This is a genomic window from Streptomyces sp. NPDC014006, assembly GCF_043088925.1.
Classification (GTDB): domain Bacteria; phylum Actinomycetota; class Actinomycetes; order Streptomycetales; family Streptomycetaceae; genus Streptomyces.
The window spans coordinates 500147-557817 of sequence record NZ_JBICAJ010000004.1; the positions used below are offsets into that span (position 1 = coordinate 500147).

At 71.6% G+C, this 57671-nt stretch carries 44 protein-coding genes and 4 pseudogenes (2 of these 48 running past the window's edge); 30 read left to right on the forward strand and 18 right to left on the reverse strand.

Annotation, left to right across the window (positions count from 1 at the left end):
• Window positions 1-412, forward strand: the 3' portion of a protein-coding gene (locus tag ACF1GV_RS17655) for a hypothetical protein (RefSeq protein ID WP_391681361.1). It extends 188 nt beyond the left edge of the window; the window shows 412 of its 600 coding nt (coding positions 189-600); its start codon lies beyond the left edge, outside the window; its stop codon occupies window positions 410-412.
• A 9-nt stretch (window positions 413-421) separates the two neighbouring features.
• On the opposite strand, the gene ACF1GV_RS17660 is transcribed toward ACF1GV_RS17655, so the two are convergent.
• A complete protein-coding gene (locus tag ACF1GV_RS17660) occupies window positions 422-988 on the reverse strand; it encodes a hypothetical protein (RefSeq protein WP_391681363.1) in 567 nt (188 codons plus the stop codon).
• Between ACF1GV_RS17660 and ACF1GV_RS17665 the strand changes: the two are divergent.
• Window positions 955-1332 (forward strand): annotated as a pseudogene (locus ACF1GV_RS17665) (ABC transporter ATP-binding protein); the annotation flags it as partial. The gene ACF1GV_RS17660 and the pseudogene ACF1GV_RS17665 sit on opposite strands and share 34 nt — an antisense overlap.
• Before the next feature lie 30 nt (window positions 1333-1362).
• Here the strand turns inward: ACF1GV_RS17665 and ACF1GV_RS17670 are convergent.
• Window positions 1363-1797 carry an ATP-binding protein gene (locus ACF1GV_RS17670; RefSeq protein ID WP_391681366.1) on the reverse strand — a complete coding sequence of 145 codons (435 nt, stop codon included), beginning with the start codon at window positions 1795-1797 and terminating at the stop codon, window positions 1363-1365.
• 144 nt (window positions 1798-1941) lie between these two features.
• Here ACF1GV_RS17670 and ACF1GV_RS17675 point away from each other — a divergent pair, with 144 nt between their 5' ends.
• The 8 genes from ACF1GV_RS17675 to ACF1GV_RS17710 all read left to right on the forward strand — a co-directional run bounded on the left by ACF1GV_RS17675 (window position 1942) and on the right by ACF1GV_RS17710 (window position 12119).
• Window positions 1942-2709 carry an IclR family transcriptional regulator gene (locus tag ACF1GV_RS17675; RefSeq protein WP_391681369.1) on the forward strand — a complete coding sequence of 256 codons (768 nt, stop codon included), beginning with the start codon at window positions 1942-1944 and terminating at the stop codon, window positions 2707-2709.
• A gap of 43 nt (window positions 2710-2752) precedes the next feature.
• Window positions 2753-4267 (forward strand): glycerol kinase GlpK, encoded by a 1515-nt coding sequence (gene glpK / locus ACF1GV_RS17680; protein WP_391681371.1) that lies wholly within the window; start codon window positions 2753-2755, stop codon window positions 4265-4267.
• Between the two features lie 81 nt (window positions 4268-4348).
• Window positions 4349-4963: a hypothetical protein gene (locus ACF1GV_RS17685; protein WP_391681374.1), complete on the forward strand. Its 615-nt coding sequence runs from the start codon at window positions 4349-4351 to the stop codon at window positions 4961-4963.
• Window positions 4960-6210: an MFS transporter gene (locus tag ACF1GV_RS17690; protein ID WP_391681376.1), complete on the forward strand. Its 1251-nt coding sequence runs from the start codon at window positions 4960-4962 to the stop codon at window positions 6208-6210. The genes ACF1GV_RS17685 and ACF1GV_RS17690 overlap by 4 nt, the downstream gene beginning before the upstream one ends.
• 996 nt (window positions 6211-7206) lie before the next feature.
• On the forward strand, window positions 7207-7635 hold the full coding sequence (locus ACF1GV_RS17695) for a hypothetical protein (RefSeq protein ID WP_391681379.1): 429 nt from the start codon (window positions 7207-7209) through the stop codon (window positions 7633-7635).
• 9 nt (window positions 7636-7644) lie between these two features.
• Complete coding sequence (locus tag ACF1GV_RS17700) at window positions 7645-8520, forward strand: sensor histidine kinase (RefSeq protein WP_391681381.1); 876 nt, start codon at window positions 7645-7647, stop codon at window positions 8518-8520.
• Window positions 8517-9173: a response regulator gene (locus ACF1GV_RS17705; protein WP_391681384.1), complete on the forward strand. Its 657-nt coding sequence runs from the start codon at window positions 8517-8519 to the stop codon at window positions 9171-9173. The genes ACF1GV_RS17700 and ACF1GV_RS17705 overlap by 4 nt, the downstream gene beginning before the upstream one ends.
• A 474-nt stretch (window positions 9174-9647) precedes the next feature.
• Complete coding sequence (locus tag ACF1GV_RS17710; RefSeq protein WP_391681387.1) at window positions 9648-12119, forward strand: SpoIIE family protein phosphatase; 2472 nt, start codon at window positions 9648-9650, stop codon at window positions 12117-12119.
• A gap of 298 nt (window positions 12120-12417) precedes the next feature.
• Here ACF1GV_RS17710 and ACF1GV_RS17715 read toward each other — a convergent pair whose 3' ends face one another.
• Window positions 12418-14574 carry a M4 family metallopeptidase gene (locus tag ACF1GV_RS17715; RefSeq protein WP_391681390.1) on the reverse strand — a complete coding sequence of 719 codons (2157 nt, stop codon included), beginning with the start codon at window positions 14572-14574 and terminating at the stop codon, window positions 12418-12420.
• 739 nt (window positions 14575-15313) lie between these two features.
• Here ACF1GV_RS17715 and ACF1GV_RS17720 point away from each other — a divergent pair.
• The 3 genes from ACF1GV_RS17720 to ACF1GV_RS17730 all read left to right on the forward strand — a co-directional run bounded on the left by ACF1GV_RS17720 (window position 15314) and on the right by ACF1GV_RS17730 (window position 20042).
• Window positions 15314-16219: a hypothetical protein gene (locus tag ACF1GV_RS17720; RefSeq protein ID WP_391681393.1), complete on the forward strand. Its 906-nt coding sequence runs from the start codon at window positions 15314-15316 to the stop codon at window positions 16217-16219.
• A gap of 202 nt (window positions 16220-16421) precedes the next feature.
• The gene (locus ACF1GV_RS17725) at window positions 16422-19274 is read left to right on the forward strand and encodes a hypothetical protein (RefSeq protein WP_391681396.1); all 2853 of its coding nucleotides are present in this window, start codon (window positions 16422-16424) and stop codon (window positions 19272-19274) included.
• A 198-nt stretch (window positions 19275-19472) separates the two neighbouring features.
• On the forward strand, window positions 19473-20042 hold the full coding sequence (locus tag ACF1GV_RS17730; RefSeq protein WP_391681399.1) for a GNAT family N-acetyltransferase: 570 nt from the start codon (window positions 19473-19475) through the stop codon (window positions 20040-20042).
• 396 nt (window positions 20043-20438) lie between these two features.
• Here the strand turns inward: ACF1GV_RS17730 and ACF1GV_RS17735 are convergent.
• From ACF1GV_RS17735 to ACF1GV_RS17750, 4 genes and pseudogenes are all read right to left on the reverse strand, one after another.
• Window positions 20439-20594: pseudogene (locus ACF1GV_RS17735) on the reverse strand (aldo/keto reductase); the annotation flags it as partial.
• A gap of 78 nt (window positions 20595-20672) precedes the next feature.
• Window positions 20673-21881: an alpha/beta fold hydrolase gene (locus tag ACF1GV_RS17740; protein ID WP_391681402.1), complete on the reverse strand. Its 1209-nt coding sequence runs from the start codon at window positions 21879-21881 to the stop codon at window positions 20673-20675.
• A 181-nt stretch (window positions 21882-22062) separates the two neighbouring features.
• Window positions 22063-22464 carry a hypothetical protein gene (locus ACF1GV_RS17745; RefSeq protein ID WP_391681405.1) on the reverse strand — a complete coding sequence of 134 codons (402 nt, stop codon included), beginning with the start codon at window positions 22462-22464 and terminating at the stop codon, window positions 22063-22065.
• A gap of 181 nt (window positions 22465-22645) precedes the next feature.
• Window positions 22646-23638, reverse strand: coding sequence for an aldehyde dehydrogenase family protein (locus ACF1GV_RS17750; RefSeq protein ID WP_391681408.1), 993 nt, complete (start codon window positions 23636-23638; stop codon window positions 22646-22648).
• Window positions 23639-26139: 2501 nt separating this feature from the next.
• Between ACF1GV_RS17750 and ACF1GV_RS17755 the strand changes: the two genes are divergently transcribed.
• On the forward strand, window positions 26140-26379 hold the full coding sequence (locus ACF1GV_RS17755) for a hypothetical protein (protein WP_391681666.1): 240 nt from the start codon (window positions 26140-26142) through the stop codon (window positions 26377-26379).
• A 22-nt stretch (window positions 26380-26401) separates the two neighbouring features.
• Here the strand turns inward: ACF1GV_RS17755 and ACF1GV_RS17760 are convergent, their stop codons facing one another.
• Window positions 26402-29218 carry a SpoIIE family protein phosphatase gene (locus tag ACF1GV_RS17760; protein WP_391681411.1) on the reverse strand — a complete coding sequence of 939 codons (2817 nt, stop codon included), beginning with the start codon at window positions 29216-29218 and terminating at the stop codon, window positions 26402-26404.
• Between the two features lie 292 nt (window positions 29219-29510).
• Between ACF1GV_RS17760 and ACF1GV_RS17765 the strand changes: the two genes are divergently transcribed.
• Both ACF1GV_RS17765 and ACF1GV_RS17770 read left to right on the forward strand, forming a co-directional pair.
• On the forward strand, window positions 29511-30629 hold the full coding sequence (locus ACF1GV_RS17765; RefSeq protein ID WP_391681414.1) for a PP2C family protein-serine/threonine phosphatase: 1119 nt from the start codon (window positions 29511-29513) through the stop codon (window positions 30627-30629).
• A 145-nt stretch (window positions 30630-30774) separates the two neighbouring features.
• Window positions 30775-31098 (forward strand): annotated as a pseudogene (locus ACF1GV_RS17770) (transposase); the annotation flags it as partial.
• Between the two features lie 85 nt (window positions 31099-31183).
• On the opposite strand, the gene ACF1GV_RS17775 reads toward ACF1GV_RS17770, so the two are convergent.
• Window positions 31184-31855 (reverse strand): MBL fold metallo-hydrolase, encoded by a 672-nt coding sequence (locus tag ACF1GV_RS17775; RefSeq protein ID WP_391681418.1) that lies wholly within the window; start codon window positions 31853-31855, stop codon window positions 31184-31186.
• A 76-nt stretch (window positions 31856-31931) separates the two neighbouring features.
• Here ACF1GV_RS17775 and ACF1GV_RS17780 point away from each other — a divergent pair, with 76 nt between their 5' ends.
• A complete protein-coding gene (locus ACF1GV_RS17780) occupies window positions 31932-32357 on the forward strand; it encodes a MarR family winged helix-turn-helix transcriptional regulator (protein WP_391681421.1) in 426 nt (141 codons plus the stop codon).
• 414 nt (window positions 32358-32771) lie between these two features.
• On the opposite strand, the gene ACF1GV_RS17785 is transcribed toward ACF1GV_RS17780, so the two are convergent.
• Complete coding sequence (locus ACF1GV_RS17785) at window positions 32772-33716, reverse strand: alpha/beta fold hydrolase (protein WP_391681424.1); 945 nt, start codon at window positions 33714-33716, stop codon at window positions 32772-32774.
• Window positions 33717-34176: 460 nt separating this feature from the next.
• On the opposite strand from ACF1GV_RS17785, the gene ACF1GV_RS17790 reads away from it, so the two are divergent.
• On the forward strand, window positions 34177-34701 hold the full coding sequence (locus ACF1GV_RS17790) for a hypothetical protein (protein ID WP_391681427.1): 525 nt from the start codon (window positions 34177-34179) through the stop codon (window positions 34699-34701).
• 321 nt (window positions 34702-35022) lie between these two features.
• Here the strand turns inward: ACF1GV_RS17790 and ACF1GV_RS17795 are convergent, their stop codons facing one another.
• The 7 genes and pseudogenes from ACF1GV_RS17795 to ACF1GV_RS17825 form a co-directional block, all read right to left on the reverse strand.
• Window positions 35023-35838, reverse strand: coding sequence for an SAM-dependent methyltransferase (locus tag ACF1GV_RS17795; protein ID WP_391681430.1), 816 nt, complete (start codon window positions 35836-35838; stop codon window positions 35023-35025).
• Window positions 35771-36382: a hypothetical protein gene (locus tag ACF1GV_RS17800; RefSeq protein ID WP_391681655.1), complete on the reverse strand. Its 612-nt coding sequence runs from the start codon at window positions 36380-36382 to the stop codon at window positions 35771-35773. Before ACF1GV_RS17800 ends, ACF1GV_RS17795 begins: the two co-directional genes overlap by 68 nt.
• A complete protein-coding gene (locus ACF1GV_RS17805; RefSeq protein WP_391681433.1) occupies window positions 36289-36540 on the reverse strand; it encodes an RHS repeat domain-containing protein in 252 nt (83 codons plus the stop codon). Before ACF1GV_RS17805 ends, ACF1GV_RS17800 begins: the two co-directional genes overlap by 94 nt.
• A gap of 48 nt (window positions 36541-36588) precedes the next feature.
• Window positions 36589-36900 (reverse strand): annotated as a pseudogene (locus ACF1GV_RS17810) (hypothetical protein); the annotation flags it as partial.
• 167 nt (window positions 36901-37067) lie between these two features.
• The gene (locus tag ACF1GV_RS17815; protein ID WP_391681657.1) at window positions 37068-37544 is read right to left on the reverse strand and encodes an HAD hydrolase-like protein; all 477 of its coding nucleotides are present in this window, start codon (window positions 37542-37544) and stop codon (window positions 37068-37070) included.
• 29 nt (window positions 37545-37573) lie between these two features.
• Window positions 37574-37792, reverse strand: a complete 219-nt coding sequence (locus ACF1GV_RS17820) for a hypothetical protein (RefSeq protein WP_391681436.1) — start codon at window positions 37790-37792, stop codon at window positions 37574-37576.
• A 754-nt stretch (window positions 37793-38546) separates the two neighbouring features.
• The gene (locus tag ACF1GV_RS17825) at window positions 38547-39890 is read right to left on the reverse strand and encodes a hydrolytic protein (RefSeq protein ID WP_391681439.1); all 1344 of its coding nucleotides are present in this window, start codon (window positions 39888-39890) and stop codon (window positions 38547-38549) included.
• A gap of 258 nt (window positions 39891-40148) precedes the next feature.
• Here ACF1GV_RS17825 and ACF1GV_RS17830 point away from each other — a divergent pair, with 258 nt between their 5' ends.
• From ACF1GV_RS17830 to ACF1GV_RS17845, 4 genes are all read left to right on the forward strand, one after another.
• Complete coding sequence (locus ACF1GV_RS17830) at window positions 40149-40838, forward strand: response regulator transcription factor (RefSeq protein WP_391681442.1); 690 nt, start codon at window positions 40149-40151, stop codon at window positions 40836-40838.
• A gap of 147 nt (window positions 40839-40985) precedes the next feature.
• On the forward strand, window positions 40986-44168 hold the full coding sequence (locus ACF1GV_RS17835; RefSeq protein WP_391681445.1) for a hypothetical protein: 3183 nt from the start codon (window positions 40986-40988) through the stop codon (window positions 44166-44168).
• Window positions 44165-44869 carry a DUF4255 domain-containing protein gene (locus ACF1GV_RS17840; protein ID WP_391681447.1) on the forward strand — a complete coding sequence of 235 codons (705 nt, stop codon included), beginning with the start codon at window positions 44165-44167 and terminating at the stop codon, window positions 44867-44869. The genes ACF1GV_RS17835 and ACF1GV_RS17840 overlap by 4 nt, the downstream gene beginning before the upstream one ends.
• On the forward strand, window positions 44866-47280 hold the full coding sequence (locus ACF1GV_RS17845) for an ATP-binding protein (protein ID WP_391681450.1): 2415 nt from the start codon (window positions 44866-44868) through the stop codon (window positions 47278-47280). The genes ACF1GV_RS17840 and ACF1GV_RS17845 overlap by 4 nt, the downstream gene beginning before the upstream one ends.
• Window positions 47281-47305: 25 nt before the next feature.
• Here the strand turns inward: ACF1GV_RS17845 and ACF1GV_RS17850 are convergent, their stop codons facing one another.
• Window positions 47306-49009: a DUF4157 domain-containing protein gene (locus tag ACF1GV_RS17850; protein ID WP_391681453.1), complete on the reverse strand. Its 1704-nt coding sequence runs from the start codon at window positions 49007-49009 to the stop codon at window positions 47306-47308.
• A gap of 257 nt (window positions 49010-49266) precedes the next feature.
• On the opposite strand from ACF1GV_RS17850, the gene ACF1GV_RS17855 reads away from it, so the two are divergent.
• From ACF1GV_RS17855 to ACF1GV_RS17890, 8 genes are all read left to right on the forward strand, one after another.
• A complete protein-coding gene (locus ACF1GV_RS17855) occupies window positions 49267-50823 on the forward strand; it encodes a phage tail sheath family protein (RefSeq protein WP_391681456.1) in 1557 nt (518 codons plus the stop codon).
• 34 nt (window positions 50824-50857) lie between these two features.
• Window positions 50858-51298, forward strand: a complete 441-nt coding sequence (locus ACF1GV_RS17860; RefSeq protein WP_361621916.1) for a phage tail protein — start codon at window positions 50858-50860, stop codon at window positions 51296-51298.
• Window positions 51295-51789: a hypothetical protein gene (locus ACF1GV_RS17865; protein WP_391681459.1), complete on the forward strand. Its 495-nt coding sequence runs from the start codon at window positions 51295-51297 to the stop codon at window positions 51787-51789. The genes ACF1GV_RS17860 and ACF1GV_RS17865 overlap by 4 nt, the downstream gene beginning before the upstream one ends.
• Complete coding sequence (locus ACF1GV_RS17870) at window positions 51786-51944, forward strand: DUF6760 family protein (RefSeq protein ID WP_361621922.1); 159 nt, start codon at window positions 51786-51788, stop codon at window positions 51942-51944. Before ACF1GV_RS17865 ends, ACF1GV_RS17870 begins: the two co-directional genes overlap by 4 nt.
• Before the next feature lie 225 nt (window positions 51945-52169).
• Window positions 52170-55451: a hypothetical protein gene (locus ACF1GV_RS17875; protein ID WP_391681462.1), complete on the forward strand. Its 3282-nt coding sequence runs from the start codon at window positions 52170-52172 to the stop codon at window positions 55449-55451.
• Window positions 55452-55578: 127 nt separating this feature from the next.
• Window positions 55579-56004 carry a phage tail protein gene (locus ACF1GV_RS17880; RefSeq protein WP_363267806.1) on the forward strand — a complete coding sequence of 142 codons (426 nt, stop codon included), beginning with the start codon at window positions 55579-55581 and terminating at the stop codon, window positions 56002-56004.
• Between the two features lie 72 nt (window positions 56005-56076).
• Complete coding sequence (locus ACF1GV_RS17885) at window positions 56077-56799, forward strand: LysM peptidoglycan-binding domain-containing protein (protein ID WP_391681465.1); 723 nt, start codon at window positions 56077-56079, stop codon at window positions 56797-56799.
• Window positions 56796-57671: the start of a VgrG-related protein gene (locus tag ACF1GV_RS17890; RefSeq protein ID WP_391681468.1), read on the forward strand. Its footprint extends 951 nt past the window's final position; the window shows 876 of its 1827 coding nt (coding positions 1-876); it begins with the start codon at window positions 56796-56798; the stop codon falls past the right edge of the window. Before ACF1GV_RS17885 ends, ACF1GV_RS17890 begins: the two co-directional genes overlap by 4 nt.

A 57671-nucleotide genomic window follows, 5' to 3' on the forward strand; every position in this document is an offset into this window, starting at 1 on the left:
CATCGGCTTCGTCACCTTCGACCGGGTACTCCAGTCCGGGATCGAAGACCTCCGATGCGCCCAGCGGATCGAACGCCTGCGTTCCTACTACTTCGACGTCGCGCCCGAGCTGACCGACTACATGGCCAGTGTCCCGCCCTCGCAGCGGCTCGCCCTGCAAGGCCTGCATGGCGGGCGCCGGCAGGTCTTCCGGACTGTCGCGGGAATGATCGGCGTGGTGACCTCGGTCGTGACCGGCTCGACCGTGGGCCTGCTCGCCTTGCTGGTCTCCAGCCGCTCGGCCGTCGTCGGATTCGCTGCGGGCGGGGCGGTGGGCGTGACCGTACTGGCGACGCTGATGCGGTATCAATACCGCGCGTGGGGGTCGGCCGGCCAGGAGCCGCCCCTGGGCCGGGAAGAGACGGACAGCTGATGAGGTTGATCAGTCAAGCGGTGCTGGGAAATGTTCTGCTCGTGCAGGGGATGCGCTGGGTGAGGGAGTGATGCAGGCACCCCGCACCGCGGCAACGAGTCCGATGATGGCCACTCCCTGGCTGCCCCGGCGCATGCACTTGGCACCATCCCAGTCCCACTTCCGCGCCGTGCGCTCGAGCTCGGTGAGGTGCTCGATCAGCGAGGGCCGCGGCCGATGATCCATGCCGACCGGCTTGCCGTGGAACAGGACGTCCTCTCTCAGGTCGGCTTCGGTGTGCTTGAACGGTTCTGCCTCCACGGACGCCAGGGCCCGCAGTGCCGGCTTCGAGGTGGCGGTGAGGGGCTGGTCGGTGATCGACACGATGTTGTCGAACAGGATGCAGTAGTTGTAGAGCCCGTACTCGCCGGTCGTGCACAGCAGACGGCCGGCGGGAATCGTGCTGATCCAGCTGGCGAACGGGTCGCGCGGACCCTCGTCGTGTTGGCCGTGCGGCATGCCGTAATGCGCGGTCACCGCGGTGGGGTCAGCGGTGATCAGGTGGGTGCGGTCTTTCGGGCCGGTCGCGGCGAGCATCCCTTCGGGTCGCCCTGGCGCGGGCGATCCTGCGCGACGCGCCGATCCTGCTGCTCGACGAGGCGACCAGCGCCTTGGACTCTGCGAGAGAGATCCTCGTCCAGGAGGCGCTCTGGCAGTTCATGGAGGGACGGACGGCGCTCGTGGTGGCGCACCGGCTGAGCACGGTCGCCGGCATGGACCGGCTCATCGTCCTCGACCGGGGACGGATCGTCGAGCAGGGCACGCACCAGGAGCTGCTCGCGTCTGACGATGCCTACGCGAAGCTGTGGCAGCACCAGACGGGCGGCTTCCTCGACGACGGCCCCGTCGGTGACACGGCCACGCGGGCCGAACTGCACTGAGCGGCCGCGGGTGGGGTGCCGGCATCCGCCTCAGACCACGCCGAACGGGACCTCCGCCCACCGAGTCGTCCCGTCCAAGTGCACGTGTACCCCGAACCGGGACGACAGCGCGGTGACGATGCCCAGCCCCCGGCCGTGCTCGTCAGGATCGACGGCGGAAGCCGACAGCCCGGTCGGGGCCACGGGACCCCGGTCGGTGACCTCGATGTGGACGGCTCTGCTCCGGCCCACCTGGCAGGGGGAGAGCCTCAACGTCGCCGGGGGCAGGGCATGGACGAGCGCATTGGTGAGCAGCTCGGAGACGACCAGCAGCACATCCGCGACCACCTCGGGGGCCAGGTTCCACTCGGCGAGGACCACGCGTGCGCGCCGGCGCACGGTCGCCACGGCCCCCGGGGCGTGCAGCAGCGGAAAGACATGCTCGGACTCCTCGCGAGGCGCCGCGGTGAACTGCGCTGTAGTCATGGAACCCTCCGTCCGGGAAGCGCTGCCAGCCGGCAGTCGGGCGCGATGGAACGCTAAAGACCGAAATGCCGCCAGTCAACGAACCGGGGTCGGCATTACCGAACGGCAGTCCCAAATGGTGAAAATCTGGACTAATATCGCCTCATGACCGGCCCAGTCCAGTCGATCGAGCGGGCGGCGGCGATCCTGCGTCTGCTGGCCGGTGGACCCCGTCGGCTGGGGCTGGGGGAGGTGGCGTCGGCGCTCGGGCTGGCCAAAGGGACCGCCCACGGCATCCTGCGCACCCTCCAGCACGTGGACTTCGTGGAACAGGACGCGGCGACCGGAAAGTACCAGCTCGGAGCGGCTCTGCTGCACCTCGGCACCAGCTACCTCGACGTCAACGAACTGCGCTCGCGCTCCATCAACTGGGCCGACGCCCTGGCCGCCCGCAGCGGCGAGGCCGTGCGCCTGGGCACGCCCCTGGAGGGCAAGGTGCTCGTCATCCACCACGTCTTCCGCCCGGACGACACTCTCCAGACACTGGACGTGGGCGCGCTGCTTCCCCTGCACGCCTCCTCACTCGGCAAGGTCCTGATGGCCTTCGGGGCCACACCCGCCGATCCCGTGCTGGAGGCCGCACCGGAGCCGTACACCCGGCACACGCTGGTCCACCCCGACGACATCACCCGGGCGCTCGGTGAGATTCGGGAGCACGGATGGGGTGCGGAGGTGCAGGAGATGAGCATGGGCGAAGCGGGAATCGCCGCACCGATCCGGGCGCACGGCGGTCTCGCGGTCGGCGCGATCGGGGTGTCCGGCCCCGTCGAGCGGATCTGCGACGCCAAAGGCCGCCCTCAGCCGGCCCTGGTCACCGTCCTGCGGGAGGCGGCACGCGCGATCTCCAGAGACCTGGGCGCGGCCCGCTGGTAGGCCACCGGCATTCCCCCCGACGCACCGGAAGGCAGGGCCGATCATGGTGGATCGGTATGTGATGTCCATCGACCAGGGGACCACCTCCACGCGCTGCATCCTGTTCGACCACGGCGGACGGCTGGTGTCGGTCGCACAGCGTGAGCACCAGCAGTACTTCCCGCGCCCCGGCTGGGTCGAGCACGACGCCGTCGAGATCTGGCGCAATCTCCAGCGCGTCGTACCCGAGGCGCTGTCGAACGCCCAAGTGGAGGCGGGGCAGATCTCCGCCGTCGGGATCGCCAACCAGCGCGAGACGACGGTGCTCTGGGACCGGCGCACGGGGGTCCCCCTGGGCAAGGCGATCGTCTGGCAGGACACCCGTACCGCCCCGCTCGTCGAGGAACTGGGGAAGGACCCCGGGGACGAGTACTTCCTCGAACGCTGCTGCCTCCCCCCCTCGACCTACTTCTCCGCACCCCGGATCCGCTGGCTGTTCGACCATGTCGACGGGCTGGAGCGGCGTGCCCGGGACGGGGAGGTGCTGTTCGGCACCATCGAGAGCTGGCTGATCTGGAACCTCACCGGTGGCGCGGACGGCGGCCTGCACATCACCGACGCCACCAACGCAAGCCGCACCATGCTCATGGACGTACGGACGCTCACCTGGAACGAGGAGCTGATGGACTTCTTCGGCGTGCCCCCCGCGATGCTGCCGGAGATCAGATCCTCGGCCGAGGAGTACGGAGAGGCCCGCACGGTGCTCCCCGGTGTTCGCCTCACTGCCGCTCTCGGCGACCAGCAGGCGGCTCTGTTCGGACAGACCTGCTTCTCGCCCGGCGAGACGAAGTGCACCTACGGAACCGGCAGCTTCCTGATGATGAACACCGGCACCGACCTCGTACGGTCCCGGCACGGGCTTCTCACCACCGTCGCCTACAAGATCGCGAACCAGCCCACGGTCTACGCCTTGGAAGGCCCGATCGCCGTCACCGGCTCGCTGGTCCAGTGGTTCCGCGACCGGCTGGGCCTGATCACCAGCGCACCCGAGATCGAGACCCTGGCGCGGACCGTTGAGGACAACGGCGGCTGCTACATCGTCCCCGCGTTCTCTGGTCTGTTCGCACCTCACTGGCGCAGCGACGCCCGGGGCGTCATCGTCGGCCTCACCTCGTACATCACCAGGGGGCACCTGGCCCGGGCTGTCCTGGAGGCCACCGGCTGGCAGACGCGAGAGGTCGTCGACGCGATGAACGCCGATTCCGCGCTGACCCTGGAGCGCCTCAAGGTGGACGGAGGAATGACATCCGACCATCTGCTCATGCAGATCCTGGCCGATGTGCTCGACGTACCCGTCGTCCGGCCCCTGGTCCACGAGACGGTGTCGCTGGGCGCGGCCTACGCGGCCGGGCTCGCGGCCGGCTACTGGCCGGACCTGCAGATCCTGCGCCGCAACTGGCACATGGCCGGCCAGTGGCTGCCGGACATGGACCCCGCTCGACGGGACTGGGAGTACGCGTGCTGGCAGCGAGCCGTCGAGCGGTCCCTGGGATGGATCCGGCCTCCGGAGCGGCCATGACCGCGCGGGCTCACCATCCTGTCCCAGCCGGAAGACCTTCACGCTGAGCGACAGGGGCATTCGGCCCATATCGGGGGCATCATGCGCCGTCCATGGATACCCCTTCCGGCGCTCGCTCTGGCACAGGTCGTGCTGTTCGCATCCCGCGCCTGGGCACAGGACGAGGTGGTCCCGCACGGCCGTGGATTCGGTGCGCGGTTTCTGCAGGCGCTCATCGACAGGATCCAGTTCGGTGTGGTCATCGCCATCACCGCGGTCGGACTCTCACTGATCTTCGGCACCAACCACCTGATCAACTTCGCCCACGGCGAGTTCGTCACCAACGGCGGCACCTTCGCCTTCTTCCTCAAAGTCTCCCCGACAGGCCCGGGGTGGCACATGGTGCCGGCCGCGCTCGTGGCCGTCCTCCTCGGAGCGCTGTTCGGCGGGGCGGGGGACCGCGTCATCTGGCGACCGTTGCGGGCGCGGGGCACCGGGCTGATCAACATGTTCATCGTCACGATCGGGCTGCCCCTGCTGCTGCGGCACATCGTGCTCATCCTCTTCGGGACGCGTCCCGCCACCTACGCCCAGTACGATCGACCTGGGCCCGGTCGGCATCGCCCCGCGGGACCTCACGGTCACCCTGCTCTCCGTCCTGGTGCTGTTCGGCGTCGCCGCGCCGCTGCGGAGGCGCTGTTAGCCTGCGGTCCATGATCAAGGGGGGTTTGGCAGGTCGAATAGGCCGGATGGCGGGGGACAGTGGGCCGGAGCGCGTGCTGGTCGCCGCCAGTTTCGTCAACCGGGTCGGCAAGGGTCTGTTCAACGCGGCGTCGGCGCTCTATTTCACCTTGGTCGTGGGCCTGCCTGCGGGGCAGGTCGGCGCCGCGCTCACCATCGCCGGAGTGATCGGCTTGTGCGCGGGGATACCTGGGGGTCACCTCGCTGACCGGCGCGGCGCACGCGTGATCATGATGCTGGCCCTCGCGGTCCAGGCGGTGTCGATGGCGGCCCTCGTCCTCGTCGAGAGCTGGGCCGCACTCACGCTCATCGCGACGGTCGACCAGATCGCCGCGGCGGTCGGAGGGGCGGCGTGGGGGGCTCTGGTGGCCCGGGCCGGGGGTCAGCGACCGGCCATGTTCCGGGCGAAGCTGCGCACCTTCGTCAACCTGGGCGTCGTCCTGGGAACGGTGGGCGCCGGGCTGGCGCTGGCCGCGGACACCCGCGGCGCCTATGTCACGCTGATTCTCGGCAACGCGGCGAGCTTCGCCCTGTGCGCGGTGCTTCTGCTTTTGCTGCCCGGCTGTCCGGTGCTGGCAGCGCCGCCGCGGCAGCGGCGCTGGCTCGTCTTCGCGGACCGTCCGTTCCTGACGTTCACCGCCCTCTACGGGGCCATGGGACTGCAGTACCCGGTCGTCTCCCTGCTCCTGCCGATCTGGATCTCCGAGCACACCGAAGCGCCGCGTTGGACGGTGGCCGCGCTGTTCGCCGTCAATTCTCTCTTCTGTGTGCTGACGCAGACCAGGATCGGCTCGCGTATCGAGACCCCGTACGACGGCGGCCGGGCGTTTCGCACTGCGGGGCTGCTCTTCCTCGTCAGCTGTCCGATGATGGCGCTGGCGGCGTACGCCCCTGTCTGGGCCGCGGCAGGACTGGTCCTGGCGGCGATCTTCGTCCATAGCCTGGGAGAGGTCTGGGAGTCCTCGGCGTGCTTCGCCCTGGGTTTCGGTCTTGCCCCCGACCATGCCCAGGGCCAGTACCAAGGTGTCCTCGGCCTCGGCTTCAACGCGGGCCAGGCTCTTGCCCCTGCGATCCTCACCACGGTGGTGCTGGGCCTCGGCACGGCGGGCTGGCTGCTGCTGGCGTTGTTCTTCGCAATGCTGGGTGCTGCTGGCCCATCTATTGCCCGCTGCGGTATGCGGACCCGGCCGCAGCCGGGCGTTGCTGCTGAAGCGACTCCGTGATCTCCGCGAGCAAGGTGATCTGCCCGGGAGTGACGTGAGCGGGTAGTTCTCTATGCGGGAGCTTTGTCAGGCTTGGCCGCCGGTCGGGGAGCGTTCGGCCAGGACAGTGCGCTTCATGCGGTTGGGGCTGATACGGGCTCTGCGGAAGATCTGCCAGGACTTCAGCCGTGCCATGACGTCTGAGCCCCGTCCCAGAAGTTCTTTGGGAAGACCGTCGAGCTCCTTGGGCTCGTATGGGAGCCAGCGGCGCGAGCCGTGGTCACTGCCGCCGAGGCTCCCCACGGAGGGATCACCACCGTTGGCGGCCAGATGGTGGGGCCGCCGCTCGTGGCCGCGGCCCGTGCCCTGACCGCCCGAGCAGGTCAGACGCCTGCTCCTTCCACCGCACCGAGAATTGATCATGAGTGACGCACGCCCGCACGGATTCCGCAGCGTCGCACAGAACCGGGTCCGTGAAGTCGTCGATCTCGACCTCGACGAGCTCCCCAGCGGCATGACCAGCGGCAACATCGCCCTTGACGAGGTGCGCTTCGAGCACCCGGTCCACGTCGGCGACACCCTGCGGGCCCAGAGCACAGTCCTTGCCGCGCGCCGCTCCAACAGCCGCCCAGCTTGCCACGACAGCTTCCGGGAGCGTCGTACCGTCCGATCCATGCCGTTATCCATCACCTCGGGTTCGGTATCGAACGAAGTGTTCAGCATCGCACTGCCCCCGGGGACGTGCCGAGACCGATTCGCACGGTGGCACACGCGGCCCGCCGCACTCGGATCCGACTACGGGGAATCCGGGGGTCTCCACCCTGGGGTGGAGACCCCCGGCGTATCTCCGCCCAGGCGCTCATGCGTGAAACCCCTGCGGCCAGCAGGCTGGTCGCTGTCTGATCGTCTCGACGAAGGGAATTCCATGATCTACGCATGTCTCGCGGCGGCTCTCGGACTGGCGGGGCTGGTGACCTACGTCGTCCGGTCGCGGCGGCGCTCCGGCGGGGGGAGCCGATGAGCGCGCCGGCCGCCGAGCGTCCGCCTGTCTTTGTGGACCGGGCGACGATGCCGGGTGAGACACCGCCCGCGCCCCTGCCGGTGGCCCGCGGCGGTACCGGCCCGGGCGTCGCCGAGGTGACAGCGGTACGGCGTCGCGAGCGACGGGGACTGGCCACGGTCATCGGTGCTTTCGCCATCTGCCCGTGCCACCTTCCGCTGATGCTGGCGCTGCTGGGCGCAGCGCTGGGCGGTACCGCCGCCGGTGTGTTCCTGCGTGAGCACATCTGGCTCGCCGGTTCGGTCATTACCCTGGTCTGGGTGGCGCTGACGTGGCGCGGGCTCTGGCTGGTACGCAAGGGGCGAAGTTGCCCGGTCCCGGGGGCGAGTGGGTCTGGTGTGCGGGCCTGGTCGCGGTGGCGGCCCGGCGCGCGACGGGAAGGGTAACTGGACTCGATGAGCGAGGTGGGCATGGTGGTGGTGCCGCTGGGCTGCCTGGCGGCGGCCGCCGCCGGCCTGCTCTCGCCCCGCTTCGGCGCTCCGCTGGCGGTCGCGGTCGGGTTGGGGCTTGTCGGCGCCGGTTTCTTCCCGGCGGTCGTGCTGTCCCCTTTGTGTGCCTACCTCGTGGTGGCACTGAGCCTGGCGGTCGTGCGTGAGCGGGCGACGCGGCGCCGGCTGGAGGCGTCGTCCGCGGCCGCGCGTGCCGCGCAGACCAGGGAGGCCGTGCTCGGTGAGCGCACGCGGATCGCCGGGGACATCCACGACGTGGTGGCGCACAGCGCCAGCGCGCTGCTGGTCCAGCTGATGGCGGCGCGCTCACTGCTTGAGGACGACCCGGTCGATGTGCCGCGGCTACGCGCGATGCTCGACCGGGGCGTCGAGGTCGCCCGGGCCTCGATGCATGAGACGCAGACGGTGCTCAGCGCACTGCGCGGCGGGGCCCCCGACTGGGCGCAGGTGCGTCAACTGGCGAATGACTTCGCGATGACCTCCGGCCTGTCCTGCGAGATCGTCCTGCCTGATCCGCCGCCCGCGCTGGAGCAGGATGTGGCCCTGGCGCTGTATCGCACGGTGCAGGAGGCGCTGACCAACACCGTGCGCCATAGTGCGGCGGAGCGGGTTCGTCTCGAGGTCACGGTCCAGGACGGACGGGTGCTCGCCACCGTGGAAGACATCGAGGGCAAGCGGCGGCAACCACACCCGAAGCTGCCCAGCGGCGGCCAGGGGCTGACCGGGCTGCGGGAACGGGTCACCGCGGCCGGCGGAACGCTCGTCGCCGGTCCGACCGCGACCGGCTTCCTCGTACGGCTGACCCTTCCGGTGGCGCCATGAGCGTGCGCGTACTGGTCGTCGACGACCAGGAACTGGTGCGCGAGGGATTGGCCATGCTGCTCGAACGGGCAACCGGTGTCGAGATCGTGGGCAGGGCCGCGGACGGGCACGAGGCGCTCGCGCTCGCCCAGAGCCTGCGCCCCGACATCGTCCTGATGGACCTGCGTATGCCCCGCATGGACGGTATCGAAGCCACGCGGCGTATCGTCGGGGCTCACCTGGACGTCGCCGTCCTCGCGCTGACCACCTACCCCGATGACCGGTCGCTGTTCGCAGCTCTGCGCGCCGGCGCGCGCGGCTACCTGACCAAGGACGCGACCGTCGAGGAGATCGTGGCCGCCCTGAACACCGTCGTCGCCGGCGGCACAGCGCTCGCGCCGACGGTCCAGGGCCGGGTCGTCGCCGTCGCCCTCGGCGGCGACGACAGCGGCCAAGGTCACAGACCGCACGACCGGCTCACATCGCGGGAGGTGGAGGTGCTCTCCTCGATGGCCGAGGGGTTGCGCAACGAAGAGATCGCGGTCCACCTGGGCATCAGCGTGGTGACCGTGAAGACCCACATCAACCACATCTTTGCCAAGATCGGAGTGGTCGATCGAGGCCAGGCAGTCGCGTATGCGTACCGCACCGGGCTGGCACCTCGCACAGACTGACCGCACGGCGAAGTACCACAACGAACAACGATATCGGCCACCGACGCCTGGCAGACCGATGGCGCCGTCGCCCCGGGCCGGTGCCTCGGCACGAGGGCGTTCAGGGCTCCCAGCCGACGAGCCGGTCCAGCGCGGCGGCAGTGGATCGGCGGCCGCACCTCCACCACGGCCAGGCCCGGCACTGCCAGGTGCGCCTGTAGAAGGTCTGCCGCTGGGGCTCCTTCACTCCGACCGTGTACCGGCTGCCTGCCGGGGAGCGAGACGCCGACCTGTGGAGGTTCCACAGGACCCAGGTGTCGCCGCTTACAGCTGGCAACGCCGTTCGGGCAGGCCGAGAAGCGCTGCGTGCGGAGAGTGGCTGGCTGACTACGCCGACTGACGGGTAAGCGGTCGAGCCCGGGGTGGGCTCTGTCGCCGCTGCTGGATCATCGCGCTCCGTTGGAGTGCGTCCCCTGACCTGCGCACACTGGATGTATGCACGGGTTGGCCTCCGGCGGGGCGGCGGAGCGTGAGGACGTGCTCGCGGCCGCTGTCATGGAGGCCGTCCAGGGCACGAGCGCGTACGCGGGGAGTGTGTTCCTGCGCTCCCGTGACCGGCGGTCGATCGTGTTGGCCGCGACGTGGGGGGTGCCGCCCTCGCTGCTGGGTGACTGGCGCCTCATTGCGGTCGGCAGTCCCATCCCAGTCGCCGTGGCGTACACCGCGGGGCGCACGGTTCACCTGGCGAACGCCGAAGAGACGATGCAGCGCTATCCGCAGCTCGCGGTGGCTCTGCCGTACGCCTTCGGTTCCTGTTCCGTGCCGGTGCGCGCGAGTGGTGGGGAGCGTTTCGGATCACTGGCTATCGTGTGGCCAGCTTCACCGGGCAGCGAGGGACTCTCCAAGACCCAGCGTCGCCGCCTGCGGAACATCGCCTGTCGGCTCGGTGACTGCCTGGCCGAGCTCAGCGCCCGTACCGGTGATCCCATTGAGTGTGAACCGGGGACGGCCCCGGTCGAAACCCCTGCTCACGGAGCGGCGGCCATGCGGGTGGGCTTGTTCGACTGGAACCTCCGTTCCGGGGTCCTCAGCGTGGACGACACGTTCTGTGCGATCTTCGGTCTCGACGCAGAGGCCTTCGACGGACGTCCCGACACACTCGTCGCCTGTCTCCACTCCGGTGATCGTGCCGCCTTCCGGGCCTGCGCACGCGAGGCGGGCGAAGGACAGATCACCGCGCGGCGTCTCCGCGTGCGGGACGGCAGCGATGGTGGCGAAAGATACCGCACGGTGGAGCTGTGGGGCCGTGCACCGGAAGCCGACGGCACACCCGTGGTGACGCATCTGGTCGGCGCGGTCGTGGACGCCCAAGCGGGCGCCGCGACCGTCGCAGCGGTCGAGCGGCTCCCGGACGGACTGTTCTCCCTCACCCCCGACGGGCGCGTCACCTACGCCAACCGCCGAGCGCTGCACCTACTGGACATCTCCGCCGACGACGTCCTCGGCCAGTGTCTGTGGGACGTGCTGCCGTGGCTGTCCGACCCCAGCATCGAGTACTGGCACCGCTCCGCGATGATCTCCCAGGCGCTGTCCTCCTTCCTGGTGAGCCGGCCCCGCGACCAGTGGCTCGCCTTCTCCCTCCACCCTCAGCCCGACGGGGTGACCGTCCGGGTCGCCCCCGCCACCCGGCCGTCCTCGTCCGGGTCGCTCCCCACGCCTGCACCGGCGCCCGCACCCACCACCGCACCGGCGCGCCTGGGTGCGATGTACCACGTCCTGCAGCTGAGCAGCGCCCTGACCGAGGCGGTCACCACACGTCAAGTCTGTGAAGTCGTCTCCGACCAGCTCCTGCCGGCCTTCGGGGGACAGCAGATGGCGATCTACCTGGTCCGCGACAAGGCGATGCACCTGCTGCACCACGCCGGCCACCACGAGACGTTCCTCGACTGGCTCCAGGGGTTTCCCCTCCACGCCCGCCTGCCCGGAACGGAAACCCTCACCTCCGGTGCCCCCTTCTTCATCGAATCTCAGAAGGATCTCTTCAGGGGCTACCCGGGCATAGCCACGGGACCGGTGAGCTCCTGGGCATATCTGCCCCTGATCGCCTCCGGCCGTCCCGTCGGCACCTGCATTCTCGGCTTCGACGACCCCCATCACTTCACCGAAAAGGACCGCGGCCTGTTGACCGCCCTCGCGGGACTGATCGCCCAGGCTCTGGAACGAGCCCGGCTGTACGACTCCGAGTTCGCCGTCGCGCACGGCCTGCAGCAGACGCTGCTGCCGCACCGCTTGCCGAAGGTCCCGGGCATCCGCACCGTGGCCCGGTACCTGCCCGCCACCAGTGGGATGGACATCGGCGGTGACTGGTACGACGTCATCCCCACCGGTAACGGGGTGTGCCTCGTCATCGGTGACGTGGAGGGGCACAGCATCGCCGCCGCAGCCACCATGGCGCAGCTGCGCAGTGCCGTCCGCGCGTTCGTGGCCGCCGGCCACGCACCCGCTGACGTGATGTCGGGCGTCAACCGCACCCTCATCGACCTGGGCAGCGACCTGCTGGCCAGCTGCTGCTACATCCACCTCGAACCCCGCCGCGATCACGCCTACGTCGTCACCGCCGGCCACCCCGCCCCCCTGCTCCGCCTCCCCGACGGCACGACAACCGCCCTCCACCTCGACATTGGGCCGGTTCTAGGCGTGGACCATGGAAGCACCTATCTCCCGACCTCTGTCGCTCTCCCGCCGGGATCCGTCCTCGTCCTGTACACCGACGGCCTGGTGGAGACGCCCGGAACCGACATCGACCTGGGGATCGATCGCCTGCGAGTATCCCTGGCCCACGCCCGCGCGGACTCACTCGACGAACTTGCCGACCGGCTGCTGTATCACGCTCGCAGCTCCTCGCACCGGGCCGACGACATCGCCCTGCTGATCACCGAACACGGCTCCAGCACCGCGGTCAGGTAAGACGTGGCCACCAGTCTCACGGCGGGTATGGTGCTTGGCCAAGGCAGAGGTCGGACACCGAGCGGAGGGAGCATCGGTGCGGCGTAACCCTTCCGGCGGCAAAGACTGCCTGATGCCGCACTGGGCAGCCACGCCGGCCCACTGTGCCGCCAGGTGGTACACAGCCCAACGGTCGGGCTGACTCACCGGCAGCCCTTCGTGCCTCACCGCACTTGGCGCACGTGCGTGACGGTTACGTCCGAACGCAGCCGGGTCCCGCACCCGGCCGGCTGCCGGGTGCGGGACCTGCATGCGTGGATCAGCTGGTCGTCAGCGCGGTGTCGTCGATGACGAAGCTGGTCTGCAGGGAGGAATCCTCGACACCGCTGAACTTCAGCGTGACCGTGGAGCCGGCCAGCGAGGACAAGTCGAAGGACTTCTGAACGTAGCCGGAAGCCGCGTTGACGTTCGAGTACGTCGCCAGGGTCTGCGAGCCCGCTGAAACCGTCAGCTTGTCATACGCGGTACTGCCGGTCTCCGCCGCGTCGACGTGCAGGTAGAAGGTGAATGTGGCCTTGCAGCCGGCCGGGATCGTCACCGACTGGGACACCGTGTCGGTGTGCGAGGAGCCGTAGCCGTCGAGCCAGGCCTTGTACGAGCCACTGCGCGCTGCCTCGCCGGTGTCGGTCGTGATGACGCCGGTGGAGGCCGTCCAGCCGGTGCTGCCCGACTCGAAGCCGGGGTTGGCCAGCAGCTGGCTCGAGGTGCAGGTGCCGCCGCCGCCGGAGGGCGGGGTGATGCGACTGCCCACGTTGATCGCGGCGAAGGCGTTGCCCACCGCGGCGTACTGCGTGGAGTTGGAGCCGTACAGCGCGGCGGCCGCGTTGAGGGCGGCGGTACGGGCGCCGGCGTAGTCAGTGCTGGACGTCATGTACGTCGTCAGCGCCTTGTACCAGATCTTCAGGGCGGCGTCGCGGCCGATGCCGGTGACGGTGAGCCCGTCGGAGGTCGGGCTGTTGTAGGTGACGCCGTTGATGGTCTTGGTGCCGCTGCCCTCGGAGAGCAGGTAGAACATGTGGTTCGCCGGGCCCGAGGAGTTGTGCACGTCGAGGTTGCCGACACCGGAGTACCAGTTGTCGGCCGACGAGCCGTCCTTGCTGGGTTTGTCCATGTAGCGCAGCGGGGTGCCGTTGCCGTTGATGTCGATCTTCTCGCCGATGAGGTAGTCACCGGGGTCGGACGGGTTGTTGGCGTAGAACTCCACGCCCGTCCCGAAGATGTCCGAGGTCGCCTCGTTCAGGCCGCCCGACTCGCCGGAGTAGTTCAGCCCGGCGGTGTTGGACGTGACGCCGTGGCTCATCTCGTGGCCGGCCACGTCGAGCGAGGTCAGCGCGTGGGTGTTGCTCGTACCGTCGCCGTAGGTCATGCAGAAGCAGGTGTCGTCCCAGAACGCGTTCACGTACGCGTTGCCGTAGTGGACGCGGCTGTAGGCGGCGACGCCGTCGTTGCGGATGCCGCTGCGGCCGAAGGTGTTCTTGTAAAAGTCCCAGGTCTCCTGGGCACCGTAGGCCGCGTCGACGCCGGCGGTCTGGGCGTTGGAGCCCGACCCGTTGCCCCAGACGTCGTCGGAGTCGGTCATCAGCGTGCCGGTGCCCGAGGTACCGCCGTTGAGGGTGTATGTCTTGTGACCGCCGCGCGCGGTGTCGTTCAGCTGGTAGGTCGAGCCCGAAAGCGCGGTGCTCAGGCTGACCGTGCCGCTGTACTGGGAGTAGCCCGTGCCGGTCTGAACCGCCTGGTACCGGTACAGCTCCTTGCCCGTGCTCGCGTCCGTGATGACGTGCAGCTTGCTGGGTGTGCCGTCGTCCTGGAAACCGGTGACGACCGTCTCCCAGGCGAGCTTCGGGGTTCCGTTGCCGGCCCAGATCACCTTGCGGCCGCTGTCGGCGGCGGGCTTCTTGGCGTCGAGGGACTCGGCGGTCCTCAGCGCCTTGGTCTCGGCGGCCGCCTTGCTGAAGGCAGCGGTGGTGGACGAGACCTTGATCGTGCGCTTGTTGTTGTACGTGACACTCACGCTTCCCGCGGCGATCGAGGCGGGCGGGGTGTGCAGGACGAGGTCACCGCCGAGCACGGGAAGGCCGTCGTAGGTGCGCTCGTAACGCGTGTGCAGCGTGCCGTCGTTGTCCTTGACGACGTCCCTGACGACCAGCTTCTCCTTCGCGCCGAGCCCGAGAGCGCGGGCGGTCGCGGAGGTGTTCTGCCGGGCGTCCCTGAGCAGCGCGCTGTGCTGTGCCGGGCTGAGCTTCGCCTCGATGCCACCGGTGCGCAGCGGGCTGGGCTTCGGTGCGGCGGGCGCGGCGGGTGCGGCGGTCGCCGGGACCGCTTGGAGGCCGACGGCGAGGATGGCCGCGGTGGAGAGCAGGGCGGCTCCTACCGTGGCGCGCTTGTGGGGAAGGCGGTTGTGGTGAAGGGGTCTCACTCGACATCCTTTTGCTGCGACCGCCGGGGTGCGGTCGTTGACCGACCGGCCAGATGGGTTGTCCGGCCGGACTATGCGAGCTGTGCCGGGCCGTGATCACCAAGTGGGGAGGGATTCGGCCTGTTGGCCGAGAATGACATTATGACGCGGTCATGTCAGTAGGCCGTCGGGTAATCGAGGGTTTCCCCCATGAAGCCCCTGTATGACCGGCCGACGGTGGCGACGGTGGCGGTCCTGCCCGACGCAGCCCGGATCCTCCTCGCACCGACACCCATGGGCCGATCACCGAAGACGGACGGAAATCACCTCGTGCCGGCCCACCGGGCATGCCGTGGCGTACCGCGTGGTCCGCACCGCGACAGGGACGAGTTGTCCTGCAGCACGATCTTGCGGAGCGTTATTGCTCAACGGCCGCGTGGCCCCGGTGCCGACAAGGCGCCTACCTCCCGGTCGATCCGCAGTCACCTGAGGCGGCGCGGCATCCGGGCGGTGAGCCTACAGCCCGCCGACCAGGCCGCGAACCGCAACCGGCTCAAAAGCAGATTGAGTGGCTCGGTGCAGGCCCCGACCGATGGGAGCCGTAACCACAACACCGGCTGACTGACCCCTCACAGCCCCGCAGACCGTCATACGGTCCTGGGGAGGCCGACGCCCCATTGGAGCGACCGCGGTTGGCGGAGGTCGGCGGTATGGGTCATGAGCTTGGGGCGTCTTGTGATGACATGACCGGGCGACGGCCTTGAGGAACCGCGGCATCACCCTGCAGCACCGCTACGGCAACACCAGCAGGCTCGACGACCTGCAGCACGCCATCAGCGCCTTCGACGAGGCCATCGGACTGTCGACGGACGGCCCGACCCGGGCGAAGACCCGTTCGCTGCTGTCGAGCGGGTTACTGCGCCGCTTCGAGCACCTAGGCAACACCGATGACCTGGATCGGGGCATCCTGCAGGGACGCCAGGCACTGGAGGGGCTGGCCGCCGACGACGGCGGGCGGCCCGCCGTGCAGGCAAATCTCGGAGTCCTCCTGCGACCCCGCAACGAACGGGTCGGAGCACCGGACGATCTCCACAAGGCGATACAACTGATCAGCGACGCGGTCGAGTCCATGGACGCCCATCACCCCGATCGCTCCACCACGCTGGCCAATCTGGGCAACGCCCTCCTCGATCGTTCCGTGCTCCTGTCCTCGGCACGGGACCTCGATGACGGCATCGCGCTCCTGCGCCAAGCCGTCGACGTAGCGGCGCCGGCGAGCCGGGACCGGTTCCGCAGCCTCGGTCAGCTGGGCAGCGCGTTGCACCGGCGCTTCCTGCACGTGCGGGAAACCCATGACATCAACGAAGCGGTCGAGATCCTGCAGACGGTTGCCAAGACCTTGCCGGACACGCGCATCGAGCGGCGCTCGACCCTCAACGCACTGGGAGTGGCGCTGCTAGCCCGCTCCAGCGTGACGGACGACCTCGAGGACGTGGAGCGGGCCCACCACCACCTCACCGAGTCTCTTCGCCTCAGCCCCCTCGGAAGCCCCGACCACTCTTCTGCTGCGCTCCAGAGCCCGTTTGGAAGACCGCGCCTGCGATCTGGATCTGGCGGTCGACGCGGCCCGAGCCGCATTGCAGGCGCCGGTCTCCAGCCGGCCTGACCGTGCCCACGAATCCCTGACGCTCGCCCACGCCCTCATCGACCGGCTCGCCGTGACCGCATCCGTCACGGACGCCTCCGCCGCAGTCGTCTTGCTGCGGAAGGTGGCACACAGCGCGACGACCGACGTGTATGCCAGGCTGTAAGCCGCCCGGACCGCCGGCGACCTCACCGCCCGAATCAGCGGACGCCCAGGCGCAGCGGTGGACGACTACGACGTGGTCGAACTTCTCCCGCTGCTCGCGTGGCACGGGCTGGCGCGGACCTCGCGCGAACGTCTGCTGACCGAGTGGCCGGGGTTGGTGCGTTTCGCCGCCGCAGCCACCGTCGACGCCCTGCGACCCGCGCAGGCCGTGGAACGACTCGAGCAGGGGCGGGCGGTGATGTGGAGTCAACTCCTCGCCACGTGTAGTGATCTCTCGAGGCTGTCGGCCGAGCATCCGGATCTCGCCGAGCGTCTGACCGACATCCGTAAGGAACTCCACACGGCGTCTACAGCGCTTCCCGAGGAAGCACCGGCCATTCCGGTCCCGCCGTTGATCACGGACCGCCCACAGGCATCCCGGCTCCCCCACGTTGCCCCAGGCGGCATGGGACCCGTCGAGCGGGAGTCCGTCGTCTCGGACTCTCGCCCGGGCGAGGCGGTGAGGCAGGAGCTGTCCGCCCTTACCGTGCAGGTCGACCGGCGCGAGTTGCGCGCCTACCGCGCAACTCGCGATCCTGAGCCGGTCCTGCACGACCGGGCGTCCGAAGAGGCCCGCAGAATCAGCGAACTCGTCGATGCGACGGGCGGGAACCGAGTGGAGGCCGTGGCCGGGTTGCACGCGGTCGCCTGGCTGCGCTGGTGCCGGGGCAGGGAATTGCCGGGGGAGCAGGGCGCGAGGGAGTCGCTGGCGGCGTTCGAGTCCTTCGGGTGGATTTGGGGAATGTCCCTGGACCTGGTCGCGCCGACCGTGGTGGAGCGCGAACGCGCCGCGCGCGTGGCACAACGTCCCCCGAAGACGGACGCCGAGCGGTCGGAGACCGATCCGTTGGTGATGGGCATCACCGGGGCGGCACGGCTCTCGCGTGATCGCGCAAGCCTGGCGAAAGCGGCAGACGATCTGAGACGCCTGGCCGAACTCCTCCCAGACGACGACCCATTTCGTACGCTGTGTTCGGCCCACACCGCCGCCGTGCACACGTCCGAATTTTCGGTGTCGGAGGTCGACGCGGATCGCCGGGAGGCCGTCCGGTGCGCCCGCGAGGTCGTCGCCGGCGGGCACGCGCCCGTCGTCCGGCTGATCGGCCTGTGCCTGCTGGGCGAGGCCCTACTGCTCGGCTTCGCGCCCACCGACCCGACGCCCGGCGATCCCGTCGAACTCGACGAGGCCGTGGGCTTGCTGAGTGAAGCCGTCGACCTCGCCCGTGAGGTCGAGAACACAGCCGGGCGCGGCCAACGGGGAGCAGTGCCCGATACGACCGCGGACCGGGCTCGCCGACTGAACTCGCTCGTGCAACTGGCGAACGCCCTGCTCGCCCGATACCTTCTACGGGCCAACGCGTCCGACCTCGACCAAGCGGTCCGCGGGTGCCTGACCGCGTTCGATCTCCTTCCGCCCCAGTTCCGTGCCCACCCTGGACCACGCAAGGTCCTTGCGGCGGTGCTCGAGGAGGTCACCAAGGACCCCGACGACCCGGCACGTCTGGGACAGGCGCTCCTGCTGTGCCAGGCGTTGCTCGCCGAGACGGGCACGCCCATGCCGTCCGAGCTGCAGACCACGGACGCGGCCGCGAACACGCCGCAGGACGCGGAGGCCGGACGTTCGAGCCTTGCCGGAAGCGAGCGGTTCTCCGTACCGCCGCGAGCCGACGGCCCGGGCGCCGACACTCACGCGGCCGACGTGAACTTGGGATCCGCGACGGTCGCCGTCACCGTGGTCGACAACACCGATCACGAGTGCTGGCTGACCACCGTACGGCGGATCTGCCGCACCGGAGGGGTAGTGCTGGTACCGCAACGCCCCTCTCCGAACAAGCGACGTACGAAGGAGCGCCTGGAACTCCTCGATTTCGAAGGCATGGTGGAGCGCGTCGGCGAGTGTGCGGCGGTGCCACTCGACGCCTTCGACGAGAGCATCGCCGCCCGCCTCAACGTCCTGCCCGACGAATTTCAAGAGCTGTTCCCACCGCTCCTGGGCGTTCGGGCCTTTCCATGTCTGCTCGCCGGTGCGACCACTCTGCGCACCCTGCTTTCGGACAACGGCATCTCCCTTCCCGACGGCCTCGTGTCGCGGTCCCGGCCTGTGTGCACCGACTTTCGGGAGTGGGCACACGTGTGGGAACCGGGCGACGACTATGAATCGCCCGCACACATCGAGGAGCGTCTGCGCAGCGGGGACGGGCAGAGCGTTCTCGCCTACAGCGTGGCTCAGCTGCTCGCCACTGGCCACCGAAACGGTGCCTTGCACGGCGACGCGCGCTGGGAAAGCTTTGGCTGGTCATCCGAATGGGGATGCGCCGTCATCCTCGCGCACGGCGCCCGCTATCCTGACCGGCCGCCGACACCGGCCCAATGCGCCACGGACATGATGCCCTTGCTGACGTCCCTGTCACGCCCAGCCTGGGGCGCCTTCCGGCTCGGTTACCTTCGTGGCCGGCCCGACGCCAGGAACGTGATCGACCTCATCGAGTTCGGTGACACCACCGGCTGGATGCAGGCGATGGCCCGCAGCGACATGGACGAGGCCGTGAACCTGCTCGCAGAGGCACTCGACCAGTGCGGACCCGCCGACCAGGTGGGCAGGGTGGTGATCACTGCCAACCTGGCGGAGGCCCTGAGCCGCAGCGGTCGGCACGAACAGGCGTGCGTCGCCGCCGAGGCCGCCTGGTCGGCCGGTCGCACCTTAGCCCCTGAGCTCACGGGGCTGCTGGCCCTGCAAGCGGGACTGGCCAGTCTGCGAGCTGGGGAACCGCGACGCGGCAGTCGAAACGATGCTTGGCTTGATCATCGGTGTCAGTACACCTCCGGTGTCGGAGTACGTCATGCGCGTGGTGGACCACCTGTTCCCCGGTGACGGCGACGTCCCGGCCCTTCCGGACGAGGAACTGCCGTTCATCGCCGGAAAGGGTGACCAACTGGTACTGCTGGACAAGCGGTGACGAGCGAGGGGCAAGGCGCAGGGTGCTGCTGTTGAAAAGGCGTGGCTGCCCGGCAGCCGTGATGCGAAAATCAGTCCGCATCTTGATCCGCAATGCGCATCCCGGAGGTCCGCATGGACGTCGTCTCGCTGCTGCCGTTGACCACGGCCCGGTTGTCGCTGCGTCTGTTCACTCCCGGCGACGCCGACGACCTGTACGCCTACCAGAGCCTGCCGAGCGTGGCGCGCTACTTGTACAGGCCGGCGCACACGCGTGAGCGCAGCGAGCAGGTTGCCGCCGAGCGCGCGGCGCAGACGGCCTGGCGTGCCGACGGGGACAAGCTGGCGCTCGCTGTCTGCCGACGCGATGAGCCCGGCGTCCTTGGCGAGGTGAGCCTCGGCCTGGCTGATGCCCGCGCCGCCCAGGCCGAGATCGGCTGGACTCTCGACCCGCGTCACCAGGGGCACGGCTACGCGACCGAGGCGGCGGCGGCGCTGGCCGGGTTTGCCTTCGACGCGCTGGGCGTGCACCGGCTCTACGCACGGCTGGATGTGGAGAACACCGGGTCGGTGCGGGTCTGTGAGCGCCTCGGGATGCGCCGGGAGGCGCACCTGGTCGAGAACGACCTCGACGGGGATCGCTGGGGCAGCGAGTACATCTACGCGGCGCTGGCCGCGGACATTGGCGGTCAATCAGGCAGTTGACCCCGACGCCGCCATCTGTTCGTGATCTTCCATATGGAAGAATCCTGGTATGTCGGGTGGGGATAGCTGTTCGAGGTTGATCCGGCGGCGGTGGTGGAGCCGCAGACCGCGCCGACGGTGCCGGTGAAGAAGACGTTCTCCCCCCGCGGGTTTGCCCGGCTAGCTTCGCGCCTCCTACCTTGCTCAAAATGTGTGCGCTTTTTCCGGGACACCCCAGGTCACCTGGCCCGGCCACGCAGCGCGCGGGCGACGTCGGCCACGGCATTGAGAATCGCGGGACGCTGCTGCGGAGAGGTGTCCCGCAGCGCCTGACGCGAGATCACGACACACACGGGACGCCGAGCGGAGTCTGGGCGCAAACGACGCCGGTTCGGGTGGATCGACGGCCCCAGGTCAGGCCGCGTCGAGGAGTTCGTGGGTCCGGGCGCGCAGGGCCTCGGCACTGCGCTCGTCTCCGAGGTCCTCTTCGCGGCCGAGGTTGATGTAGCCGGGGCGGCCGACCGCGGCGAGCCCGGGCCCGATGTGGCAGGTCGGGGTGGTCGCGGCGGCCACGGCTGAACGGCGTGGAAGCAACTCCGTGCGCGACGGGCGGCGGGCGGGTCCCGCCCAATCCACCCCGGTGTGGGCGGTTCAGCCCGTGCTGACGCAGCGCGGCACGAAGGCGGGATCGGCCGGTCCGCGGCCCCCCAGGGCGTTGAGCACCCACTGCTGGACCAGCGGGGATTTGGGCGCCTGGTCGTGTTCGGTGGTGTCGAGCGGGCAGCGGTCTTGGAGCAGCACGTTGGTGACGTAGGAGCCGGGGCCGTCGAGAAAGGCACTGGTGTACGGCAGTACGACCTCGTCGTACCTGGTGGCGATCACCGTGTAGTCGGGACCGACCGGGGTCTCCGGATCGGCATTGAGCTTCTGGAGGAAGTCGGAGCCGGCGGTCTGGTCGACACAGGAGGGGCACACGGTGGCACCGGCCGCGAGGGCGAGCGGGTTGCTGGTGCCGTGGTTGGACGGGACGATCCCGACCAGGTCGTCGACCTTGGTGGCGCCGCCGAGGAACTTGACGTAGTAGCGGGGCATCATGCCGCCCTGGCTGTGGCCCACGATGTCCACCTTTTTGGCGCCGGTCGCGCCGAGCACGGCGTTCACGAAGTCGCGCAGTTGCGCCGCCGAGTCCGCGATGGGGGCCGTCTCCGCGTCGCCGTACTCGAAGGAGAAGACGCAGTACCCGGCGCCGGCGAGCGCGGGCGAGAGGGTCAGCCAGTTCTCGTACGAGGTCTTGAAGGTGCCGTTGACCAGGATCACCGGCTGCGGGTGGGCGGAGTCCGGCTTGCAGGACCAGTCGTTGGCGCCGGGCGGCGGGGTGTCGGCCGCAAAGGCCGGTGCGGTGAGGCCGAGGGTGCACAGCGCGGCGGCGGTGGCGGCGAGGAGGCGGACGGCTCGTCTGGCACGGGTTGCGCGCATGACGTCCCTTTCGTGCTCGGGGAAGATCGACCGGCGTTCGGCAATGCCGAACGAGGTACCGGAATAGTTACTTCCGGGTAGGGAGACGTCAAGGTTTCGGCCAATGGCCGAAACCGTTCCGTTATCGAGCGGGCCGGACAGCACGAAGGGCCTCTTCGAGCGCTGTCTCGAACCACTGGTCGGTTCGGCGTTGGCGCGCTGGTCGTCGGTAAGGTGTCCGGGGGCGGACTGGCGTAGGAAGGCTTCGGGCAGCGGGGCGTCCCAGTCCAGCCGGCAGGCGTCCATGGCCGCGCTGAGGATGGCTCGGTAGTAGCAGCCGGGCGGGTCGTCGGCGGCCTCGTAGTGGTCGACGAGCTGCAGACCGCCGGGGAGGGGCTGGGTCACCTTCCCCTTGGCAACTAAGCGGTCGGCCGCTTTGAGTGCCAGGTCGTTCGCCGATTGTGCCGTGGCCCGGAGGTCATGCTGGTCCTCGTCTTGAAAGCGGGGAGCAATGCTGATGACCGTGGTGGCCGCTGTCAGCAGCTCCCGGGCGTGGCGGTGCGGATCGCTCCCCCCGATGCCTTGCTCAGCGGATGGTTTGGTGAGCTCGGTGAAAGAGTTCGTCCAGATGGTGCCCGCCACAACGGAGTGGGCCTGGCTCGGCCAGGCGGGAGAGGAGACTCGCCGCGACCGCTTCGCCAGTACGGCCGGCAAGGATCTTGTGCGCGTCGTCGAACCGCAGGGCCGTGTGAGCAGCGAGCGCCCCGGCGGCGAGGGCCTCCAACAGGCTGGCGCTGGTACGGGGGAAGATCGGGTTCCAGCTTTCCAGGGCGGGACCTGCCGCAAGGGCCTCGAACGCGGCACGTGTCTTACCGGTGCAGGAGTCGCCGCGCACCAAGATCAGCGCCGGCGTTCTCGATTCCGTCGCCCGGCGCAGGGTCTCGCGCAGGCGCGCGTCGTGGTTGCGCTCAACGTAGGCGGGCAGCACAAAGCCGTCAACGGGCTCTTTGGTGCCGGAGATGGAAGGGTGAACAGGGGTGCGACGGCCTCAGCGGATCGACTGCTGCGCCGCGACATCGCGTTCAAGGTCCGCTCGGCCCTGGCCGGCAGTTGCACGCGGCTCCGCGAATCCCCGGAACTGCGTGGCCGATTCGCCGTCGGATGCAGGCTCAGACGTGGATGGCCTTGGTCTGCAGAAACTCCTCCAGTCCGTGGCGGCCGAGTTCCCGGCCGTTGCCGGACTGCTTGCAGCCGCCGAACGGAGCGAGGAGGTCGATCTGCATGCCGTTGATCTGGATCCGGCCGGCCTGGAGCCGCCGTCTCCGGTAGGCGTCCACGCGGCTCTGGACCTGCGCCGGGTTCCTGCCGTCACACTCAAGGGAGCCGTTGATGCTGCGGATCGTCTGGCCGAAGCCGACGCTGTTGACCATGGCGTTGTGGGGCGTCATGGTGCCGGGTCCGGTCTGGGTGTTCCAGTACCAGAGCGCCGTCTTCCAAGCCACGGCCGCGTCATTCTGCACCAGCCACGGGTTGTCGAGGAGGTCGATGCCGAGCGCGTCGCCCGCGGCTTTGTAGTTGAAGTTCCAGCTGAGCTGGACGGGGCCGCGCCCGTAATAGGCCGACTGGCCGGCCGGACAGCCGTACGGCTGACTCCAGTCGCAGTAGTGCGGGTAGTTGGCGGTGTTCTGCTCGACCACGTACACCAGACCGCCGGTCTCGTGGCTGACGTTGGCGAGGAAGGCCGCGGCCTCCTGCTTCCTGACCGTGTCACTGCCGGTGTTCGCGAAGGCGGGATAGGCGCTGAGAGCGGCGGTGAGTCCGCTGTACGTGTAGAAGGAATTCCGGTTCGGGAACATCTGGTTGAACTGGGCCTCGCTCACCGCGAAGGTGCCGGCGGGGGGCTCGGAGCCGCTGTCGCAGGCGTACGGCTCCCAGTACCAGGTGCTGATGATCGGGTCGTAGCCCGGGTTGTCGTGTTCGGCGATATAGGCCTTGCCGTCGGTGTAACGCACGATGTCGCCGGTCGTGTACGGCCTTCCGGCGACCCAGCTCGGGTAGCTCGAACACGCGGCGGCGGACGCGTCCGTGGCCGGCAGCAGGACAGGCGCGGCGCTTCCCAGGACGAGTGCGGTGACCACGGCGGAGAGACGGCGTTTCGACACAGGATCAACTCCTCTGCGCAGCACGGGCGCACCCGGGACGAGCGCAGCAGGAAGCCGGGTCTTGGGGGCGCGTGCCGGTCGGACCGGCCACGGCGGGGCGTGGCCGTGGTGGGGGGTATGGAGGCACACTCAACCGCTTTGGTCTGTACCAGTCAAGGGTGTAGACCAGTCAACTCGCTCCGCCCGGAGGGCTGTGCATGTTCGCGCTGTCGCCGCGTCGGCCCCGGCAGCCTGGCGCGCCTCACTACTTTTGCCGGTAAGTACTCAATTGACCGTCCCACCCCGGGGCATCGCAGGAGTGAAGAAACTGCGCGCTGGGGGCGTCGAGCTACGGGAAGTGAGCAGCACCCGGTGCCCGGATCGAGACGCAACCGTTCGGCTCGTATGCCGAGGCTGCCGCGCCGTCCCGGTCGTCAATGTCCATCCAGGAGTTACATACCCCACTTTCCTGGCTGCGTGTGAGCACTCATTCGATGCACCCCGTTGACCTCAGTAACCGGTGACCCACCTGCAGACCGGTAAGCGAGGTTCGCACATGTCAAAGATCGGTCCGAAACAAACCGAGAGGCGTCTCCCCAGCGCTGACCGCTGCCCGGATCGGGTGCACCTTTGCTCCCGTCAACTCAAGCACTGAGACGGCCGCTTCATGGACTATTGCATCCCGTGCAACCGCGTGCTCAACGGCGCGGTGACCTGCCCGGAGTGTGGGGCGTACGACCCCGGCATGGCACCGCTGAGCGATCGGAGAGACGGCGCTCCGGTCGCTGACGCCGTGATGCCCGAGGTCCACGTGAGCGGGGGACCGAGCTCCTCCGCTTCGCTCCTTCCCGGGTCACCGACTGCCTCGCAAGACCTGTCGGCTGACCGGTACGACCGTCCGGCGCGGCTGAAGAAGTATGCCGTCCGGTCTCTTGCCGCAGCCGCCTTCACCCTTCTCGGAGGCCTGGCCACCGCATCGGTGCTTCCCCAGTCGACGGCTCCACGGGCAGCCTCGATCCCGGAACAGCCGTCCCCCGAAGAGCCCGGGGCCCGCGTTCCTGATGCACAGGCTTCATCGGAGAGTGTGACCGTGCACCCGGGCCGAAAGGGCGTCCGGGGCCGAAACAGTGAGGGGATCCGGCGTCCTCCGCCAACGGCGACCCGCAGCACGTCACCGGTCTCTCGGTCTCCCGCCGCCACCAGTGCGCCGCCACCGGTAAAGGCGAAGCCAACCCCCCGAGCCCCCAGTGGCCGCGGCCCCAGCTCGCCCTCGCGGACGGCAACCCCTTCCACGCGGCCCTCCGCAAGTCCTTCCGTCAGTCCTTCCCGCAGTGTCAGCGCCTCTCCTACCAGTAGTGGCTCACCGAGCAGCGCAGGGGGAGTCGGTGGCTGAGGCACTGGCAGGGATACCCAGCACAGAGGCCTCGACCTGGTCCGCGGACGGCATCCATCGGCAGTGGTTTTGCCGGCGCCAACAGAGGCCACGACCACGCAACCGTCTGCCGTCAACAACGTGCGGCATGTGGACTGCGTCCAGGCGATGAGGGTGAGGGCCTCTGGCGCTTCGGGGCGAGGCGCTGTTCGGTGAGGAAAGCGTGGGCGGCGGTCACGAGGTGACGTGGTGTGCCACTCGGCCAGGATCGGCTTTCGAAGTGGTCCAGGCCCGGGCGCGTCGAGTTCGCGCTAGTCGTGCTCGATGCTCCGGCGGACCTTGGCCACCTGGACCAGGTCGGTGACCCGAGCGTCGGTCGGCAGGTTGGACATCCATACGCGGCCGTCACCGACTGGTGGATCGAGAACGGGTCCTCCGGACTCCCGCTGAGCGTCGTCAGGGATGTGTCGTTCATCGCTCCATCAACCTCGCGCCCTTCCGATGGTAGGTAGCGCGGCGACCCGGGGGTGCTCCTTCTCGTCCCGCATGCCTGGCGCTGTAGCGGCTCATTCCCGGTATCGGTGGTACAGGCGCCGCGCGCCTCGTCACCCGGCGCGGATCGTCTGCGTCGCGATGGGGCGGCGCGTTCCCGGCGGGCTGCGGCGGCGTCACCGAGCGGGGGGCGTCGCACCGCCTCGCCACAGCGGTATCCCGGTGAGGCGGCGCACATCGGCGCAGATCACGAAGGAGCTGGGGTTGGCGGCGTTCGTGCAGGGGGCCCGCGTCGCCCTGTCTCGGGCCGGACCCCCGGACGCTCCGTCCGTGGCCGGGCTCGCGAGGGCTGCCTGGGCACGGCTGCGGACTGCCCGGACGTCCGCCATCAGCGAGTGGGGTCGAGAATGATCGTGTCGAGGGATGGTTCGCGTAGGAACCGACGGAAGGTGACCGGGGCTGAGCACGACGAACTCGTCCTCAGCCCCCGAAGACCTCTTGGCCAGCCGGCCCGCGATCCGATGGATCGGTGCCCATGCCACCGGATCGTCGACCGTGTTGCTGAGATCGGTCACCTGCAACCGTTCCAATCGGTCCGACAGGATCGTCCAGCCATCAGACCTCCCGTTTCCCACCCGTCCACCAGCCGGAGGGCGTCATGGCTGACCAACTGCTGTTCAACCCGAGCACGTACGACCCCGCGCGCCTCGACCCCGCAACGCGCCGCTTGCTGCGTGCCATGGTCGACTGGTTCGAGGAGTCGGTCGGGGTTCCGCCCCAGGTCCTCGCGGACACTGGCCTGCTTCACCGGCCGCCGAGATCACGCGAGGGGCATGCGTCCGAGTCCGTGCGGGACGCGGGCACGGTCCGGTCGGGCCGAGGCCGGCCGGGCCTGTGAGCCGGGCCGGCCTCGGCCCGGCTCACAGGCCCGGATCGTCGAACTGGTCGAGGTCGAACTGGTCGAGAAGGAAGTCGACCGGTGCGCGGCCCGAGGCGGCCGATGCGCCGTCGTGAAGAAGCAGTTCGGCCCAGATGACCTTGCCGCGGGGCGTGTACCGGGTTCCCCATCGCTGGGCGAACTGGGCCACCAGGAACAGCCCCCGCCCGCCCTCGTCCGTGGTCGCCGCCCGCCGCAGGCGCGGCGAGGTGCTGCTGCCGTCCGACACCTCGCAGATCAGACAGCGTCCGCGCAGCAGCCGCACGCCGACCGGCGGCGAGCCGTACCGGATCGCGTTCGTGACCAACTCGCTGACGATCAGTTCCGTGGCGAACCCGGTCTCCTCCAGCCCCCACTCCAGCAACGTCTGCCTGCAGCGCGCCCGCACCGAGGGAACCAGCGCCGGGTCCGACGGCACGCCCCACTCGGCCATGTGCGAGGGCGGGAACATGCGGGTACGTGCCGTCAGCAGCGCGATGTCGTCGGAGGAGTGCGACGGCTTCAGCGCGTCGATCACCGCCTGACACGTCTCCTCCGGAGTGCGGCCCCCGGACCCGTCCAACGCCCGGCGCAGCCTCTCCATCCCCACGCCGATGTCGTGGGTGCGGTCCTCCACCAAGCCGTCGGTGTACAGCACCAGTTGTGAGCCTTCCGGCAGGAACACCTCGGCCGTCTCGAAGGGGTAGCCGCCCAGGCCGAGGGGCGCCGAGGCCGGCACCCCAGGACAGGTGACCGTCCCGTCCGGGCGCACCACCACCGGTTCCGGGTGTCCGGCACGGGCCATGGTGCAGGCGCCCGCCACCGGGTCGTAGACCGCGTACAGACAGGTCGCTCCGGTCACCCCCTCCCCCTCGTGGTCGGCCGCGGCATCGCCCGTGTCCTCCTCCTCGTCCATGCGGACGACCAGGTCGTCCAGGTTCGCGAGCACCTCGTCCACGGGCAGATCCAGGGTGGAGAAGTTGTGCACCGCGGTGCGCAGCCGGCCCATCGTCGCCGCCGCGTGCAGCCCGTGACCGACGACGTCACCCATCACCAGGGCCACGCGCCCGCCCGGAAGCGGAATGACGTCGAACCAGTCCCCGCCCACCCCCGCCTCAGCGGGCAGATACCGCCAGGCGACCTCGAGTGCGTCCTGCTCCGGCTTCCCCCGCGGCAACAGGCTGCGCTGCAGCGTCACCGCCATCGCGTGCTCCCGGGCGAACCTCCGGGCGTTGTCGATGGCCACCGCCGCCCGCGCTGCCAGTTCCTCCGCGAAGGCGAGATCCTCCGGTTCGAACGCCGGGGAACCCGCCGTCCGGTAGAAGTTGGCCACGCCCAGCGGTACGTTCCGCGCCCGCAGCGGCACGGTCACCAGCGACCGCAGCCCGCACTCCAGGGCCCTCCGGGCGCGCTCAGGATCCTGTTCCCGCCAGCCGTGTGCCTGCCGCAGATCCGCCTCCAGCATGACCCGCCCCTCCTGCAGCGTGAGCATCTGCGGGGTGCGGGCCGAGAACGTGATCACTTCGCCCAGTGGATACACCGGCATGATCCGCTGTTCGCCGCCGATCGCCGCCCGGCGCAGATGCCGCCAGCCCTCGGCCGTCGGCTCCCACCCGCGCAGCACCGCCTCGAGCAGATCCACCGTCACGAGGTCGGCGAACTGCCGCGCCGCCACGTCGGCCAGCTCCTGGGCGGTATGCCCCACATCCAGCGTCGTCCCGATTCCCACCCCGGCCTCGTAGAGCAGCTTCAGCCGCTCCCGCGCGACCTCGGCCCGGCCCGACACCACCGCCAGCTCCGTGGTGTCGCGGAGGGTCACCACGCTGCCTCCCCGGTCGGCCCGCGGGTACGTGGGCCGCTTGTTCACCGCGAGCAACCGGTCCCCCGCGAGAAGCACCTCATCCGTGACCGCCTCCGGCGACGACAGCAGCCGCATGACCGGCTCCGGCAGTCCCAGCTCCTGCACCGAGCGCCCCTGGCCGCCCGCCGGCAGTCCGAGCAGCCGCGTCGCCTCGTCGTTCGCCAGCAGCAGGCGTCCGTCGGCGCCGGTGATCAACACCCCTTCCCGCACCGCGCGCAGGACCGCGTCGTGGTGCTCGTACAACCGCGCCAGCTCGTCCGGGGCCAGGCCGCGCGTCTGCCGCCGCAGCCGCCGGGACACCAGCGTCGTCCCCGTCACGGCCAGCGCAAGCGCGGCCGCGCCGCCGGCCAGGATGATCGGCAGCTGCGGCAGCCACAGCCACGCCACGTTCTTGACCGTGATCCCCGCGGAGACCAGGCCGACCACCTTGCCGCGCGAGTCGGTCACCGGGACCACCGCCTGCACGTCCGTCCCCTTGCCCGCGGGCAGCGGCGGCCCGCCGGCCTGCTCGACGACGGTACGGCCACGCAACGCCGGTGCAATGGTGCCGACGAACTTCTTCCCGATCTCCCGCCGATAGGGGTACGTGTAACGGATCCCCTTCGTGCTCATGGCGACCACGAAATCCACGCCCGCGCGCTTGCGCGCCTCCTCGGCCCGCGGCTGGAGCACCGCTGACGGATCCCGGCTCTGCAGCGCCGCGGCCACGCCAGGGGCACTCGCGAACGACTGGGCCGCGACGACCGCCTCCCGTCGCCCCTGCCGCAGAGCGTCATTCGCCGTCTGGAGCACCATGCCCACCACCGCGGCCACGACCAGCAGGACCACGATGACGACCTGGAGAAGGAACACCTGACCGGCCGCACTGTGCGGGTCCAACAGGGAAGCACGACGTTCGTGCGAGCGTCCGACGGGCGGATGACGTTCCCGGCCCCGACGGCGCCCGAAGAATGCCTCCATACTCCCTTGATAACACCACTGTGGGGAAGCCGATGCTGATCTGGTCCGTCGTGCGGCTGCCGCGTCACGGCCCGCCAGAGGGCGTTCGACGGAGGAAGGAGCATCCGCATCGGGGCGGGAACAGGGCGTCGGAGGCGTTCCTCGCCTTGTTCGGTGATCGGCACGCCATGGCCCCGCCCCAGCCCACGACCGGGCACAGCGCCGCACCCGCGGGCCGCAGTGGCCCGTCGGCGCGCATACGCGGCTGCGCTCTCACCGGCCGGAGCCCAATATCCCCCGATAAGATGCTTTTGTGATCAGGACAGGACGGCCTCAGCACCACCGCTCTCCCTACCGTGGTCGACGCGACGCCGCACTGCTGTCCCCGGTGCTTCTCACCGTCCTCATCACGGGCCTCGCCTTCGCCACCCCCCGGGAGATCGCCTTCAGCCGTCTCCTGCCCGCCGCACCCGCCCTCGCCGCCGCGATGTGGCCTGTTCTGGCGACGCTCCTCCTCGGGGGCTTCTGCCTGCTGGCCATGATCGGGCTCAGCTTCTTCTACTCCGATCTGGGTACGTCCTACACCGTGGCTGCGATCGTCGCGGTCACTTTGGCGGCCGCCTATACGAGCCACCTCCGACTCCAGCGAGAGGAGACACTCTTCCAGGTCCGGCTCGTCGCCGATGCGGCGCAGAAGGTGCTGCTGCGTCCGCTGCCGCGCCGTGTCCAGGACGTCGATATCGAGTCGCTGTATCTGGCGGCCCAGGAGCAGGCCCGGATCGGGGGCGACTTCTACGAGGTGGTCGACACGCCGTACGGGGTCCGGCTGCTCATCGGTGACGTGCGCGGAAAGGGCTTGTCGGCGGTCGGGGCGGCCTCGGTGGTGATCAACTGCTTCAGGGAGAACGCGTACGACCAGCCAGACCTGAGGGGCATCATCCATCGCCTGGACATCAGCATGGCCCGCTACAGCGTCGCGATTCCGGACCCGGATCAGCCCGAGCACTTCGCCACCGCTCTGATCGCCGAGATCCCGTACGACAGTGGAAATGTCAACGTCCTCAACTGTGGACACCCCCCACCAGTGCTGATGCGGGGCGGAGAGATCCGCGTCCTGGAGCCCACCGTCCCCTCGCCGCCTCTCAACCTCGCGACGCTCCTCGGAGACGACTACATCGTCGACACCTTCGCCTTCGCCTCGGGCGACCAGATGCTGCTGTACACCGACGGTGTGACGGAGACCCGAGACCACACGGGCACGTTCTTCCCGCTGCCGGAGTGGATGCGGCAACTCGGCCCGGCGACGCCCCGTGAGCTGCTGGACCGGCTGCACGGCGACCTGCTTCACTACAGCGGCGGAAGGCTCGAGGACGACATCGCGGCCGTCGCCGTCCGCTGCAGGCGACCCTGGACTCAGGAGCACCCCGCGTAGGCGGTGGAAGCCGAGGTGCGGCTGCATCCGCTCCCGATGCGAGGGCACGCGCCGACCGTGCGGCGCGCGCCCTCTGCGGCAGGGGCTGCCGGCCCCGTCCGGGTCGCGCATCCACCCGGACCACGCTCACCGGCCGGGCCATGTCGTCCGCAAGGTCTGGGTCGACGGCGGCTACCGCCAGCACCTCGTCGAACATGCCGCCACCCTCGGCATCGACATGGAGATCGGCGCACGCACACCCGGGACCAAGGGCTTCACCCCGATCCCGAAGCGGTGGGCGGTCGAGCGCACCTGCGGCCGGCTCATGCTCCACCGCCGCCTCGCCCGCGACTATGAAGCCCTGCCCGTCCGCTCCGAAGCCATGATCCACCTCACCATGACCGACCTCATGGCCCGCCGCCTCACCGGCGAGAGCACCATCTCCTGGCGCGACGCGACACCAGAGACAAAACAGCCGATTCCGGGATAAAGCATCGGGCGAACACGACCTCTTATCGTGCATCCCCGCTGCCTCCCGGGCCGAGGCATCTTCTCCGCCTCGGCCCGGTCGGCTGTCAGGTCCGAGGAATCGCCTGGCTCGAGGAGCCGCCGGCTCCGGGCAGGCCGCCTTTGTCCTCTGCGGACCAGGTGCGGACGGCCGGGCCGTGCGGTCCGCCGACCAAGCTGCTCAGGATCTGAGTGTGGGCGCTCAGCGCCGGGGGGCTCAGCACCGCATCGTGAACGAGGAAGACCGCGTCGGGTCCGACCTCCCTGACGTAGTCGACGACCTCGGCCAGCTTCACCCACGGCGCACCGGCCGGCGCGAGGAGCGTGCGCACCTCCTCCTCGGGGACAGTGAGCGCGTCGCCCGGGTGGAAGACTCCGTCGACCAGGAAGCCGACGTTGTCGAACTCGGCGAAGTCGCGGTGGATGGTGGCGTGCTTTTCCCCGTACACGTGGAATTCCAGAGGGCCGACGTCGAAAGCGTCGCCGTGCCGGACGGTATGGACGCGCCCGCCGAGGTCAGTGAGGTGGCGGGCGACCGCCGGGTTGGTCCAGATCTCGATGTCGCCCCCGGCCTGCCGCAGCCGGTCGGGGACGAAGTGGTCTATGTGCTCATGCGTGACAAGCACCGCGTCGGCTCCCTCCAGGGCGTCCGGATCGCTGAAGCAGCCGGGGTCGATGACGACGGTGTAGCCCTCGTGCTGCAGTCGTATGCAGGAATGCCCCAGTGAGGTGATCTGCATGGCTGGTCTCCCTTCTATTTAAACAGCATGACTGTACAGCATTGCTGTACACCTATCCTGCGGGTACGGTGATGCCGTGAACGAGCAAGAGATCGCGAGCGACCTGCGAGCCGCCGCCGGAAACCTGGTGCGGCGCGCACGAGCCACCGATGCCATGCCGCAGGCGCAGGCCGCGGTACTGGGCTACCTCGACCGCGAAGGGCCCATGACCACCAGCGAGCTCGCTGCCCGGCAGCAGGTCCGCCACCAGTCGGCGGCGCGGGTCGTCGGCCAACTCGTCGAACTAGGCCTCGTCCGCCAGAAGCCCCACCCGGACGACAGGCGCAAGGTCCTCGTCGTGCTGACCGATCCGGGCCTGCAGGCACTCCAGGAACGTCGCGGCCGCCGAGCCGACTGGCTCGCCGAAGCCATCAGGGCAGAGCTGGCCCCCGCCGAACAGCAACAGCTCGCGGAGTCCGTCACCCTCCTCAAGCGGCTGGCCCGGCACGGCGATCACAGCTGACCGTCCCCTGTCTCCGGAGGAAGTACCTCAGAGGGGTTCCCGTAGTACGCGCAGAAAACGGGTATGAGTGGTTGAGGTCCAGCACATCCCGGTGAGATTGATCTTGCAGGATGCCCCGGCTCCCGCCGGGGTTCTTGTGTACGGGGGTGGCGTTGTGCTCCGGGCTCCGTGGCGTCGGGCCAGGGCCCGAAGGGGCCGTGTTCTCCACGACCGGAGGTGCCCAGCGCACCAGGAGCCTGGACGGCCTCCTTCGGTGCGTCGGCGCGGACCCGGGACGCAGGCGGCGGTCAGTGGGCTGGTGGGCGCGGGTCACGACGAGGTGGCCGAGGTGCGGTGTCGAACTTGGCTGGGCTTCTCGCAGTTCTGCGGGCGTGAGGGCGGCCTCCGTCTGATCCTGTTGCTCCGTCAGGTTGGTCAAGAAGCCTTGTGCAGGGAGACGACGGCCTGCACCAGGGCGTGCGGGGCCTCCCAGTTCAACATGTGTCCGGCGCCCGGCACGGTGACCAGCCGTGCGCCCGGTATTCCGGTGGCCAGGCGCCTGGCGTGGCTGGCGGGTGTGCTGCGATCGGCCGAGCCGACCATGACGACGGTGGGGACCGTGATCTCGGTCAGACGAGGGTAGCGGTCCTCACGGGCGAACGCCCGCACGACCGGCACGAGGGAGCGGTGGTCCTGGTGGAGGAAGACCTCGAGGAAGACCGCGATCATCGCTGGAGAGGGGTGTGTTCCGCACTGAGCGGCTCCGAAGAGGATTCCGCCCGTGCGGGTCCGTGCCAGCCGCTGGAGGATGCCCGTCTCCAGCAGCGGGATCTGCAGCCGGTTATGCGGCGCTCCGTCATAGATACGGCCCGCCCAGGTCGCGAACAGCACCAGACCGTGCAGCCGCCGGGCGACGCCGGGATGGTCGAGCACGGCACGAAGCGCGAGGAATCCGCCCATGGAATGCCCGACGAGCACCCCGTCGCGTACGTTGAAGTGTTCGAGGACCGCCAGGTAGTCCTGCGCCATGGGTCCGGAGCCGATGCCGTCCGCGCCGCACGTCGACCGTCCATGGCCACGCTGATCGAAGACGATGACACGGTGACCGCTCGCCACCAGGGTGGCCTGCACCAGATTCCACTCCAGGAGAGAGACACCGTATCCGTGGGCCAGCACCACCGGTGGCCCGTCACCCGCGACGAGGGTGCGCAGCACCGTCCCGTCGGGGCGAGAGAGCAGCACTTCCTCGCCCTCGGGCTCGCGGCGGAGCCGTTCGTAAGAGACTGGATCCGGCCGACGTTCGATCCGGTCGGCCGCTGCCCGCGCCGCGATGGCTGCGGCGGCCGCCGCAGCGGCCCCCCAGACCAGTCGCATCTTCATCAGACCCCCTGAACCTGCCCCCGTGTTGTGTCAGGCCGGGTCGAAGCGCGCTGACGGCGCCCATTGTGTATCTCACTAGGACTGCGGCGCGTCGAGAATGTAGCGGATTGGCTCAGAAGCTTTGTTCCAAGGGACGTGCGCGGTCAGGTAGTTGCCGGTGAGGTATGAACTCCGTCTTGATGGGAGAGATGGGCCCTTGTGCTTCCTCGATCTGCCGGGCAGATCACGGACGTACTGCGCACGAGCCCTCACAAGGTGCCGCTCGTGGGCATCGGACTGAGTCAGCAGCTGAAGAAAGAAACGAGACGTGCATATCCGAATCGCTTGTCGCTCAGCGCTCGCCGCCGTTCTGCTCTCCTTCGCGGCCGTTCCGGCGTCCGCGGCCGGCGAGGGGGCAGGGGCCGACCGCTCCTGTGGCGATCTGCGGTTGACGGGCTCACTGCCCGCACCGCCCGTGGGCATGGCCGTACAGCAGGAGGTCTCGATCGGCGTGGACTGCAGGCCACGGCTCGGTGAGGTGCGGCTGACGCCGCTCGGCCGGGCCGGTGGAACCGCGGCAGGGGCCGGGACCAAAGAAACCGAGAGCGGCTGGCATCGGATCTCCAGCTGGAACGAGATGTACGACTGCTGCCATATCCGCATGACCGCCCTGTACTTGACGTCGCACTGGGCCACCGAAGGCGGTCGCGTCGTGAGCGCGGGCGCAGGCGCCACCCAGCAGTGGAACCGTGAGCCGTGGGATGCGGGTTGGTCGCGGAAGTCGGCCACCGAGGGCGTCGACTGCGCCACCGGCTGCCCCGCCTCCCGCAGCGAGGCACACGCGGACTTCACCTACCGCGGAATCTTCGACGCGACCGGGGCCTGGTACGCCAACACCCACCGCTCGTACGTCGACCTCAAGGCCGACGGCACCGCCTTGTGCCACTTCGAGGTGAACCTGCGTCACACCTTCATCGGCTGGAACTGGCGGCGCGGCTGCGCCTGACCGGCCCCGACGACGGCCGGAGCGCGCCGCACCGCGCAGCAATCGTCAACTGGGCTTTCGTCCCTCTTCCTGGCTCCCATAGGACAGGGGTCGCTTCCGGCGGCACGCGCAACCCGGACAGCGCGCCGCAGGGGTGGGCGCCATCGCGGAGGCAAGGCTCGCCGGGATGTGCACACGTTCGGCGGCGGCCGCGGCCCGGCCGGCTCCGCTGTGGGCAGGCCGGGGGCGGGGCCCGCACACAGCAGGGAGGGCTCGCCGCTGACCGACGGACCAAGACGGTAACCGGCTGGAACAGGCCGGCCGGAACAAGCGCTCGGTGAGTTAGGACAACGCTTGGCTCGTGCCGCGTACGGCCGTGATGAAGCCAGTGCCGGACGGATTGGCTGTTGGCCGGCCGTAGTGGTCAGCGACGGCGTCCAGTGGATGGATCCGGGTGTGCCAGCCGTGGTCGCCGAGCCAGTCGGCGGTCCTCGAACCCAGGCCGCCCTTCCACAGCGAGGTGATGTGCGCGACCGACGGAGCGTCGAGAACGGTCTGCCCGCTGCGTCCCCGCTCCAAGACGAGCCGGCTGACCGGGGCGGACAGTTCACCGACCGTGGTGAGCAGCCCGGCCGCCTCCTCTGCGGTGAGATAGACCAGCAGGCCTTCGACCCCCCAGGCGGTTGGCTGCGCCGGGTTGAACCCCGCGTCGATCAGTCGATCGGCCCAGGCGGTATGCAGCAGGTCCGCGGGAAGGGCCGTTCTGTCGCAGCGCGCTACGGCGGACTCCGCCGCCAGCACACGGTGCTTGAACTCGAAGACCGGCGGCAGGTCGAGCTCGTACAAGCGGATCCCACGCGGCCAAGGGAGCCGGTAGGCGCGGGTGTCCAGCCCGGCTGCGAGCAGGACCACCTGGTTGCAGCCGGAATGCAGAAGCTGGTCGTCGTAGAAGCGGGTCCGGATCACCGTCTGGGCCCTCAGGACCTTCGCCAGCGGACCGGGGCTGTGCGGTCGCATCGGCTCTCCCGACGCGGCCAGAAAGGCTGCAGCATACGGGTCATTGAACAAGGCGTTGCCGGCTGCGCTCTCGTCAGCGCGGACCTGGGCCACGGCCAGCGCCGTTTTCGACACGGCGCTCAGCAGCTGCCACTTCGTCATGACGCCCCACCGTACAGCGCTGTCGATACATCTGTGGCGATCCATTGGCGCATTGGCGGAACACAGCTGTCAGACTCGGCGAGCACCTGACCCAGCTGAGCCGCACCCCCTGCTCGGGATCCGGGACGGTGAGATGATCGAACTGCGGGATGCCCCCCCGCCGAGGGCACCAGTAGGTGTCCCAGTTCCGGAAGCCCTCAAGCACGATCTGCGTCAACACCTCTCGCAGCAGCGGGGTATGCCGACTGTGCGGCGTGGTCAGTCCCAAGACCTGCTCGGCGAACGTCATCGCTGTGCAGGCAGGGTTCGCACGTTGGCGGCCGCGTCGTATCTTGATGCGGCCGAGAGCGTCGTAGGCGTACGTGGTGCGGCGCCCGCTGGTGTCCTGGGTGACGGTGAGCTGATTGAGCCGGTTGGACCCGAGCAACCGCTTGCGGCCGTAGGGGTCCGTCAGGGTCGTCGGGTTGCCTGCGGCGTCGTAGCTGTAGGTGGTGGTGCAGTCAGCGGGCGTGTTGCCGGTGAAGTAGCCGCCGGGGGGGGGGATTGCGGCCGCCCATCCGCGTCGTGGACCCGGGTCCGCTTGCGGCCCAGCGCAGTGGTCTCCGAAGTGCGGTTCCCGTCAGCGTCGTGACCATAGGTGGTGACCTTGCCCAGCGGATCGGTGATCTGCGTGACGTTGCCGTTGGCGTCGTAGGCGGTCACCGTCCGGGTTCTGTCATGTTCACCCCAGCGGCGGCGAGTTGCCGATCAGCGGGGCGAGGTCCGCCCCCGAGCGCGCACCCGCGGCAGCGGCTGGCCCTTGGCCGCGGTGATGGCGGCGAGGAGGTTCTCGGTGCTGGTTGCGCCCATCCGCTCCAGGCTCATCAGGTGCTCGCGGGTCAGGGTGGACAGGTCGGCGAGATCGGCGACGAGGCCGGCGCCGCCCTGGATGGGCTCGATGACGACGAGGGCCGTCTCCTCGGTGACGAGCCGGACGACGCGTGTGTGGCCGAGGCCCTCGATGTCGAGCTGGTCGCGGCCGGCCGCGTAGGACAGGGCGGTGGGTCCGGCAGATCGCCGTCCGACCGCAGGAGCGTGCCGGGGCGCGGCCGGACACCAGGCCAGGAGCGCGTGGCCGGGGCCGGCCGCGGTCGGGCCGGTGGGGGAGAGGGACCATGCGCGCCGGAGATCGGTGGCTTCGAGACGGGCGAGGGGGAAGCGACGGGCGACCAGCGTCGCGACTGTCTCCCTCAGGGCCCAGGCGACGTAGCCGGTGGGCCAGTCGGCGGGGGAGTGGCCCAGGTCCAGGTCGACGTGGTGGGTCTCCAGTTCCCGCCAGGCGCGGCACAGCGTGAACCAGGCGGGGTGCCGCCGTCCCGCGAGGGCGGCGACCAGCGTGGGCCAGCGGTCGGCGGCCCCGGCGGTTGGTCGGCCGCCGGGCCTGAGGGTCCGGTCAGGCGGAACGCTGGATCGCCGAGGCCGGGCCCTCGATGGGGGGCCACCACCGTGACGGCGATGCGGAACCGCGGGTCGAGCGCGCAGATCTCCTCGACGAGGTCCTCGCCCACCGCGCCGCGGCCCGTCCGGACGAGCATCGTCCGGCACCCGGCCGCAGCGCCGGCCTGAACGTCAGTGATCGCGTCGCCGATCATCCAGCCCTCCTTCAGGCGGCATCCCCACGCGCGCGAAGCGGCAATCAGCATGCCGGGCTCCGGTTTACGGCACATGCAGCGGCGGGCTGGGTCGTGCGGGCGGATCACACCGAGTCACGCTCGATGACCGCCTGGTTGGTCACGATGACGAAGTCACGGCACGCGCTCAGACGGCGTACTGCGTCCACCGCCCCCGGGATCAGCACGACATCGGAGGCTCGGCGTACGTGGGCGCCGCGGTTCTCGATCAGTACACCGTCACGGTCGAGGAAGACGGTCGGTCGTCCCGTCCGCCCGTCTCGCTCGCCAACATGCCGGATCATCACGCAAGGCCGGTCGGTTGTCACGATGAGTCTGCTTCTGCTTCGCCTGACACAGTTGCTGCGTAGACCGAGTCGCGTGGGCGGCTGCCGATCACGCGGGGCACCGTCGCGAGCCGTCGTCCCTTCGCCGGTCGGCGTCTGGCTCCGCGCTCAGTGTGAGCTTGACAAGCCAGCCATGGTAACGGAACCGGGCACCCCGCCCGATCCGCGTCCCACGACCCGTGCTCGGCACGCCACTCGGCTCACTGTCTCGCCCTTACCGGTTACACCGGCCCCGAGCGTTCGACACCGCGATCACCGGGCCCCTGCCTGCGTAAACTGCCTGGCACCCCGGCAGCCCCGCCGCGGGACGCGCCAAGTAGGCCCACCGGGTCGTCACCGCATGCCCGGGCTGCGGGCGAGGCAAGAAGGCGACGATGAAGGAACCCCTCCCGGGTGAGCAAGGCCTCAACTGCGGCTACCGGCGCAAGGGTCAGTGGTCTCCTGTGCCCCAGGGGGACGGATCATGGGTGGCTCCATCACCATAGGTGCCGGCCGGAGCGGACGAGGAAGAGCAGGTCGAAGAGGACGAAGGAATCCGCACGAACCTGTGCGTGCCGGTCGGCGCGACGGTGCCCGGGCCCGACACCGCCACGATGATCATGATGTGTCATTTTCGGACCCGGAATTGTCGATTTCCGGACTGAACCCGCGGTCACACTTTACAGATGTAGTCACCACCGACCGAGAATGATTCGGAAGTACGACGTCCGATCTACTGGTCAGTACGACCGAGCACTCCGCTCACGTTCAGCACCTCGTGGCAGCCCTGCGCCCGCCGTCCGGTGGCCGGCGTGCCCGGCTTCGCGCAGGTCACTTCGATGGTCACGGTGTCGTTCGCGGAGATCTTGATGGGGGTGACCCAGTGGTAGTCCTGGTTGCGGAAGGTCTCCAGCGCAATCGTGGTGATCTTGCGGTCGCCGAAGGTGATCGTCATGACCCCTTCGTCACCCTGGAAGTTGGCAACGACGATGTCCGTCACACCGAACACGCTCTGCTCGGGCACCTTGTACGTCCCGGACTTGGTTTCTCCGCCGGAGGTTTTCAGGTCGATCGTCGCCGAGCTCTGCTGTCCGTCGGCCGCCGTGCCGGGCCCGGCCCCGGTGCCGCCGTCGCCGGCCCCCGGCCTTTGGCTCTGCCCCTGGCCAGGCTTGCGGACGCCGGGCGGAGCGCTCGCGCCGCCGGCGTCGCCCGACCCGCCGGCGTCGCCCGGATCCCCGGCCGTGGTGGGGCGCGGCTGCACCGCCTCGTGCGCCGCCTCCTTCGCGGCGCTGCGCACCGCGGGCCGGACCAGCGCGAACCACGCCAGCAGCAGCGCCAGCAGCGCCGCGAGCAGGGCGATCAACCACTTCGGGAACAGCGGGATCTGAACGAACTCCGCCTCCAGCGCGGGCCGGTGGACGCTGTCGTCCGGCCGCGCTGCGTCCTGCTCCCCGGTCTCGGCGGCGACCACCGTGAACGGCCACACCACCGGGGCACCGAACCACACCGGCTTGCCGGTGCGCACCCGCAGCCCGGTCTCCGCCGACTCGCCGGGCTCCAGCCTCGGCTCGGCCGGGCTGAACGCGAACGCCAGCTCCTCGCCCGCCTGGCCCGGAGTGAAGCCCACCTGCACCGGAGTGTTGCCCTCGTTGCGCACCGCCAGCCGGTAACGGCCACGCAGCCAGCCGCGCCGGCGGCGCGGGAGCAGCTCGGTGCGCAGCTCGTGGAACTCCTCGATGTGCACGGTGGTCTCGGGAACCCGCACCGCGTCGGGGTGCTCGGCCGGCAGGACCCGCACCGCGAGGGGCGTCTCTCCGGCCCGGACCTCCGGGGAGCGCGGCGGCTCCAGCCGGATCGTCACCGTCTCGGACGTGCCCGGGTACAGGGAAACGCGCGCGGGTTCCACGGTGGACCAGGGCGCGCAGTCCCCGACGACCTCCAGGCTGTAGGCCTCGACGATGTCGCTGTCGTTCCGGACGGTGAGAGTGGTCGTCGCGGTGCCGCCCGGGGCCACCGTCACGACCGGGATGTCGAGTCCGGGCGTACCGGGACCGGAAGAGGCTGCAGAAGGCGTCACACCGCCACGCTAGAAGCGTCCGCCCGGCCACGCCGAGGGACGCGAGGGCAACAACCGGGCAGTTCCGGTGCCCGCACGGCCACCGTCAACTCGCCGTCGGAACCGTGTTGTTGAGGTCACTTCCCGGCGCCCGCGCGCCGCCTTCGCGGGTCGTTCCGTCCAGACGATCCTCCCCTCAGCTCACGAAGAGGTGACGGCACCCGTTTCCCGTCAGGTGACCGCACCCACGTCCCCCGTGCAGAGAAGAGCAGCTTCGCCATGTCCCTCGCCACCTCCCACGAACCCCTCACCGCCCCCGCGTACCTGGCCGCCCGCCCGGGCCCGTCGCCACGGGTGAGCGTGACCGTCTACGCCGCCGATCCGATCCTGCGCGCCGGCGTCGTCCAGCAGTTACGCCAGCGTCCCGAGATCGACCTGCTCGGCGACACCGGCCGCGAGGCCGCGCAGGTGTCCCTCGTGGTCGTGGACACCGTCGACGACCACGTGGCCGACCTGCTCGACCGGCTGCGCGTCAACTCGGCCACCCGCGTCGGCCTCGTCGTCGGCACCCTCGGTTCCGGCGCGCTGCAACGCGTCCTGGAGTGCGGCGTCCCGGCGGTGCTGCGGCGCGCGGAGGCCGACCAGGACCGGCTCGTCCATCTGGTCCAGGCCGCGGCCAACGGCGAGGGCGTCCTCCCCGGCGACCTGCTCGGCAAACTGCTCAGCCAGGTCGGCAGCGCGCAGCGCTCCGCCCTCGACCCGGGCAGCGTGTCCCTGTCCACGCTGTCCACCCGCGAGGCGGACATGCTGCGCCTGGTGTCGGAGGGCCTGGACACCGCGGAGATCGCCCGCAAGACGGCGTACTCGGAGCGGACGGTGAAGAACGTCCTGCACGAGATCACCACCCGGCTGCAACTGCGCAACCGCGCCCACGCGGTGGGGTACGCGCTGCGCAACGGGCTCATCTGAGGGCGGCCGGGCACACCGCGCTGCCCGAAAGCACACCGCGCTCTTCCCCCGGACACGGCCCCGCGGCCCTGCCGGCCGGCGTCCGTCCGGCGCAGGGTGGCCGGGGCACACCCACGTGTGCCGCACCAGACCGCGAGGGGGACCTCCATGCGAACCGCTGGCCGCGGCGGGCGGTACCGCCCGGGCAGACTCGGGATGTCGTTGCTGCTGCTGGTCCCCCTGCTCGGGGTGACCGCGGCGGCCGGACCGGGCAGCGCCGGATCCGTGCCGAGGGCCGCTGCCGCCCCGGCGGACGCCACCCGGATCGCCTACGCCGGCACCCGGCACCGCAGTCTCGGCCGGGTGGCCACTGACACCCGCTCCGACGCGCTGTTCGGCGAGGCACCAACCCACCAGGACGTCCAGCCGTCCGCGCTCGGCGACCTCATGGTCTTCGCGAGCCTGCGCGACGAGCGGCAGCCGCAGATCTACCTGCGCGCGGCCGACGGCTCCGTACGGCGCCTGACCACCGGCATGGACGCGGCGCACCCCCGGCTCACCCCGGACGGGCGCTCCGTGGTGTTCGACGCGTCCGGGCCGGGCGGGCCGGGCGGCAGGAAGGAGCGCGACCTGTGGCTGGTGCGCACCGACGGCACCGGTCTGACCCGGCTCACCGACACCCCCGCGAACGAGGAGTGCCCGACGGTTTCCGCCGACGGACGGCGCCTGGCGTACGCGAGCGACGCCGACGCCGTGGCCGGCGAGCAGATCCACGTGCGGCCGCTGGCCGGCGGGACCGCGACCCGGGTCACCGACCCCGCGAACGGCACCGCCACCGACCCGGTGTTCAACCCGGTCGACGACGCTGCGCACCGCGACCTCATCGCGTACACCGGCGTCGCGGCCGGGCAGCGCGATCCCAGGCTCCGGGTGACCGACGGGACCACCGACGAGCCGCTGCTGGCGGGCGCGCAGGCCGGCTGGCGCACCCGGGGGGCAGCCTGGCTGCCCGACGGGACCGACGTGCTGTTCCTCAGCCCCGACCGGCCGTGCACCTGCGAGGGGAACTGGGACCATGTGTTCCGCGTGCCCGCGCATTCCGAGGCCACGCCCCAGGTGGTGCTCAGCGAGAACCGTGAGGTCACCTCGGTCACCTGGCTCGGACCGCGCGACCGCGGCCGCGCGGTCGTCGAACGCGACACGGCGGCCGACGGTCACGAGGTGACGCTCCAGGACGTCCGGGCGGACGGCTCCGACCCGCGCGACCTCGGGTTGCCGATCCTCAAAGAGGACCCGGCGGCCGACACGAACACCGACCCGGCGAAGGACCCGCTGTTCCGGCCCTCTGCGAAGTTCGACCCGTGGACCGAGCGGCAGAACTACACGCCCGACGGCCGCCGCATCGCGGTGACCCGCTTCGAGGACGGCGGCGACGGCCGGGTCGAACGGATCTGGATGGTGGACGCCGACGGCCGGAACCCTGCCAGGCTGCCCCTCGCGGGGCGCGGCGAGACCGACTGGGACACCGATCCGACGTTCTCCCCCGACGGCAAGCACCTCGCGTTCACCCGCACATCGCCGGGCGGCGTCGGTGGGCCCAGCCGCATCCTGATCGCGGACGTCGCGACGGGTGCGATCACAGGGGAGATCACCCCGCCGGCCGGGGAGCGGGCGGGCGGCGACGCCCAGCCCGCCTGGTCCTCGGACGGCACGACCCTGGCGTTCACCCGCAACGAGGTGATCGGCGGGGGCGGCGGCAACAAGCACGTGTGGATGGTGCCGGTGACCCGGCTGGACCGGCAGCGGGACCTGAGCGCCACCATCTGCCCAGGCGCCTGCGAGGTCATCGACGACAGCCCGGCGTTCTCGCCCGACGGCCGCTCGCTCGTCTTCAACCGCAAGAACGGCGGCGGCCGGATCGACGAACACGCCGGCCTCGTCCTGACCTCCCTCGCCGGCGACGACTGCCAAGTGCTGCTGCCGCCCACGGCCCGCGACCTGCCAGGCGCGTGCCGGCGCGAACTGCCGGAAGCCACCGGCCCGTTCCAGCCGCGTGACGCTGCCTGGACCGCCGACGGCACCCGCCTGGTGATCAGCGCGCGCCCCGATCGCGCGGTCAACAGCCCCGAGGAACTGAAGGTGCTGGACCTTGCCACCGGGAAGCTCACCCATCTGATGACCTCGCTGCCGGGCCGGCAGAAGGAGCCGAGCGTCCAGCAGTCGGTGAACCTCGCGGTCCGGGCGCCCGGCACCACCCCCGAGGTCACCGTCGACACCTCCACCACGATCGGCGTGGACCTGGTGAACAAGGGGCCCGCCGCGTCCCCCGGCACCACCCTGACCATCGCCCCGCCGTCCGGCGTCGGCGTCACCGGGGTCACCTGGCCCGGTGGCACCTGCGACGCCACGGCGCTGACCTGCGACGTCGGCGTCGTGGGGCCGGGCGCCACCGTCACCGTGGACGTCACCCTCACCGGCCTCAGCCCCGGCGACCAGCCGGTAGGCTGGTCGGTCACCGGCACGGTGCTCGACCCGGAGCCCGGCGACAACGCCGGCCGGACCGTGGTCCCGGTGCGCGAGGCCGCACCGCCCCCGCCCCCGCCGACGCCCACCCCCACTCCGATGCCGACCCCGGCTCCGACGCCGCCCCCGGCTCCGAAACCCAGGCCGACGCCCACCGTGCCGCCCGAACCGCCCGCGCCTGCGGCCGGGCCCGGGGTACGGGTCACCGCACAGCCCAACCCCGGCTACGTCGGCGGGCGGGTCGTGGTGACGTACACCGTGCGCAACGGCCGCAACGCGCTAGCGACCGGACTGCGGCTGCGCATCGGCCTGCCCCGCGGCATCCCCCACAACGGTCCGCCGCCCGGCTGCGACGCCACCTGGGAGTGCGCGCTGCCCGACCTGGAACCGGGCACGAGCACCGTCGTCCGCATAGTGCTCAGCCCCGACAAGGCGATGACCGGCCGGGTCACCGGCCGGCTCACCACCACGGGCACCGACGCCGACCCGCGCGACAACACCACCCGGACACGGCTGCGCATCCTCCAGCCGCGCATCGTTGCGGTGCCGGGCATCGGCAAGCCCGGCTTCGTGACCTCCGTGCGCGGCAAGGACTTCCCGCCGGGAGCGCCGGTGCGCTTCACCTGGAAGCCCGGGATCACCGCGGCGGCGGCGCCGACCGTCCCCGCGCCCGACGGCACCTTCATCGGCCAGCTCCTCATCCTCGCCAAGGACCAGACAGGACCGCGCGTCATCACCGCCAAGGGGCCCGGCTTCTCCCCGGTGACCACCGACTTCCTGGTGGTCAACGGCAGCATCCAGCCCCCGGACGAGGTGACCCGTCGGTGATCCACGAGGTCGACGAGGCCCTGCGCCGGCTGCTCGCAGAGTCCGGTCTTGAGGCGTCCGGCGTCGAGGTCGTCTTCGACGCCCCCACCCGCGACTGGGCCGCGCGTCGCAGCGCCCCCACCGTATGCGTCTTCCTGTACGACATCCGGGAGGACGCCACCCGGCGCGGCAGCGGCGCCGGGGAGGTGTACGACGCGGACGGCCACCTCGTGGCGCGGCGCAGCCCGCCGCGCTGGTTCGAGCTGACGTACCTGGTCACGGCGTGGGCGAGCCGCCCGCAGGACGAACACCGCCTGCTGTCCCAGGTGCTGGGGACGCTGGTGTCCGCCGAGACGCTGCCCGGCCGGCTGCTCACCGGCACGCTCGCCGACCTCGGGCTGACCGTCGGACTGGACACCACCGGGGCCGGGGAGTACGCACCGTCCCCCGCCGACGTATGGTCGGCGCTCGGCGGTGAGCTGAGGGCGTCGCTCCAGGCCCGGGTGCGGGCACCGCTGGCCGGCGTGACCCGGGCGGCCGCCACGCCCGTCACCGAGGGCCTCGTCGTGCGCTCGGCCACCCGCGGCGCGGACGGCGCGGCGGCACCGGGCCGCCGGCTGCGCTACCGGGAGACGACCGACCCGGGCCCGGACGGCTTCGCCGGCCCCCGCGACCGCGGCCCCGCCCCCGCCCGCCGCCGCCGAGGAGACCGCCAGCCATGACCCCCACCCCGAACCGAACGTCCCCCACGGCCCGGGCGTCCGCCGCGTCCGGAGCGACGGCCGCCGCGCCCGGCACCGCCGCCACCCCCGTCGCGTCCGGCACGCCCGGGGCCGCGGCACCCGCCGATCCCGGCGCGCTCGAGACCACGCGTGCCGTGCCCGGGACCACCGCCGACGTTGCATCCGCCGTCTCGGGGTCCGAGCCCGGCACCACCGGCCGCGCTGCGTCCGCCGCCCCGGCACCTCCCGGCCCCGACCGGTCCGGTGCCGCGGCCGCCGGGGCCGTCGACGGCGGTCCCGGCGCCCCCGGCGGGACCGTTCCGCCCGTGCCGCCGGCGTCCGGCGGTGCGGAGGTGCTGTGGGGGCGGTTGGCACTCGTCGAGGAGCGGGTGCGGCGGGCCGTGGCCGGGCGGCGGGCCGGCGACCCCGATCCCGGTGATCCCTACCGCGGGCAGTACCTCGCGCCGGAGGCCGTCGCCCGGCTCCTGGACGAGCCGGGCGGCCTCGACGTACCCCCGCACGAGCCGTGGGAGCCGCCCGCCGGATCCGTCCTCGGCCGTCTCGCCCGGCGGTTCGGGCTGTCCCCGCTGGACCTGGACCTGCTCCTGGTCGCCCTCGCGCCCGACATCGACGCCCGGTTCGAGCGCCTCTACGGCTACCTCAACGACGACCTGACCCGCCGCCGCCCCACGGTCGGGCTCGCCCTGGAGCTGTGCGGGCCGGCCGGAGCGGTCGCCGCGCGGTTCCGGCTCGCCCCCGGCGCACCGCTTGTCGCCGGCGGCCTGGTGGAGGTCAGGGAGCCCGAACGGCCCCCGCTGTCCCGGGTGGTGACCGTGCCCGACCGGGTCACCGCGCACCTGCTTGGCCACGACCGGCCCGACGTTCGGCTCGCCGGCGTGCTCGACGAGGTCCACCCGGACCCGACCGCCGATCCCGCGGACGTGCAGGGGGCGGCGGCCGCGGCCGGCACCGGTATCGGGCTCGTCCATCTGCGCAGCCGGGGCGGCGACGCCGCCGGGCTCGCCGTCGCCGCCCTGCGCACGGCGGGACCACACCCGCTCGCCCTGGACGCGGCCGCGCTCGCCCGCCGCCCGGGCGACGTACCGGAACTGGCCCGTCTCGTGGCTCTGGAAGCCCGGCTCACCGGCGCCGCCGTCGTCCTCGGCCCCCTCCAGGCGCTCCCCGGGGAACCGGCCGAACGGGCCCGCGCCGTACGGGCGGTGTGCGCGGCACTGCGCGGCATCCCCCTGATCACGCACGGCTCGATCGGCTGGGACCCGGAATGGGCCGCCGACACGCCGGTCACCCTGGCCGTGCCGGCGCCATCGCCCGAGCGGCAGGCCGCCCGCTGGCGGCACGCCCTCCAACGGGCCGCCGCGCACGACGCCCACGGCCCGGGACGGCGCCTCACGGCGGACGACGTGCCGGACCTCGCGGAGGCCGTCGCCGCGCACCGCCTGGACGCCCGGCAGGTGGGCCGCGCCGCCGACGTGGCGGTGCGCACGGCCGCCGCCGCGGGGCGCCCGGTCGGCCCCGACGACCTGCGGGCCGCCGTGCGGGCGCAGAACGGCGCGGGGCTCGACCGGCTCGCCCGCCGGGTGGAGCCGGGCGTCGGCTGGGACGACCTGGTGCTGCCGCCGGCCACCCACCGGCGGCTGCGGGAACTCGCGCTGCGCGCCCGCCACCGCGAGCAGGTGCTCGGGCAGTGGGGGATGCGGCCCGGCGGCGGCCGCGGCCGCGGCGTGATCGCCCTGTTCGCCGGCGAGTCGGGCACCGGCAAGACCATGTCCGCCGAGGTCGTCGCCGCCGACCTGGGCATGGACCTGTATGTGGTGGACCTGTCCACGGTCGTCGACAAGTACGTGGGGGAGACCGAGAAGAACCTGGAGCGGATCTTCACGGAGGCGTCGGCGGTCAACGCCGTGCTGCTCTTCGACGAGGCCGACGCCATCTTCGGCAAGCGTTCGGAGGTGAAGGACGCGCACGACCGGCACGCCAACATCGAGTCGGCGTACCTGCTCCAGCGCATGGAGTCGTTCGACGGGATCGCGGTGCTGACCACGAACCTGCGGGCCAACCTGGACGAGGCGTTCACCCGGCGGCTGGACGTGGTCGCGGACTTCCCCGTGCCCGACGCCGGTCAGCGGCTCGCGCTGTGGGAGCGCTGCCTGGGCGGTCGGCTGCCCCGCGCCGCCGACCTGGACCTCGCCTTCTGCGCCGACCGCTTCGAGCTGGCCGGCGGTTCCATCCGGGCGTGCGCGGTGACCGCCGCCTACTTCGCGGCAGAGTCCGGCGCGCCGCTCACCATGCACGGGCTGGTGACGGCGATCGCGCAGGAGTACCGCAAGCTGGGCAGGCTGGTCCTGGAGGGCGAGTTCGGCCCCTACCTCCAGGCGGCCGTCGGCGCCTGAGCCGCGGCCGCCCCCGCCGGCCGGGTCATTTCTTCTTCCTGGCCTTGCTGTACTCGCTCACCCCGTCCTCGTACGGCACCGCCTCGAGGCCGGGGTCGGACACCATCGCGAAGTCGTCCGGGTTGCGGACCAGCCGCACGCTGCCGAACAGCTCCTCGGGGATGACCAGTTCGTCGGAGCCGTGGTACGTCATCACCGGCCCGGCGGCGTCGGCGGCGCCGCTCTCGCTTCCGCTCTCGAACGCGAAGCCGTCGTCGGAACCGCCGGAGGCCTCCACCACCTCGACGTCCTCGCGCACATAGACGGCGACCAGGAAGCCGCCCCACTGCCGTGCCTCCTTCTTCGCGGCACCGGAGCCGGACGCCGACTTCCCGGCGGGCGCGACGACCGGTGCGACGTAGAAGCCGTTCCCCTTGCCGGTGCCGGCTCCCTTGCCGAACTTCTCCGCGTCGGGTCCGTGCGCGATCAGACTGCCGATGCTCTCGACGTGGGTGCCGTGGAACCCGACCAGGCGGTAGCCGGACAGGCTCTGCGTTATCTCGGCCTGGCGCCGGGTACGGTCCTCGTCGGACATCTCGCGGCGGAACTCGTGCGGTTGCGCCAGGCCGATGTCGTCCTGGTCCCACTGGCCCTCGTCCCAGTCCTCTCCGGTGACGGACGGGGAGGAGGCGACGCTGGTGCTGTCCGACTCCTCGTCGCTGCTGCTCTCGCTGCTGCTGTCGCCGCGGGTCCGGGTGGGGCGGAAGAAGCCGCCGCCGCTCTCGCTGTCGCTGCTGGAATCGCTGCTGGAATCGCTTCCCTCCTGGGCCCGCGCCCGGGCTTCGACGACGGACCGCACCGCACCCCACACCGCGTCGCCGCCCACGGGGCCGTCCAGCCGCTGGAGTTGTGCGAGTACGCGCTGGAGGATGGCCGGTTCCGCCCAGTTGAGCGGGGCCGGACGGGTGGGGTGGCCCACCAGCCACACCATCAGGTCGGACGCGGAACGGATCGTGGTGGGGCCCTCGGTGCCGCCGCCCTGGATGTCGAGTTCCAGACGCTGGACGTCCACCGCGGCCCGCTGCACCGCCGGGCCGCCGGCCGCCGCCCGGTGGTCCACCGCGCGGGCCACACCGAGGTCGCCGGAGGCGTGCACATGCGCGTCCTGGGCCGGGGCCGGGGTGTTCATGACCCGGTGGGCGGTGGTCTCCGCCTCCTTCTCGAACCGGTCGGACGGGTCGGACACGCTCAGCCCGGCCCCGTTGTCGGTTCCGGCGACGGGCCCCTGGCGCTGCTGGACGACGTGGGTGAGTTCGTGCGCCAGGGTGTGCGAGTCGCCGCCGCCGTCGCCGAGGACGACGTGGCTGCCCGAGGTGTAGGCCCGGGCTCCGATGGCGCGGGCCGATCGCGCGGCCGCGGCGCCGGTGTGCAGGCGTACGTCGGAGAAGTCGGTCCCGAACCGCGATTCCATGTCCTGGCGGACCGGTGCGGCCAGGGGTTTGCCGGAGCCGCGCAGCACCTCGTGCACACCCGGGTCGGGCTGTTCCTCGACCGTCACGGGACGGACCCTGCGGGCGATCATGGCGGTGACCGCGGCGTTGCCCGCGTCGCCCTGCGCCGCCCGCAGTCCGTCGGCGGTGAGCGGTGGCGGCACGGCGGCGCCGGCGCCCGTCTCGCGGCGGGCGGCGGCCGGGCCGTCCGCGTCCTGCCGCACCTCGTCCTGCTCGGCGTGCGCCCCGGACCTTCGCATCGCGCTGCCTCCTCGTCGGCACACCCCTGCTGCGGCCCTCAGTGGACCGCCCGGCCCGCGGGGCCGTCCAGGGACGTACGGGCATGTCGGGGGGCAGGCGAGGGCGGCGAAGGGGCCGCCGCGGCGGACGGGAGGGGCAGCGGTGCTGCCCCCGGCATGGTCCCCGCGTCCCTGCCGGTCGCGGCCAACGGCCGCGCAGACTCGTCCTGGACACAGCTGGACGAGCCGAACGAGCCGCAGGACCCGAAGGAGCGAGCATGCCGACGTACCTCACCCCGGGCGTGTACGTGGAGGAGGTGCAGTCCGGTGCCCGGCCGATCGAAGGGGTCGGCACCGCCGTCGCCGCGTTCGTCGGATTCGCCGGGAACGGCCCGTTCCACACGCCGACGCTGGTCACGAGCTGGGACCAGTACACCCAGCTCTTCGGCGGCTTCACCGAGGGTGCCTATCTGCCGCACGCCGTCTACGGCTACTTCGCCAACGGTGGCGGCGCCGCCTACATCGTGCGCATCGGCGGGCACGCCGACGACGCCTCGGCCCCCGCGACGGGCGACGCCGCCCGGCGGCCGGCTCCGGCGGCGCAGCCGGTCGCCCTCGGCGGCTTCCTCGTCGCGGCCCGGCCCGGTGTCACCGGCGTCTCCGTGGAGATCGCGGACGCCGAGGGCGAGAACCCGCCGGAGGACCGCTTCAAGGTCCTGGTCCGCCAGGGCGACCAGGTCGCGGAGACCTACGAGGCCTCGGTCCGCAAGAACGTCAAGGGCTACCTCGTCAACCAGGTCCGCGCCTCCAGGCTGATCCAGGTCGCCGAGCAGCAGGGCGCCGCCCAGACCCGGCCGCCCGCGCAGACGCTCGCCGTGCCCGACGCCCCGGCCGCGCCCGCCGCGACGGCCTCCGACGTGGCCCGCCTCGACCCGGCGGAGTACGTCGGAGACGCGGGCGCCCGCACCGGCTTCGGCGGTCTGGAGAGCATCGACGAGATCACCATGGTCGCGGTGCCGGACCTGATGAGCGCCTACCAGCGCGGTGACATCGACGCCGAGGGCGTGCGCACCGTGCAACTCGCCGTGATCTCGCACTGCGAGCAGATGGGCGACCGCGTCGCCGTCCTGGACACCCCGCCCGGCCTCACCGCGCAGCAGGTGCGCACCTGGCGCAACGACGAGGCGGGCTACGACTCCCGCTACGCCACCCTCTACTACCCGTGGGTGCGTGTCTTCGACCCGGCCGCCGGCCGCAACACCACCGTCCCGCCGAGCGGCCACATCGCCGGCGTGTGGGCGCGCAGCGACGCCGAGCGCGGTGTGCACAAGGCACCCGCCAACGAGGTGGTCCGCGGCGCGGTCGACCTGGAGCTGCGGCTCAGCAAGGGCGAGCAGGACCTGCTCAACCCGATCGGCGTCAACTGCGTGCGGGCCTTCCCCGGGCGCGGGGTCCGGGTCTGGGGCGCCCGCACCCTGTCCTCCGACCCGGCCTGGCGCTACCTCAACGTGCGCCGCCTGTTCAACTACCTGGAGGAGTCCATCCTCCTGGGCACCCAGTGGGTCGTCTTCGAGCCCAACGACGACCGGCTGTGGTCCAGCATCCGGCGCAACGTCACCGCGTTCCTCACCGAGGAGTGGCGCCGGGGCGCGCTGTTCGGCCGCACGGCCGAGGAGGCGTTCTACGTCAAGTGCGACCGTGACAACAACCCGCAGGAGTCCATCGACCAGGGCCGCGTCGTCTGCGAGATCGGCGTCTCGCCGGTCAAGCCCGCGGAGTTCGTGGTGTTCCGGCTGGCCCAGTTCTCCGACAGCACCAGCCTCATCGACGAGTGACCCGCGGGTCCACAGGAAAGGGTGACAGACAGTCATGGCAACGGGCGACGCACTGTCCACACACGTCTTCGGCGTGCAACTCGGCGGCTACCTGGTCGAATCGATCCAGGAGATCAGCGGCCTGACCGTCGAGGAGGAGGTCGTCGAGGTCAAGCAGGTCACCGCGGAGGGCAAGCAGATCATCCGCAAGCAGCCGGGCGCCCGGCAGGCCGGCGAGATCACGATCACCCGGGGACTCGACCAGAGCAGCGAGTTCACCAACTGGATCAAGGAGACCCTCAACAACGGGGCGGTCAACTCGGCCCGGCAGAACCTCACCATCGAGATCAAGGACTCCGAGGGCAGCACCGTCCGCCGCATCCAGCTCATGCAGGGCTGGGCCTCCCGGTGGGAGGGGCCGTCGCTGCGGGCAGGTGAGTCGTCCGCGGCGACCGAGTCCGTCACGATCGTGTTCGAGGAGATCGTGGTCGAATGAGACGCCGTACGGTGACGGCGGGCAGCCTGGAGGAAATCCTCCAGGCGACCGAGCCCGCCCCCGCCGCCGAGCCGGCGGCGGCGCCCGCCCCGGCCGCCGCGTCGCGCCGCGAGGAGCACGGGCTGCGCACCGAGTTCGAGTTCGAGCTGCCGCGCGGGTACGTCGACGAGGCGGGCACCGTGCACCGGCACGGCGCGATGCGCCTGGCCACGGCACGCGACGAGCTGCGTCCGCAGATCGACCTGCGCGTGAAGGAGAATCCGGCGTACCTGAGCGTGGTCCTGCTGAGCCAGGTGATCACCCGGATCGGCACGATCACCGACGTGCACGCCGGGGTCGTGGAGCGGATGTACGCCACCGACGTCGCCTTCCTCCAGGACTTCTACCGCCGTGTCAACAGCGAGGGCCACACCCGCGCCGCGGTGACCTGCCCGCACTGCGAGGGCGGCTTCGAGGTCGACCTCTCGGGTGGGCGCCTGGGGGAATCGTGACGTACGCCCTTCCCCGGCTCCGGGAGGAGATCGCGTACATCGCCTACCACTTCCACTGGCGTCGCGAGGAGATCCTCGACCTGACCCATGACGAACGCCGGCAGTGGGTCGCCGAGATCGCCCGGATCAACACCCGTATGAACGAGGGCGGTTAGCACATGGCATGGCGGGACAGGCTCCGTCGCCGTACCCTCGCGGCCCGCTCCCGCGTCCCGGGCCCGCCGCAGGCCCCGCGTCCTGTGAGCGGCCCGGGTGCCCCGCATCCCTTGGGCTCCTCGGGTGCGGCAGATTCCGCGGGAGCCTCCGGCGGGCCCGGCGTGCCCGGCGGCGCGCAGGGAACTCCGGCCGGCGCGCGCGGGCCCTCGGGCGCGGGCCGTTTCGTGCCGCGCGACTGGGACGGGGGCTGGCGCCGTACCGCCGCGCCGGACCTCACCCTGTCCCTGGCCCCGCTCGGGGTCAGCGACGGCCTCGCCTTCCGGGCCGGGCTGACCGCCTGGCAGAACCCGTCGTTCGACCGCGGCCTCGGACACGCGCTGACGCCCATGGCCCCCACGGGCCTGGTGCGCGGCGTCACCCGCCCCGCGACCCCGCGGCCCACGCCGCCAGCCGGGGGGCCCCTGCTGCTGAGAGCCCTGCGCCCGCAGGGGGCGGAAGCCCCGGCCGACGACTTCACGGACCCGCGGACCCCCGGCCCCGCCGTGCCGGGCCAGGGCTCCCGGGCCGCCGCGACCCCCGGCAGCCGGACCGCCGACCGGACGGCCCCGGCGTCACCCGGCGAGGCCCCGGCGGGACCGCGACGGCAGCCGGCGACCGGCTCGCCCGGCGGTACTCCTTCGCCCGGCCCGACCCCTTCGCGTGGCGGCACTCCGACGCCCGGCGGGGCTCCTTCGCGTGGCGGCACCCTGCCCGGCGGGGCTCGTTCGCAAGGCGGCGCCTCTGCGCGCGCTGACGCCTCCTCGGACGCTGGCGCCGCCCGTGCCGCCGATGCCGCCTCGCGCGCCGGCGCCGACCGTGCCGCCGGCGACCGTGCCGGGGCTCGCGGGTCGTCGGACACCGGGCCCGGCCGCTCCCGGGGCCTCACGTCGCAGCAGTCGCCCGGCGTGCTCTCCCATGCCGCCACAGCGGCCACGACGGGCTCCCGGGCCGTGACGCCGGACGGCGCCGGTGCCGACACGGCGGCCGTCGCGACCGGTGCCGCTGCGGGCTCCGGCCACGGCACCGCCGCCCCGCCGACCCCGCTCGTACGCCGGGTGGCGGTGGTCCCTCCGGCCGCCGCCCCGGGGCCCCGGAACCGTCCCGTCGCGAACGGCGCCGTCCACGACGGCGGCCGTACGTCCGCGCCCCCGGCCGCCCGGCAGGGCGCCCCGACGGCCGGAGCGCGAGCCGCACGCGACGCCGAGCAGCCGCAGACGCCCCGCGCCCCCCGGACCGGCGAGCCGCGCGCCCGCGTCCGCGCCGTCCCGACGGGCGTCGGCCTGACCGTCGCCCGGCGCCCGGCCGCGCCAGTGCGCCGCCTCGCAGCGGTGCACCCGGCCCCCGGCGCCACCCCCGCCCCGGCGACGCCCGAACCGGTCGGCCCGCCGACCACTGCCTCCGTCCAGCGCACAGGAACGGCGAGGCCCGAACCGGTCGGCCCGCCGACCTCCGCCTCCGTCCAGCGCACAGGAACGGCGACGCCGACGCCCGCCGGCCCGCCGACCACCGCCTCCGTCCAGCGCACCGCGTCGGCGGCGCGCGGCCGGGCGCCGCTCGGTGCGCCGCTGGACGGCCTTCCTCCGACGGCGATCCCGCAGCCGCAGCCGCAGCCGCAGGCCGCCGCGCGGGCCGGCGCCGGCACGGCACCCGGTCCTGCGCTGCCCGTCCTCCAGCGCCGGACCGACGACGCCCCCGCGCCACACGGCGACACCCGCACGGGCACCGGCGGCCCGGGTGCGGCGGGGGCGGACACGCCGGACGTCCACGACGGGGCGCCGGGCACGGCACCCGGCGCCCCTGCCGGCGCCCGCGACCGGACCGCGCCCGGCCGGGGTGCTTTTGGCGCCCACGTGCGCGGCGGCCTCGGCGCGCCGCTGTCCGCACTCCCGCCCAGTGCCGCCCGCCCCGCCGCCACCAGGCACTCGTCCGGGGGCGCCTCCTCCGAGTCGTCCCCCGGGGCGTCGTCGGCCACGGCGCCGTCGGCCACGGACGTCCAGCGGGCTCCGGCACGTCGGGCAGGGGGCGCCGCGACCGCTTCGGCGCCGTCCGCCTCGGCCGGCACACCGGCTGGGGACGCACCGCTGCTCGGGACGGCCGACGTTCAGCGCCGCCTCGCCACCCCGGCCGCGCCACCCGCCGTGCCCGTCGCCGGACCACTCGACGGCCCCCTCACACCGCTGCTGACGCCCCCTCAGGCGTCCGGCAGCGCCCGGACTCCGGCGCCGGACGTGCCGGCGCCCGGCCCCGGGCGCATCACCCCGACGCCCGCGCCCGCGGTTGACCAGGCGTCCACGCCCGTCGCCCTGGCGAGAGCCGACACCGCGCGCCCGGACGCCGTCACCGCGCACGCCCCGGCCGCCCACGGCGCCCACGGCGCCCACGGCGCCCCCGGTACCGCGGGCAGCCGGACGTCAGCAGCGGCGGCCCGGGCAGGCTCGCTCGGCGCTCTCCCGCTCACCGTGGCCCGTTCCGCCGTCCCGGCCGCGTCCCGTACCGTTCCGCTGCTCGCCGGCCGCCCGCTCACCCTGAGCACGCGGCCCCCGCAGGGTGCGGAGTCACGCGCCGCCGCCCCGGCCCGCGGCCGCCCAGTGGTGGCGGCGCGCTGGCCGGGCGCACCGGCTGACGCACCCGGCGACACCGCTCGGCCCGCCGAGGCGCCGGCCCGGCGCGGGGACGCCGGACGGACCCCGGGCCGGGCCGAGCCGCCGGTTCAGCGCCGCACCGCCGGGGCGTCCGCGGGCCGGGCGTCCGCACCGGCCCCCGCGCGGGCCGCCGGAGCGGCAGCACACCCGGCGCCGTCGACGGCCCACCGAACCTGGCCCGTCGCGCCGCACCCGGCACACCACGGGTCCGCGGCCTCCGCGGTGCCCTACGTCCAGCGGGCGGCGGCCGATGCCGTCCCACCGCACATGCCGGGCGCGGGGCCGTGGGCCGGTGGACCGTCCGACGGGTCGCCGCGTCACCCGGACGCCGTCCGGCGCGTCCCCGTCGTCCGTCCCGATCCGCCGGGGCCGTCCGCGGCCGGTGGGCCCGTCGCCGTACCGGCGCGCCCTCTGCCGGTGACGGCCCCGCAGGCCCCGCCGCTCGCGGGCCGTCCGCCGCCGGCCCCGGTGCGGCCGGCTCCCGTGGCCCGCGCACGGGTCGCCTCGCCGGGCACGGCTGCGCCCGTGCAGCGCGACGCCACCGGCGCCGCCGCATCCGTCCGGGGCGTACCGGCGAAGGAGACGCCGGCACGCGGCCGGCCGCGGTCGGCGTCGACGGGCTCGCTCCCGTCCTTCGCCCCCGCCCCCGCCTCCACCGGTGCGGGCAAGGCGGCGGCCCGTCGCCCCGAGAACCCGCGGGCCGAGGCCGGTCTCGACCTGGACGACCTGGCGCGGCGGCTCATCGACCCCGTGGCCCGGCTGCTGCGCGCCGAACTGCGCCGCGGCCGGGAGCGCACCGGCCGCCCCCATGACGGACGCCGCTGAGAAGCGCCCGCGACACACGACAGACCCCACCCACCACACGACGCACGACATGCACCACACGACGCATGACAGACCCCCGCACCACACGACGCGCAACCGACGACCCCCGACTGGCAAGTGACGAGGAATGACCGACAGCATCTTCGCGACGAGCGTGTTCTTCCGGCTCGCGATCGGCGGCAGCGATCTGGGCGCCTTCAACACCTGCTCCGGCATGGGCGCCGAGGTCGAGATGGAGACGTACGCCGAAGGGGGCAACAACGGCTTCACCTGGCAGCTCCCGAGCCGTGTGTCCTGGTCGAACATCACGCTCACCCGTCCGGTCACCGCGGACACCGCGAAGATCGCCCGCTGGCTCGACGAGACGCTGAAGCGGGTGGAGCCCAAGGACGGCGAGATCGTGGCGCTGAGACCGGATCTGAGCCGGATCATCAGCTGGCAGGTCCTCGGGATCGTCCCCGTGCGCTGGCAGGGTCCCTCCTTCGACCCCGCCAGCTCCCAGGCGGCCATCGAGACCCTGGAGATCGCCCACCAGGGACTGCGCCCCTCCTGACCCGCCCCCGACCCCGGGACGCCGTCCCACCCGTACCCGACCGCCGCCCGCCCCCGGAAAGGAAGCCACGGCATGTTCTCAGCGGTCCGCTCCAGCCGGGCCCGGGCCCAGCTCACCCTGAAGGAGCCCCCGACCTCCGTCGGCGCCAAGCCGGGCGGGACGATCGCCCGGCTCGACCTCCAGTTCAACCCGTCCACGCTCCAGCTGCGCAAGACCACCGAGTGGCGGCGCACCCCGTCCCGGATGGCCGGGCAGTCGGCGCTGCCCGAGTTCGTCGGCAGTGGCCCGCGCGAGCTGAGCCTGGAGGTGTTCCTGGATGCCACCGCCACCCATGACAACTCCGTGGAGCTGGCGGTGGAGACGCTGATGGAGGCGTGCGTGCCGACCCCGGCCAGCCTCGGCCGCAAGAAGCCGGCCAGCCCGTGGGTGCGGTTCGAGTGGGGTACGGCGCGTACCACCTCGTTCGACGGCGTGCTGTCGAGCCTGTCGGTGACGTACACGCTCTTCGACGTGGACGGCAAGCCGCTGCGGGCCACCTGCGCGCTGTCCATCGAGGAGGCGAGCGTCGACCCGCCGGGCCAGAACCCGACGTCCGGTGCGCGCACCGCCCGCAGCATGCACACCGTGGTCGCAGGCGACAGCCTCGCGCTGCTGGCGTGGCGGGAGTACGGCGACGCGACGGCCTGGCGGGTCATCGCCGAGGCCAACGACATCGACGACCCGATGGCGCTCGTGCCCGGCACCGAACTGGTGGTGCCCGGGCTGCGCGACGCCGGGGCCGAGGAGGAGCAGTGACGACACCCGAGGCGCGGGGCGGCCGGTCGTTCGCGGCGGACCCCGTCATCGAGACGCCCGGCGAACTCCCGCGAATCTGGGCCGCCCAGCTGGTGAGCTGCGTGGTCGACGAGAACATGGGACTGCCGGACGCGGCGGTGCTCACCTTCCGCGACCCGGACCACGAATTCCTCCGGGCCACCGGCATCACCATCGGAACGCCGGTGCGGGTGTCGGTGGTGACCGTCTCCGGGCAGGCGCGGGAGCGGCTGTTCGACGGCGAGGTGACCGGCCTGGAGGTCGACCGCGACCGCACCGGCTCGTTCACGGTGGTGCGCGCATACTCCCGGGCGCACCGCCTGCAACGGGGCCGCAAGGTGGTGGCGTACCGCAACATGACGGCGGAGGCGATCGTGCGCAAGGTGGCCGCGGGCGCCGGGCTGGCGTGCGGTCGGGTAGAGGCGGCGCCCGTCACCTACCGGCAGCTCTCGCAGGCCAACGTCTCCGACTGGGACTTCCTGCAGTACCTGGCGCAGGAGAGCGGCGCGCAGGTGCACGTCGACGACAAGGGACTGCTGCACTTCGCACCGCCGCGGAAGGCGTCGGGGGCGCCCGCGCCGTCCACCCCGGCCACCCGCGATCCGATGGTGCTGGAGTACGGGCGCAACCTGGTGGCGCTGCGGGCCTCGCTGTCGGCCGCGGACGGCGCCTCGCAGGTGGAGGTGCGCGGCTGGGACGTCACGACGAAGCGGCCGCTGGTGGCCCGCGCGCCGTCGGTGGAGAGCGACACGGTGGTGCCGGGGCTGAGCCCGGCGCTGAGCGCGCGGTTCGGCAGGTCGTCGAAGCTCACCGTCACGGACACGCCGTACCGGACGCAGGCGGAGACGACGGCC

What these genes read in the sequence shown, in the direction of transcription:
- ACF1GV_RS17660 (WP_391681363.1), bottom strand. Translation starts at nt 988, where the DNA reads ATGCTCGCCGCGACCGGCCCGAAAGACCGCACCCACCTGATCACCGCT.
- ACF1GV_RS17670 (WP_391681366.1), bottom strand. Translation starts at nt 1,797, where the DNA reads ATGACTACAGCGCAGTTCACCGCGGCGCCTCGCGAGGAGTCCGAGCAT.
- ACF1GV_RS17675 (WP_391681369.1), top strand. Translation starts at nt 1,942, where the DNA reads ATGACCGGCCCAGTCCAGTCGATCGAGCGGGCGGCGGCGATCCTGCGT.
- glpK (WP_391681371.1), top strand. Translation starts at nt 2,753, where the DNA reads ATGGTGGATCGGTATGTGATGTCCATCGACCAGGGGACCACCTCCACG.
- ACF1GV_RS17685 (WP_391681374.1), top strand. Translation starts at nt 4,349, where the DNA reads ATGCGCCGTCCATGGATACCCCTTCCGGCGCTCGCTCTGGCACAGGTC.
- ACF1GV_RS17690 (WP_391681376.1), top strand. Translation starts at nt 4,960, where the DNA reads ATGATCAAGGGGGGTTTGGCAGGTCGAATAGGCCGGATGGCGGGGGAC.
- ACF1GV_RS17695 (WP_391681379.1), top strand. Translation starts at nt 7,207, where the DNA reads ATGAGCGCGCCGGCCGCCGAGCGTCCGCCTGTCTTTGTGGACCGGGCG.
- ACF1GV_RS17700 (WP_391681381.1), top strand. Translation starts at nt 7,645, where the DNA reads ATGAGCGAGGTGGGCATGGTGGTGGTGCCGCTGGGCTGCCTGGCGGCG.
- ACF1GV_RS17705 (WP_391681384.1), top strand. Translation starts at nt 8,517, where the DNA reads ATGAGCGTGCGCGTACTGGTCGTCGACGACCAGGAACTGGTGCGCGAG.
- ACF1GV_RS17710 (WP_391681387.1), top strand. Translation starts at nt 9,648, where the DNA reads ATGCACGGGTTGGCCTCCGGCGGGGCGGCGGAGCGTGAGGACGTGCTC.
- ACF1GV_RS17730 (WP_391681399.1), top strand. Translation starts at nt 19,473, where the DNA reads ATGGACGTCGTCTCGCTGCTGCCGTTGACCACGGCCCGGTTGTCGCTG.
- ACF1GV_RS17755 (WP_391681666.1), top strand. Translation starts at nt 26,140, where the DNA reads ATGGCTGACCAACTGCTGTTCAACCCGAGCACGTACGACCCCGCGCGC.
- ACF1GV_RS17760 (WP_391681411.1), bottom strand. Translation starts at nt 29,218, where the DNA reads ATGGAGGCATTCTTCGGGCGCCGTCGGGGCCGGGAACGTCATCCGCCC.
- ACF1GV_RS17775 (WP_391681418.1), bottom strand. Translation starts at nt 31,855, where the DNA reads ATGCAGATCACCTCACTGGGGCATTCCTGCATACGACTGCAGCACGAG.
- ACF1GV_RS17785 (WP_391681424.1), bottom strand. Translation starts at nt 33,716, where the DNA reads ATGAAGATGCGACTGGTCTGGGGGGCCGCTGCGGCGGCCGCCGCAGCC.
- ACF1GV_RS17790 (WP_391681427.1), top strand. Translation starts at nt 34,177, where the DNA reads ATGGCCGTACAGCAGGAGGTCTCGATCGGCGTGGACTGCAGGCCACGG.
- ACF1GV_RS17795 (WP_391681430.1), bottom strand. Translation starts at nt 35,838, where the DNA reads ATGACGAAGTGGCAGCTGCTGAGCGCCGTGTCGAAAACGGCGCTGGCC.
- ACF1GV_RS17815 (WP_391681657.1), bottom strand. Translation starts at nt 37,544, where the DNA reads ATGTGCCGTAAACCGGAGCCCGGCATGCTGATTGCCGCTTCGCGCGCG.
- ACF1GV_RS17820 (WP_391681436.1), bottom strand. Translation starts at nt 37,792, where the DNA reads ATGATCCGGCATGTTGGCGAGCGAGACGGGCGGACGGGACGACCGACC.
- ACF1GV_RS17830 (WP_391681442.1), top strand. Translation starts at nt 40,149, where the DNA reads ATGTCCCTCGCCACCTCCCACGAACCCCTCACCGCCCCCGCGTACCTG.
- ACF1GV_RS17835 (WP_391681445.1), top strand. Translation starts at nt 40,986, where the DNA reads ATGCGAACCGCTGGCCGCGGCGGGCGGTACCGCCCGGGCAGACTCGGG.
- ACF1GV_RS17845 (WP_391681450.1), top strand. Translation starts at nt 44,866, where the DNA reads ATGACCCCCACCCCGAACCGAACGTCCCCCACGGCCCGGGCGTCCGCC.
- ACF1GV_RS17850 (WP_391681453.1), bottom strand. Translation starts at nt 49,009, where the DNA reads ATGCGAAGGTCCGGGGCGCACGCCGAGCAGGACGAGGTGCGGCAGGAC.
- ACF1GV_RS17855 (WP_391681456.1), top strand. Translation starts at nt 49,267, where the DNA reads ATGCCGACGTACCTCACCCCGGGCGTGTACGTGGAGGAGGTGCAGTCC.
- ACF1GV_RS17860 (WP_361621916.1), top strand. Translation starts at nt 50,858, where the DNA reads ATGGCAACGGGCGACGCACTGTCCACACACGTCTTCGGCGTGCAACTC.
- ACF1GV_RS17865 (WP_391681459.1), top strand. Translation starts at nt 51,295, where the DNA reads ATGAGACGCCGTACGGTGACGGCGGGCAGCCTGGAGGAAATCCTCCAG.
- ACF1GV_RS17880 (WP_363267806.1), top strand. Translation starts at nt 55,579, where the DNA reads ATGACCGACAGCATCTTCGCGACGAGCGTGTTCTTCCGGCTCGCGATC.
- ACF1GV_RS17885 (WP_391681465.1), top strand. Translation starts at nt 56,077, where the DNA reads ATGTTCTCAGCGGTCCGCTCCAGCCGGGCCCGGGCCCAGCTCACCCTG.